This window comes from Janthinobacterium darwini (genome assembly GCF_051380905.1).
Classification (GTDB): domain Bacteria; phylum Pseudomonadota; class Gammaproteobacteria; order Burkholderiales; family Burkholderiaceae_D; genus Janthinobacterium.
Map to the genome: position 1 here is coordinate 55133 of NZ_JBNYXX010000005.1, position 56585 is coordinate 111717.

The window sequence follows — 56585 nt, forward strand, 5'->3', positions numbered from 1 at the left end:
CATCGGCAAGTCGCGCCAGCCAGACGAGCCGGCCATCGGCGCGGGCATCAACCTGAACGACCTGGGGTTGACGGACCCGAGCCGCGGCGACAAGAACGTGTTTGTCGATCCCGTCTCGGGCACGTCAGTGCGGCAGGGTCTTCCTGCGCGTATCGTGCGGGCTTAGATTTGCCCACCTGCCATCAGCAGCCGGGCTACCTCGGCTGCTGAATGCAGGCCCAGTTTTTCCATCGTGTTATGGCGGTGCACCTGCACCGTCTTGTCGCTGATGCCCAGCTCGCGGGCGATGACTTTCGAGGCTTTGCCTTCGGCCATCAGCAGCGCCACTTCGCGCTCGCGCGCGGTGAGCCTGGCCAGCGCCGTTTGCGCCGTATTCGCGCTGGCGGCGCTGCGGCTTTCTTCCACGCTGCGGGCCACGGCGCGCGAGACGGCGTCCAGCAGCACCTGGTCCTTGCACGGTTTTTCCAAGAAATCGCAGGCGCCGGCCTTCATCGTCTGCACGGCCATGGCCAGATCGCCGTGGCCACTGAGGAAAATCACGGGCAGCGAGATCGCATGGCGCGCCAGTTCCTGTTGCAGTTCCAGCCCGCTCATCAGGGGCATGCGCACGTCGAGCAGCAAACAGCCCGGCGCATGGCCATCATAGCGTTGAAGGAAATCGCGTGCCGATTCGAATGCCTCCACTTTCCAGCCGGCTGAATCGAACAGATAGGCCAGCGAGCGGCGCATTGCGGCGTCGTCGTCGACGACAAAAAGGATGGCATCGCTTTCATTCATGGTGTTTCCTTGTTTGCTTCCATGCCAGTATCTTCAGGCAGGCGGAACCAGACCGTCAAGCCCGGCGCATCGGCATTGGCGTGCGCCGACAGGCTGCCGCCGAACGATTCGATGATGCTTTTGCTGAGCGACATGCCCAGGCCCAGGCCTTCGGTCTTGGTCGTGAAAAAAGGCTCAAACAGGCGCGCCATCTGTGCCGCTTCCAGGCCGCAGCCGGCGTCGCGAACGGCCACCGTGCAGGCGCCGTTTTCCCGGTGCAGCAGCACGCCGATGGCGTGCCCGGGATTGTCGTTCTCCACCTGCGCGTCGAGCGCATTCTTGAGCAAATTCAGGAGCACCTGCTGTACTTGCTGCGGGTCGGCCAGCACGCGAGGGTCAGGACTGGCAGCGTCGTGGCGCCAGCTGATATTGGCTTGCGGATGGGCCGCGCAAAACAGGGCGACGGCTTGCTCCACGGCGAGGGCCAGGGCGAAGGGGGTGCTGTGCGCGGGCCGCTTTTGCGCCATCGCGCGAATGTGACGGATGATGGCGCCCGCGCGTTCGCTTTGCGTGGCGATTTCCTGCGCGCCGTCGAGCAGGGGCGCCGCGTCCAGCCGACCCGCCGCGATGCGGCGCGCCATGCCGCGCGCGAAATTGCCGATGGCCGCCAGCGGCTGGTTCAGTTCGTGCGCAATGGCGCTGGCCATCTCGCCCAGGATGGCCAGGCGCGCCGTGTGGTCGAGCGTGGCCTGGCGCTGGCGTGCCTGCTCCTCCAGTGCGCGCTGCTGGTGCTGGGCGGCGCGTAATTGCTCGGTACGCCGGCTGACCAGGTATTCCACGCGCACCGTGTGCACGGCCCAGGCCACCAGCAAGGCCAGCACCAGCAGCATCCAGCCCCAGTAGCGGCGCAGCGCCGTCTCGAATGTCAACTTGTTCAGGTAGGCGTAGGGGCCGATGCGCAATTCACGGAACAGCTCATCGACGATCTGGTAATCGCTTGGCACCGTCCAGCTGTAGCCCTCACTGGTGCGCGGCATGGCCAGCAAGGCCAGCGCCACTTTTTTCGCCAGCGCCGGCGGCGTCTGGCGCAGGGCCACGAAGGGCCAGTCCGGATACAGCCGCGACGAGCTGGCGCAGCGAAAACCGGGAATCGGACGCGTAGTGATCACGCGCAGTTCGTCAGCCTGCACTTCCCCGCGCGTCACCATCTGTTCCAGCAGGCAGGTGCGCACGATGCCGGCATCCATGCGTCCGGACCGCACGGCTTCGACGATCTGCTGCGACGGGAAACCGCTGTAGCGCAGGCTGGAAAAATCGTGCGCGGGATCGATACCCGCTTCCAGCAGCTCGCGTGCGGCGATCTGGTAACCGCCAAACGCATCGGGCGCCACCGCCATCACGTTCTTGCCCGCCAGGTCGGCCAGGTCGTGCAGCGGCGACGCATTGCGCACGACGATGGCCGAGCCGATGGCCTGGCGTGGCGAGTCGGTCCATGGCGATTCGAGCGTGGCGATGCGACTCGCGCCATCGCTGTGTTCCAGTGCCACGTAATGACCGCTGCTGGTGATGGCAAAGGCGATCGATTGCGACTGCACGGCGCGCGTCAGGCCCGCCTGGTCATAGTCGGCCAGTACAAAACGGATGCCGGGGACGCTGGCTTGCAGGTGGCGCGTCACGTACGACCAGTCCTGCTGCACGGCGTCGCTGCCCTTGTAGGCCAGCACGCCAATTCTCACCTCAGGTACTTCGGAACGCTCGTCCGCCGCTTGCGCGCCGTGCAGGCACAGCGCCGCCAGTGTCAATGCGACTAGCCTGCGCACTAGAACATGCTGCGCTGTGCTGCGCGCGCATCGCCGAACAGTTCCAGCAACAGTTTCTTGATGGGGGCGGGCAGCGGCGCGTTTGCAATTTTCGCGCTGTCGTACCAGACGTGGGTCGCTTCCCCGGCCAGTGCCAGGCGGCGCGCCAGGGTGATGCGGCAGGGGACGATGTGCAATTTGTAGTGGGTAAATACATGCACGATGGGCAGCAGCCGTTCCTGCGCCTCGATCTCGCCGAATGGCGCCACGGCGCATGCCAGCGCATGCTGGTCTATCTCTCGCGGTGAGTCTTCATCGGCCAGCACGTGGCCATTGAGTTCGGGCAGCGACAGCAAGCCGCCCCAGATGCCCGAGCCGGGACGCTGTTCCAGCAGCACCTGGCCATCGTCGATGATGAGCAGCATGACGGCGTGCTTTTCCGGGCTGGTTTTTTTCGGTTTGCGTACCGGCAGATCCTTGGTGCGGCCGGTGGCGTAAGCCACGCAGCGCGGCTGCAGCGGGCAGCGGCCGCAATCGGGACTGCTGCGCGTGCACAGGGTGGCGCCGAAGTCCATCAAGCCTTGCGTGTAGGCTTCGATGCCCGTTTCCGGCAGCAGCGCTTCTGCGCGGCGCCACATGGCTTCCTCGACCCGTTTTTCACCGGGATAGGCATCGATGCCGAAGGTGCGCGCGAAGACGCGCTTGACGTTGCCATCCATGATGGCTGCGCGCGTGCCGCTGGAAAACGCGGAGATGGCGGCGGCCGTCGAGCGGCCGATGCCGGGCAGGTCGGCCAGGAGGACCGGGTCGATGGGGAAGATGCCGCCGTATTCGGCGACCACGCGCTGCGCGCATTTGTGCAAGTTGCGCGCCCGCGTGTAGTAACCGAGACCGCTCCATTGCGCCATCACGTCTTCCACCGGTGCTTCCGCCAAATCGCGCAGGGTGGGGAAGCGTTCGAGGAAGCGCGCGTAGTAGCCCAGCACGGCCGTCACCTGCGTTTGCTGCAGCATGATTTCGGACAGCCAGATCAGGTAGGCGTCGCGCGTGTTTTGCCATGGCAGCGCGTGGCGGCCATGCTGCTTTTGCCAGGCGATGACGGTGGCGGAAAAAGTTGGGTCGACATAATTTTCAAGCGCGTTCTCAAACTGAGCTGCGCCCTGGGCGGGCGAGAGCGGATGCAGCAGACGTTTCATGCAGGGTTCCAGTGTTCGGTTGTTTTATGTTGCGCTGGCCGTGCGCAAGGCGGCAAGCAATTGTGCCAGCTGCGCCTTGTCGCGTTCGAGCGCTGCCAGGCTGGCTTCGAAGCCGGCGATCTTCTGTTCCAGGCTGCCGGTGGCGTCGTGGATGCGCTGGATCGAGGCAAAGCGCAGTTTCAGCTGTTCCTTGTACTCGACGATCTGTGCTTCGAGCGGCGCCATGATGACTTTCAGCCAGGCGCTGGCGTCGTCGTTGGCGTTGGTGAAACTGCGGCGCACGCGCGAGGCGATGGTGTCGAAGAATTTCTCCATCAGCACAACCCGGCTGGTGGTGAGCAGGGTCGCCGTGCCGAACTGCTTATGGTAGACGGCTTCGATATCGGCGATCTCCTGGCGGTAGCGGGCCAGCGAAAACGGCATCGGCAAGGCCAGCGCCAGGCCATGTTCGGTGGCGAACTTGCGGTACATTACATTCATCATCTCCGTGATCTCGGCTGTCTTGCCTTCCGAGCGGTCCAGGTTTTGGGCGATGCGTTCGAAATACTGGCGCACGGCTTCGCGCAGGCCCGTGAAAAAGCGGCTGCGCTGCATGGCGGCGCGCACGCTGTCGATATCGTCGCGCACGATGTCCATGCCCAGGCTCGTATAGAGTTCCGTCGACAGGCGGGTAAATACGGCGCGCGTCGCCTGCAGCTTGAACAGGCTGCTGTCGAATTCCTTCTTCTCGATATCGATGCGCCGCATCATGTGCGCGATCACGCTCTGGTTCTTGCCGCGCAGGCTGTGCAGCTCGTGCAGCTGCTCGGCGATGCCGCGCGCGCGGGCCGCCGCCTGCACCTGCTGCGCCGCTTCGATGGCGTCCAGATCGAACGCCAGCTGACGCCGGATGATGTCCTTGCGCGCGGGGATCAGTTCCTCGAAAAGGGCCGTCTCCAGCGGCAGCAGGCGGCTCTTTTCCAGCAGCGCCGCATCGTGGTTGATCTTGCCCACCAGGGCCTTTTGCGCCGACACGGGAAACACCTGGCCAGCGTCCAGGGCCAGGAGATGTGCCACGCTGGCCTGCTGGCGCTCGATCGCCTGCGCCACCTCCAGGTCGCCGCGCAATTCATCCCACATGCTGTCGATCTTGTTGAGCACCACCAGGCGGCCGGCGCCAGCGCCGATATGGTTGCGCCAAACCTCGATGTCGCTGCGCGTGACACCCGTGTCGGCGGCCAGGATGAACAGCACCGCGTGCGCATTCGGGATCAGGTTCAAGGTCAGTTCCGGTTCCGTGCCGATGGCGTTCAAGCCCGGCGTGTCGAGGATGACCAGGCCCTGTTTCAGCAGCGGATGGGGAAAGTTGATGATGGCGTGGCGCCACATGGAGATTTCCACATGGCCGTCCTCGTCGAGCATGGCGGGTGCATCCGCGTCGTCGGCATCGTACAGGCCGTAGCGCGCTGCTTCTTCCACGCTGACTTTTTTCGTCAGGCTGACCTGGCGGATGGCTTCCTGCATGTCGCCGCCCGCATCGATGTTCAGGGGCAGGACGGTCCAGGCGGCGGGCAGGTCGCGGTAGTCGCTGGTTGACAGGTTCTGTGCGCGCGTCTCGATGGGCAGCAGGCGGATCGATGGCTGCCATGCCGGGTCGTACAGCAGCTCGGTGGGACACATGGTGGTGCGGCCCGCGCCCGAGGGCAGGATGCGCTGGCCGTAGTCGGCAAAGAAGATGGCGTTGATCAGCTCGGATTTTCCGCGCGAGAATTCCGCCACGAAGGCCACGGACAGGCGGTCGTCAGTCAGGCGGGAAACGCAGCGGGCCAGGCGCAGCGCGGAAGCGCCGTCGACCAGGCCAGCCGCGCTGGCGGCTTGCCGGTATGCCTGCAAGGCCGCCAGCACATCCTGGCGCCATGCGCTGTATTGTTCCAAGTCCCTGACCATCTGGCTCCCTTTGCGAGTGACTTACTTTTGACAATTCACGCAGTAAAACGTGGAACGTTGTCCTTGCACGATTTGGCGGATCGGCGCGCCGCATACGCGACATGGCTTGCCCGCGCGGTTGTAGGTGAAATACGTCTGCTGGAAGTAGCCAGACTGGCCGTTTACGCCGATGAAGTCGCGCAAGGTGCTGCCGCCTTGCACGATGGCTTCGGCCAGCACGTCGCGTATCGCCTGCGCCAGTTTCTCATAGCGCGCCAGGCCGATGCGCCGGGCCGGCGTCTTCGGGTTGATCCCCGCGCGAAACAGGCTCTCGGAACAATAGATATTGCCCACGCCGACGACGATGTCGCCCGCCATCAGTACCTGCTTGATATTGGTGCCCTTGTTGCGTGTTTTTTCGAACAGCAGCTGGCCCGTGAAGCCGCCTTCCAGTGGTTCCGTACCCAGGCCGCGCAGCAGCGCGTGGCCGTCCAGCGGGCCGTCGGCCTCGTCGTGCCACAGCACGGCGCCGAAGCGGCGCGGGTCCGTCATGCGCAGCACCTGGCTGCCGCCGTCCGCATCTTCCACGACAAGGTCGAAATGATCGTGCTTTTGCGCCTCCGTCCCCGTTGGCAGCACGCGCAAATGGCCCGACATGCCCAGGTGGATAATCAGCGTGCCGTGGCGGAAGTGGATCAGCAGGTATTTGCCGCGCCGCCCCGTCAGGCCGATGGTTTGGCCCGACAATTGTTCGCCAAGGGCCGGAGGGAAGGGCCAGCGCAGGCCGTCGCGGCGGAGCACGACGGCGCGCACGGCGCGGCCCTCGATGTGGGGCGCGACACCGCGTCGTGTGACTTCGACTTCTGGCAATTCTGGCATAGGGCTCGAATGGTTGAAAAGCGGATAAAAACAGGCAGCTTGCCGGCGGATGGCTGGCCCGGGCACGCCATGCCGCCACGACGTATATATTTCGTTACATACGTGAAGTACGCGATAGCCGCGTTGGGCGTAGAATCAAACTTTGCCGTTTAGCCAGGATCAGCCTTTGAAAAACGCTTTCGCCATTGTAACCTTGTCCGCCCTGATGGCCACGCATGCCATGGCACAGACGCCTGTCGCCCCCGCTAATGCTGCGGCCGGCCCCTCTACGGCCGCGCCCGTCGCGCCACAGGAAGAGGGCGCCGAGTCCAAGGCGGGCGCCAAGGAGGACGCCAAGGCGGAGGGTTTGCCGAAGGTCGAATTGAGCAGCGACTTGCTGTACAAGCTGACCAAGGCCGAAATGGAATTCAAGAGCGGCCAGTGGCAAGGGCCGTACGTGACGATGATGGTGGCGGCGCAGCAGACGCGCGACCCGCGCCTGGCGCGCCGCGCTTCCGAAATGGCGCTGTCTGCCAAGCAGGGCGGCGAAGCGCTGGCCGCCATCCGCCTGTGGCGCGAGCTGGCGCCCGACTCGGACGAGGCGACGCAGTTCTTCCTCGGCTTCGTCGTGTTGACGGACAAAATCGAAGAAGCGGAACCGATTTTTGCCGAGCGCCTGGCCAATGCGCCGGCGGGCGCCCGCGGCGTGGCCCTGTTCCAGATGCAGCAGATCCTGTCGCGGTCGAATGACAAGCTATATGCCTACTCGATGGTGACGCGCCTGGTGCAGCCTTACCTGGACATGTTCGAGGCCCATCTGGTGCTGGCGCAGGGCGCCCTGTCGATCGGCGAGCGTGAGCGCGCCATCGGCGAAGCGAACAAGGCGCTGGCGATCAAGCCGAACTCCGAGCTGGCCGTGTTGACTCTGGCGCAGGTGACGGGCGAACCCGAGGCGGCAGGCAAGGTGCTTGCCACATTCCTGCAAAAGAATCCGGACGCCGTCGAAGTGCGCGGCGCGTATGCGCGCCTGCTGGTTGAGCAAAAACAACTGGAGCCGGCGCGCGATCAATTCCTGCTGCTGCTGAAAAGCCAGCCCGATAACGTGGGCGGCCTGTACGCGCTGGGTATCGTGGCGCTACAGCTGGAAGACACCAAGGGCGCCGAGCAGTACTTCAAGCGCTTCCTGGCCGTGCTCGAAAAGTCTCCTGGCGACACGCGCGATCCGTTCAAGGCCCTGATGATTTTGTCGCAGATCGCCGAGACGCGGGGCGACACGGCGGGCGCCATCGCCTGGCTGGACAAGGTCGACAACAGTGCATCAAGCGGCTACGTCGAGGCGCGCTTGCGCCGCGCCCAGCTGATCGCCCGTGGCGGCAATCTTGATGCGGCCCGCAAGGCGCTGACGGAAATCGAAACGGACGATCCGGCAAGCCAGGCACAGGTGCTGCTGGTCGACGCGCAATTCCTGCGCGACGCCGGCTATGTGCAAAGCGCCTATACGGTGCTGGAAAACGCCTTGCTGCGTTTCCCCGACAATCCCGAACTGCTGTACGACTACGCCTTGCTGGCCGAACGCCTGGATAAACTCGATTTGATGGAGGCCAGCCTGCGCCGCGTGATGGCGCTGGCACCCGACAACCAGCATGCGTATAACGCCCTGGGCTACTCGCTGGCCGAACGGGGCATCCGCCTGGAGGAGGCCCATGCGCTGATCGAGAAGGCGCTGCAGATGGCGCCGGGCGACCCGTTCATCATGGACAGCATGGGCTGGGTGCAGTTCCGCATGGGCAACCTGGCCGCGGCGGAAAACGCCTTGCGCCGTGCCTATGCCGTGCGCAGTGATCCGGAAATCGCCGTCCACCTGGGCGAAGTGCTGTGGCAGAAGGGCGACAAGGAAGAAGCGCAAAAACTGTGGCGCGATGCGCAAGGCAAGGACCCGAAAAACGAGGCCCTGAAAAGCACCCTGGCGCGCCTGAATGTCAGTTTGTAACGCAATGTTAACTAAAATCTGGGATCAGGCCCGACGGGTCTGACCCCAGCTTTACGCTGCTGGTTCTTTATTATTCCCATGCCCAAAAAACTCTTCACCCTCACGCTCGTCTGCCTGGCCCTGTCGGCCTGCTCGACCCTGACCTCTCCCTTTTCGTCCGGCGCCGCGCCATCGTCGCAGGCGGTGGCGCCTTACCGCGAGCAGCTGGAGCTGACGGGCCGCTTGAACGTGGTGTATCAGAAGGATGACAGGCCCGAATCGGCCACCGTCAATTTCAACTGGCAGCAGACGGCGCAGCGCACGGACGTGACACTGTATTCGCCCGTCGGCAGTACCCTGGCCACCATCGCCGTCTCGCCGCAGCAGGCCGTGTTGACGCAAAGCGGCAAGGCGCCGCGCAGCGCGCCCGATGTCGATACCTTGAGCGCGCAGATGCTGGGCTGGTCCTTGCCCGTGTCGGGCTTGCGCGACTGGCTGCAGGGCTATGCCGTGGGCGCCGATGGCAAGCGCTTTGTCGCTTCGCCGGCCAACGACAGCGTGACCACCAAGGATGGCTGGCGTTTGCGCTATGTGTCGTGGCAAGATGCTGCAGACAATACACCGGGCGCCTTGCCCCAACCGCGGCGTATCGATGCGGAACGTAATGCCAGCGCGCAGGCCGATGCCGTCTCGCTGCGCATCGTGCTCGATCCCGCCCCTTCCGCACCTGCACCATGACACTGACGACGCTGAACAATTGCCCGGCCCCGGCCAAGCTGAACTTATTTCTACACGTCAACGGCCGCCGCGCCGATGGCTACCACCTGCTGCAGACGGTGTTCCAATTGCTCGACCATGGCGACACCTTGCACTTCGCGCTGCGCGACGACACGGCGATTGTCCGCGTGACGGCCCTCGCCGGCGTGCCGGAGGAGCAGGACCTGATCATCCGTGCCGCCAGCTTGCTGCAAGCGGAAGTGCTGCGCCGCACGGGCGCCTTGCCGCGCGGCGTCGATATCGCCATCGACAAGGTGTTGCCCATGGGGGGAGGCCTCGGCGGCGGTTCGTCCGATGCGGCCACGGCCCTGATGGCATTGAACCGACTGTGGCAGGCGGGTTTGACGCGCGAGGAATTGATGGCGCTGGGCTTGCCGCTGGGTGCCGACATCCCGTTTTTCATCTTTGGTGAGAATGCCTTTGCCGAAGGCGTGGGCGAGGCACTGCAGCCCGTCACCACGCCCGAATGCTGGTATGTGGTGATCGAGCCGGGCGTGCAAGTGCCCACCGCGGCAATTTTTTGCGCGGAAGGCTTGACGAGAAATACCGAACCCGTCACAATAGCGGACTTTTCCAGGTACCTCGCAGAAGGAAACGATGCGGGCGGGTTTGGTAAGAATGATTTACAGCAAGTGGCATGCAGTCTTTTCAAGCCGGTAGCAGATGCGGTAGAATGGCTGGGTGCTTACGGTGAGGCCAGGATGACTGGTTCCGGTGCTTGTGTGTTTAGTGCGTTTGGCAGTCAGGAAGAAGCGGATGCGGTGCTCAGCAATGTGCCACCAGTCTGGATCGCCTGGAAGGCAAAAGCGCTGAGTCGCCACCCGATGCTCACGCTGTTGTAAAGCAAAGCAAAGCAAAGCAAAGCAAGCAGCAAAAAAAGATTTTGCTTAGCGTCAAATAGTCGGTATAATACTGGCCAACATGACGGCAAGCAGTCAGTAACGTAGGGGAATCGCCAAGCTGGTTAAGGCACTGGATTTTGATTCCAGCATGCGAAGGTTCGAATCCTTCTTCCCCTGCCACCATTTCACCGTAGTCTGTCGATGCGAAGTTAGCGTCCAGTGCGGGAAAAAGCAGATATGTCGCCACGCGGCATATTCTAAACAATGACTGACCGGGCCCATGCCCGGTTAGTGCTTTTCAAGACTTCTATATCACCTCTTGGGACTCCCATGGCTTACGAAAACCTGATGGTTTTTACCGGCAACGCGAATCCAGCGTTGGCAGAGGGGGTCGCAAAAAACCTCGGCATCCCTCTCGGTAAAGCAAACGTTTCGAAATTCTCCGACGGCGAAGTAATGGTCGAGATTAACGAAAACGTGCGCGGCAAGGATGTTTTTGTTTTGCAATCCACCTGTGCTCCAACCAACGACAGTCTGATGGAAATCATGCTGATGGTTGATGCCTTGAAACGTGCTTCCGCTGGCCGCATCACTGCCGCGATTCCGTACTTCGGCTACGCCCGCCAAGACCGTCGTCCACGCTCCGCGCGTGTGGCGATTTCGGCCAAGGTGGTGGCGAACATGCTGGAGGAAGCCGGTGTCGAGCGCGTCCTGATCATGGACTTGCACGCTGACCAAATTCAAGGTTTCTTCGATATCCCAGTCGACAATATCTACGCTTCGCCAATTTTGCTGGGTGACCTGCAAAAGAAAAACTACCAGGATCTGCTGGTCGTGTCGCCGGACGTCGGTGGTGTGGTACGTGCGCGCGCCCTGGCAAAACGCCTGGGCTGCGACCTGGCCATCATCGACAAACGCCGCCCAAAGGCGAACGTGTCCGAAGTGATGAACATCATCGGTGAAGTCGAAGGCCGCAACTGCGTGATCATGGATGACATGGTCGACACGGCAGGCACCCTGACCAAGGCTGCCGAAGTGCTTAAAGAGCGCGGCGCGAAAAAAGTCGTGGCGTATTGCACGCACGCGGTGCTGTCCGGCCCGGCGATCGACCGTATTTCGGCTTCGCCACTCGATGAGCTGGTCGTGACTGACACGATCCCCCTGTCCGAAGCGGCCCTGGCCTGCGGCAAGATCCGTCAATTGACGTGCGCGCCGCTGCTGGCCGAGACGTTCAAGCGCATCATCAAGGGTGATTCGGTTATTTCCCTCTTTATCGATTAATTCGGTAAGTAGAAACAGACGTAATGCCTGCGGCGCGACCGGCTTTTTGCCTGTTGCGCCGCAGTGTTTTAGTTTTCGGGGCGCGTATGCGCCCATTTCCGAGGATTCCTGGTCGCGGGAATCTTCATAACACAAGGCATCTGCCTTGTTCTTCTTGGAGTATCACATGAAAGTTATCGCATTTAAACGCGAATTGCAAGGTTCCGGAGCGAGCCGCCGCCTGCGCATTTCCGGCCAAACCCCTGGTATCGTCTACGGTGGCGCTGAAGCCCCGGTGCTGATCTCGCTGGATCACAACGCCCTGTACCACGCGTTGAAAAAAGAAGTGTTCCACTCGTCGATCCTGGATCTGGAAATCGACGGTGTTTCCCAGCAAGTTCTGTTGCGCGACTTCCAAGTCCACGCATACAAACAACTGGTTCTGCACGCTGACTTCCAGCGCGTTGACGCTAAGCAAGCTATCCACGTGAAAGTTGCTCTGCACTTCATCAACGCTGACGTTTCCCCAGCAGTCAAACTGCATGGCGCGACCATCAGCCACGTTGCCAACGAAATCGAAGTTTCGTGCCTGCCAGGCCAACTGCCAGAATTCATCAACGTTGACCTGTCGAACATCGACGTCGGTCACTCGTTGCACATCGGCGACCTGGTCCTGCCAGCTGGCGTGACCGCTGTCACCCACGGCGCCAACCTGACCATCGCTACCGCTTCGGTACCGGCTGGCCACGTTGCTGCTGAAGCTGAAGCAGCCGCTGCTGTTGACGCCGACAAGAAGTAATTTTGCCGCCGCAGTAATGCGGTAGTTGCAAGGAAAAACCCGCCAGGTTCGCCGCGCGGGTTTTTTTCTGCCTGTTTTCACCGATAATGTTTTCTTTTTCATTGCAGACACAGCCATGCCCATACGCCTGATCGTCGGCCTCGGCAACCCGGGACCCGAATACGAACAAACCCGTCACAATGCCGGTTTCTGGCTGCTGGACAATCTTGCCAACAGCTTGCCCGGCACGCGCTTGCAGCGCGATTCGCGCTATAACGCCATGCTGGCGAAAACGTCGATAGCCGGCAAGGAAGTCTGGCTGCTCGAACCGCTGACCTTCATGAACCGCTCGGGCCAGTCCGTGGGCGCGCTGGCGCGCTTCTTCAAGATCGCCGCCGATGAAGTGCTGGTGGTGCACGACGAGCTCGATCTGATGCCCGGCATTGCGCGCCTGAAGAAAGGCGGCTCGGCCGGCGGCCACAATGGCTTGAAAGACATCACGGCCGCGCTGGGCACGCAGGATTACTGGCGCTTGCGCCTGGGCATCGGCCACCCGCGCACCCTGAGCCTGCAGCAGCAAGTAGCCGATTTCGTGTTGCACCGTCCGCGCCGCGAAGACCAGGAGCTGATCGAGCAAGCCATCGAAAAATCCTTGCAGGTGATGCCGCAGATCGTCGAAGGCAAGTTCGAGGCGGCGACGATGAAGTTGCATACGGCCTGAGAGTAGGGCCTGATGGCGTCACGATACGGCTGTTTTGGCGTCATTTGCCCATCATCGGGCTTTTGAAGCGCGCCGGTCAGGGGTACAATTGACCCCCTGAAATGCAGCACACGCACTATCCCCCGGAAAATGGCGAACCATCGCTCCGTTTTCCCTAACAGCACGGCAAGCACGCCGATAGACGGCGCCATGTGCTTTGATTATTAAAGGTTTTCCATGAGTCTCCAATGCGGTATCGTCGGCTTGCCGAACGTCGGCAAGTCCACCCTGTTCAATGCACTGACGAAAGCCGGCATCCCGGCTGAAAACTATCCGTTCTGCACCATCGAGCCGAACGTCGGCGTCGTTGAAGTGCCGGATCCGCGCATGGATGCGCTGGCCGCCATCGTCAAGCCGGAACGCATGGTCAATGCCATCGTGGAATTCGTCGACATCGCCGGTCTGGTGGCTGGTGCATCGAAAGGCGAGGGCCTGGGCAACCAGTTCCTGTCGCACATCCGCGAAACGGACGCCATCGTCAACGTCGTGCGTTGCTTCGAAGATGACAACGTCATCCACGTGGCCGGCAAGATCAACCCGCTCGACGATATCGAAGTCATCCAGACCGAACTGGCGCTGGCCGACATGGGCACCGTGGAAAAAGCCATCCACCGCGAAAACAAGAAAGCCCGCTCGGGCGACAAGGACGCGGCCAAGCTGCTGGCCATCATGGAACGCATGATGCCTTACCTGAACGACGCCAAGCCGGTGCGCGCCATGGGCCTGGACGCCGACGAAATGGAACTGATCAAGCCTTTGTGCCTGATCACTGCCAAGCCAGCCATGTTCGTGGCCAATGTGTCGGACACGGGCTTTACCAACAACCCGCTGCTGGACCAGCTGACGGCCTACGCGCAATCGCAAAATGCCCCTATCGTCGCCATCTGCGCGGCGCTGGAAGCGGAAATCGCCGACCTGGACGATGCCGACAAGGGCGCTTTCCTGGCCGACATGGGCATGGAAGAGCCAGGCCTGGATCGCCTGATCCGCGGCGCCTACAAGCTGCTGGGCCTGCAAACCTACTTCACGGCGGGCGTGAAGGAAGTGCGCGCCTGGACCATCCATGTGGGCGACACGGCACCGCAAGCGGCCGGCGTGATCCATACCGACTTCGAACGCGGCTTCATCCGCGCGCAAACCATCGCCTATGACGACTTCATTGCCTACAAAGGCGAAGCCGGTGCCAAGGAAGCGGGCAAGATGCGCGCCGAGGGCAAGGAATACGTGGTCAAGGATGGCGACGTGCTGAACTTCCTGTTCAACGTCTAACTTCCTGCCCGGCCCCGGATGGGGCGACAGACAACCCTGCAAATCATTGATTTGCAGGGTTTTTTATTGCCCGGATAACCAGCATGGCTGCAATTGGACGGTTCTCTAGTCCTCGCGGCCGCGCGCCAGGCTATCCGAACGTTGCCATGTCCACATCAGACCGATGCCGGCAGAGGTGCCGCTGTTCTGGCGCAGCAGGGGGCTGGCGCGGTTGGCGGCGCCTGCGTAGTTGTCGTAGCGCAAAAATGCAAAGGCGCGCCAGTCCCGCTGCAGCCGGTACGAACCGCCCAGGCCCAGGCGTGTGAGCATCAGTCCGCTCTTCGCCGCATATGATGGGCGCTGACCGGTGGCAAACGCGGGGCTGACGCCATAAAAGTAATCGTTGATGGCGGCATTGCCCAGCACGGCGCCCAGGCTGGCATCGACATGCCACGCCTGCTGTTCGCCTTGCAGCGCATACACGAGGCGTGGCTCGAACGTGGCGCCCTGGCGGTGCAGGCCGCCGCGCGCTTCGATGACGGCGCGCAAGGGCAGCTCCAGGCCCAGACGGCTGTGTTGCGTCGGCTCGGCCAGCTTGATTTTCAGGCGCGGGCCAAATTCCACCAGGGTGCCCAGATCCGGCATGCCGCGCCGGGCCGGCACGTCGCTGGACCTGGCAGGCAAGGACAGGGCAAAGCCGATATCGACATCGAATCGCTCCGTGTCGAGCAGGCGCGCGCCCACGCCGGAGCGGTCGGCGCGTAATACTTTGCCACGGTAAATCAGATAGGGCAGGGCCAGGCTGCGCGTCGAGCGTTCGCTGGCGCCGGGATAGGCGGGCGTGACGGCTGTGCCGCCAAACACGCCCGCTTCCCATAATGGCAGCGGTGGTTCGATGGCGCGCGCCGGTGCCATGGCGGCGAAGACGGCGGAGGCGGCCAGCAAGGTGGGTGCGAGGTTCATCAAGGAACTCCGCAAGGCTTGCCCACCGGCAGCGATTCGAACTCAGCAACGAAGGCCATCAGCCCCCTCCCGTTCCAGCCCAGTTCATCGCGCACGGCTTCCGCTTCCGCCCTCTTGCCCTGGCGTTCATACTGGTCGATTAGCGCCCTGTAGCTGAGGGCGCTCGATTGTTTGCTGCGCTTTGCCAGCGCAATGGCTTCGCGGAAATGAAATTCGGCCGCGTCGTAGCGGCAGGCCGCGCTGGCGGCGCGTCCCGCCTGGTGATGCAGCCGCTCCTGCCAAGCGAGGTCGCCACGGCCCAGTTCTACATTTTCGACGGCTGCCTCGTAGCTGCGCATGGCTTGCGTCCAGTCGCCCTGGCTGGCCGCTTCCCGCGCGAACTGTTCCTGCTGCGCCGCCGTGCGCAGTTCGATCTGCGTGGAGCAGGCGTTGAGCGCCATTAAGACTAGCGGCAGGATGAGGCAAGAGCGGAGGGGGGGCAATGTGGACATGGCGCTACTGTAGCGCATGCGCATGCGCGCACGTTTGCGCGCTACGCATGAATTGGATATTTCCCCGGGCATGGATGACATATAATTTGCACACGACTTTGTTATTTTTGACAGTACACCTCACGGGAGCACCATGTTTTCACGCAAATTCCATTCTTGTGCACAGCTGATGCTGGCTACCTTGCTGATGGGCTTTATCGCCGCTTCCCCGGCGCGCGCGCAGCAAGCGGCCGTCAAATTGCCGAATGTGGTGATCCTGGCCACGGGCGGCACCATCGCCGGCAGCGGCGCCGACAGCACCACCACCGTGGGCTACACCTCGGCCACCGTGGGCGTCGAGCGCCTGATCGCGGCCGTGCCGGAACTGAAAAAAGTGGCGAATGTGAAAGGCGAGCAAGTGTTCCAGATCGCCAGCGAAAGCATGGGCAATGAACACTGGCTGACCCTTGCCAAGCGCATCAACGTGCTGCTGGCCTCGAACGATGTCGATGGCGTGGTCGTCACGCACGGCACCGACACCATCGAAGAAACGGCCTATTTCCTGAACCTGACCGTGAAAAGCCATAAACCGGTGGTGGTGGTGGGCGCCATGCGTCCGTCGACCGCCATCTCGGCTGACGGCCCCATCAACCTGTACAACGCCGTGATGCTGGCCGGCAGCAAGGAAGCCGTGGGCAAGGGCGTGCTGGTGGCATTGAATGACCAGATCAACGCCGCGCGCGAAGTCGCCAAAACGAACACCTCGACGACCGACACCTTCAAGTCGCCGGAACTGGGCATGCTCGGCTACATCCAGGGCAGCAAGGCCTTTTTCTACCGCCAGTCGACGCGCAAGCACACCCTGGAATCGGAATTTGACATCAGCAAGCTCGATGCCCTGCCGCAAGTGGACATCGTTTACGGCTACGCCAACATGAACCGTGTCGGCATGGACGCCTTCATTGCCGCCGGCGCCAAGGGCATCATCCATGCAGGCGTGGGCGATGGCAGCGTGGCCGCGCAAATGAAGCCGGCCCTGGTAGAGGCGCGCCAGAAGGGCGTGCTGATCGTGCGTTCGAGCCGTGTCGGCCAGGGCATCGTGGCACGCAATGGCGAAGCCAATGACGATGAACTCGACAGTGTTGTGTCGGATACCCTGAACCCACAAAAAGCCCGCATTTTGCTGATGCTGGCCTTGACCAAAACGAATAGCACGCAAGAAATCCAGCGCATTTTCTACACGTATTGATCCTTGTCGCGCCAGGCCAGCCTCATTGGCTGAGCCTGGCCGATTTACGCTTGCCCGCTTTGCTGCCATACTTCGTTTCTGAATAACTTTCTGGAAGAAGCAGCAACACTGTTCCTTGTCCCCTGTCCATGGCTATCCTGTCCGACATCATCCTGTATCCCATCAAATCGTGCGCCGGCATCCACTTGCAGGAGGCCGTGCTCACGCATTCCGGGCTGATGAGCGAGCACGTCTTCGACCGCGAATGGATGGTGGTGGATCCGCAGGGCCGCTTCCTGACCCAGCGCGAACATCCGCGCATGGCACTGATCGTGCCGTCCATCAAGGCCACCACGCTGGAATTGCGCGCGCCGGGCATGCTGTGCCTGGAAATCGAGCTGGGCTTGCCGCACCCGGAACTGGCTCCCATGCTGGAAGTGCAGGTGTGGGACGATACCGTGCGCGCCTACGATTGCGATGACGTCACGGCTACCTGGTTTTCCAACGCCATCGGCGTGCCGTGCCGCCTGGTGCGCTTTCACCCGGACGTGGTACGCGCCACCAGCACCGCCTGGACGGACGGCGTGGCCGCCTCGACCATGTTTGCCGATGGCTACCCGGTACTGATCGCGGGCAGTGCCTCGCTCGCCGATGTGAACGACAAGCTGCGCGCCGCCGGCCGCGAGGCGCTGCCGATGAATCGTTTCCGTCCCAACCTGGTCATCGGCGATATCGGCGCCTTCGAGGAAGACTACGCCGCGTTCCTGCAATTTGGCGCTACTGTGCTCAAGCCTGTCAAACCATGCTCGCGCTGTCCGATTCCGTCGGTGGACCAAGCCACGGGCGTGCCCGGACCGGACCCGCTCGACGTCATGCATGGCTATCGCGCCAAGCCCGAGCTCGATGGCGCCATCTGCTTTGGCATGAACGCCATCGTCACCGGCGGCGGCGACGAGCGTATCGTGGTAGGGCAGGACATCGGTTTCGAACTGGCATTTTAAGCATGGCGCCCGTACAGAAGGGTTTAAGGTTTCTATGAATCAAGCAATACCGCCGGACCCGCGCATTGCCAGCCTCGAAGCCGAAAACCAGGCCTTGCGCGCGCGCATGGCTTTCCTGCTGGAGCAGGTCGAGCGCAACCACGACATCATGTGTCGCCACCAGGCGTTTGACCTGGAAATCGTCAGCGCGTCCACGTTTCCCGAATTGATTGGCACCATCTTTCGCACCTTGCCCGTGATTTCCGACCTCGACGGCGTCACTCTGAGCCTGCTCGACGAGGATGACGATATCGTGCTGGTGATGGAAAAGCTGGGCGTCGATTTCAGCGCCTTTCCGCAGTTGCTGTTCGTGCATGCCGTGGCGGAGCTGGGTTTTGCTCCGCCGGCGCCCGTGGCCGAGGGAGAAGCGCCCTTGCCGGCGTCGCCGCTGCTGGGACAGTTCGATGCACGCGTGCATGGCCCGCGCTTTCCGCAGATCGACGCTCCCCTGCGCAGCGTGGCGCTGGTGCCCTTGCTGCGCAACAAGCGCCTGATCGGCAGCCTGAACCTGGCCAGCGTCGACGTGATGCGCTTTACGCCCTCGCTGGGCACGGATTTCATCAAGCACATGGCCTCCATCATCGCTATTTGCCTGGAAAACGTGATCAGCAATGAAATGCTGAAATACATCGGCTTGACCGATTCCCTGACGGGCGTCTACAACCGCCGCTATATCGACCGCCGGCTGCTGGAAGAAATCGCCCGCGCGCGGCGCCAGAATTATTGTATTTCATGCATGTATATCGACATCGACCATTTCAAGCTGGTCAATGATACCTATGGCCACCAGGGCGGCGATGAAGTGCTGCGCGAAGTGGCCACGCGCATCCGCACGGAGTTGCGCCGCTCCGATGCGCTGGGACGCTTTGGCGGCGAGGAATTCGTCGTCCTGCTGATCGACGCCGACCTCGACAGCGCGACGTTTGTTGCCGAACGCATCCGCGCCAGCATCGCCGGCACCATGTTTGACTTGCCGGGCAGCGCGCAAGCGTGGGTCAGCGTATCGATCGGCGTGGCCAGCCTTGAAGCGGGCGCGGCCCTGTTGCCGATCGAAACGGTGGCGCAGCAACTGGTGGCGCACGCCGACCAGGCCCTGTACCAGGCCAAGGCGGGTGGACGCAACATGGTCGTCAACTGGCAGCCGGAGGTCGGCTGACCAGGATCGCCTGATTATTTCAGTAGCAATGTTTCGGCTTTGGCCACGGCGTCGGCTGTGCCGCGCAGCACCACCACGTCGCCGCTGGCCAGTTGCGTTTCGGGCGTGACATCGAGGCGGTCGCGGCCGCGGCGGATGGCCGTCACAAATGCACCGCAGCCGGCTATGTCGATCATGCTTAAAGGCAAGCCCACGCACTGCGCGCCCTCGTTGACGGTGACCGTATGCAGGCGTTCCAGTTCGGCATCGTCGCCCGCGTCGCTGGAACCGTGGAAATAGCCGCGCAAGGAGGCGTAGCGCTCCTCGCGTGCCGCCTGCACCCGGTGCACCACGCGGCGCAGGGGCACGCCCATCATGATCAGCGCGTGCGAAGCGAGCATCAGGCTGCCTTCCATCAATTCCGGCACCACTTCGGCCGCGCCCGCGCTTTTCAGCTGGTCGAGGTCGGTGTCGTCGTGGCTGCGCACGATAACGGGCAACGTTGGCGCCATTTCTTTAAGTAAATGCAATAACTTCAGTGCCGAGGGGGTGTTGGCGTAGGTAATCACGACAGTGCTGGCCCGGTAGATGCCGGCCGCCACGAGGCTTTCGCGCCGGCCCGCGTCGCCATACGAGACGTGGGCGCCGGCCAGTTGCGCTTCCTGCACCCGTTCCGGGTCCAGGTCCAGCGCGTGGTATTCGATTTTTTCCTCTGCCAGCAGGGTGGCCAGGCTTTGCCCGCTGCGCCCGAAGCCGGCGATCAGCACGTGTTTCTGCGACGCCATGGTGCGCGTGGCGATCTTCGTGAGGGCCAGCGATTGCATCATCCAGTCGTTGGCGGCCAGTTTCATGACGATGGCATCGGACTTGGCGATGAGGAAGGGCGCCACCAGCATCGACAGCACCATCGAGGCCAGCACCACCTGCACGACGAACGGGTCCATCAACTTGATGCCGCCAGCCAGGTTCAGCAGCACGAAGCCGAACTCGCCCGCCTGCGCCAGTCCCAACCCCGTGCGCAGGGCCACGCCGTTGCTGGAACCAAACAGCCGGGCCAGCCCCGCGATCAGGGCGAATTTCAGCAGCACGGGGCCGCACAGCAGCAGCAAGACCAGCCACCAGTTGTCGAGCACCACGCGGATATTGAGCAGCATGCCGACGGTGATAAAGAACAGGCCCAGCAGCACGTCGCGGAAGGGTTTGATATCCTCTTCCACCTGATGCTTGAATTCCGTTTCGGAAATGAGCATGCCGGCAACAAACGCCCCCAGGGCCAGCGACAACCCGGCCCGTTCCGTGATCCAGGCCGCGCCCAGCGTGATCAGCAGCAGGTTGAGCATGAACAACTCCTGCGAGCGGCGCTTGGCGACGATAGTCAGCCAGCCCCGCACCAGCTTCTGGCCGATGAAGAGGAGCAAAATGAGGACAAGCAGGGCCTTGCCGCCGGCCCAGGCCAGGGTTTCGGCCAGATTGTCGGAATCGCGGGTGAGGGCGGGAATCAGGATCAGCAGGGGCACCACGGCCAGGTCCTGGAACAGCAGGATGCCGATGATCTTGCGGCCGTGTTCGCTTTCCAGTTCCAGCCGTTCCGTGAGCATTTTGGAGACGATGGCCGTTGACGACATGGCCAGCGCGCCGCCCAGGGCGAAGGCGGCTTGCCAGCTCAGGTGGATGTAGGCGGACAGGTAGCGGCCGACGAACCAGCCGAAGACGACGGTGGCGATGATGGTGGTGACCACCTGCGCCATGCCAAGGCCAAAGACGATGCGCCGCATGGCGAGAAATTTGGGAAGCGAGAATTCGAGTCCGATGGAAAACATCAGGAAGACGACGCCGAATTCGGCCAGGGTGTGGCTGGCCTCGTTTTCCGCCGCCAGCCCCAGCGCGTGGGGGCCGATGACGATGCCGACAGCCAGGTAGCCCAGCATGGGCGGCAAATGCAACATTCTGAAAGCGACCACGCCCAGCACGGCGCTGCCGAGTAACATCAGGGTCAGTTCAAGCGAGGAAAACATGGGTTGCCCGGTGCGGTCAATGGAAATCGTTGTTTGTTGTGACTGGCAAGTTTTTTGCTTTCCTAATTCGTTTATACTTTGGGCATGAGTGTAACCCATGAAAAAACAATGCTGAAAGCTTTTGATCGAATTGACATGCAAGCGACGACCGAGCGCGCCGTCGCGTTGGCCCGCACCACCTTGCAGATCGAGTCCGACGCCATCGTTGCGCTGCACGCGCGCCTGGCCACGGACGACAGCGTGGGCCGCGCCGTGGCGATGTTGCTGCAATGCAAGGGGCGTGTCGTCGTCTCCGGCATCGGCAAGTCCGGCCATATCGCACGCAAGATTGCCGCCACGCTCGCTTCCACCGGTACGCCGGCCCTGTTCGTGCATCCGGCCGAAGCGGCCCATGGCGACTTGGGCATGGTCACTTCGGAAGATGCTTTTATTGCCATATCGTACTCCGGAGAATCGTCGGAATTGATGGCCATCATGCCCGTCGTCAAGCGCATGGGCGGCGTGCTCATTTCCATGACGGGTAAACCGAACTCCAGCCTGGCTCAGCTGGCCGACGTGCACCTGGATATTTCTGTTGAGAAAGAAGCCTGTCCGCTGAACCTGGCGCCGACGGCCAGCACCACTGTGACCCTTGCCCTGGGCGATGCGATCGCCGTGGCCTTGCTGGACTTGCGCGGCTTCAAGGAAGAAGATTTTGCCCGCTCGCACCCGGGCGGCGCCCTGGGCCGTCGCCTGCTCACGCATGTGCATGACGTCATGCGCAGCGGTGAACGGGTGCCCAAGGTGGCCGTGGACGCTTCCTTGCTCCAGGCGCTGGAAGAAATGACGAAGAAGGGCATGGGCATGACGGCCGTCGTCGATGCGGATGACCGTCCCGTGGGCGTGTTCACCGATGGCGACTTGCGCCGCATGTTCGAGCGCGTGCAGGATTTCACGCAAGTGGCGATCCGCGACGTCATGCATGCGCAGCCGCGCAGCATCGCGCCCGAACGCCTGGCAGTGGACGCCGTGGCCGTGATGGAGCAGTTCCGCATCAACCAGATGCTGGTCGTCGATGCCGGCGGCAAACTGGTGGGCGCCCTGCATATCCATGATCTGACGCAAGCGAAGGTGATCTGATGGACAGCGTTGCGGACAACCTGGCGCGGGCGGCCAAGGTCAAACTGATGATTTTTGACGTCGATGGCGTGCTCACCGACGGCAGCCTGCATTTCGGCCCGGATGGCGAGATGATGAAAACGTTTAATGTGTATGATGGCCTGGGCATCAAGCTGCTGCAGGAATCGGGCGTGCAGACGGCCATCATCAGTGCGCGCCGCTCGGCCATCACGGCGCGCCGCGCGCAAGACCTGGGCATTACCCATGTGCACCAGGGCGGTCATGACAAGCTGACACCGTTTCGCGAATTGCTGGCGCTGACGGGCTTGACGGAAGAACAATGCGGCTATATCGGCGACGATGTCATCGATGCGCCCATCCTGCGCCGCGTTGGCTTTGCCGTCAGCGTGCCAGGCGGGCGTCCGGAAGCGCTGGGCCTGGCGCACCATGTGACGCAAGCCGGCGGCGGCCGCGGCGCGGTGCGCGAGATCTGTGAATTCGTGCTGCGCGCCCAGAACAACTATGCGCGCGTCATGGCGCCGTTCCTGGAATGAGGCGTACCGCCTCGCCGCCAGTGATATTTGAAAGAGTGAATTCCTATGCGTAAGCCAGGAGGCGCCCATCGCTGGCGCATGATTTTTACCGTGCTGGGGGCAGTCGTCTTTGCGCTGGGCAGCTTTTGGCTGCTGGAAGTGATGAACAAGAATGGCCTGGACATCACGGCCAGCAAGCATCAGGATGAGCCAGACTATTTCATCACCAATTTCAGCCTGGTGCGCATGGACTTGACGGGTAAGCCCAGCTATATCGTGTCGGGCACCAAGCTCACCCATTTTCCGCTGGACGATTCATCCGATATCGACCAGCCTTTCGTGCGCAAACTGTCGCCAGGCATGCCGCCGATGAACATGAATGCGGAACTGGCGCATATCGACCAGGACAATACCCGGCTGCAACTGCACCGCAATGTCGTGATCGACCGCGTGGCCAGTCCGAAGTCACAGAACCTGACGGTCAAGACGGAAGCGCTGACGGTGTTCCCGGATGAGGAAAGAATGGAGACGAACGTGCCTGTCGATATCTTGACGGGCGCCTCGCGCATCAATGGCGTGGGCATGAAGGCCAATAACGCCACCGGCGTGGTGGAAGTGCAGAATGCGCTGCGCATGGTCCTCCCGCCGAAACCGCGCCCGGCCGCGGCGGCAAAATGACAGAATGAAACAAGGAAACCATACTATGAAGAACATCTTGCTATTGACTCTATTCTCGACCATTTGCTCGCTGGGCATCGTGGGCACGGCACATGCCGAGAAAGCCGATTCCGAGAAGGAAGCCATCATCACGGCTCGTAGCGGCCACGTCGATGACGTCAAGCAGGTGCGTACCCTGACGGGCGATGTGGTGCTGGTGAAAGGGACTCTGACCATGAAGGCGGGCCGGGCCCTGATCACGGAAGACCCGCAAGGCTACCAGTTCATCACTTTCTGGGCCGATCCTGGCAAGCTGGCCACCTTCCGCCAGAAGCGCGATGGCGCAGGCGACCTGTGGGTGGAGGGCGAGGCGGAGCGCGTGGAATACAACAACAAGACGGAAGTCGTGAAACTGTTTTCCAAGGCCAAGTTGACGCGCCTGGAAGGCACGAAGCCGACCGACGTGGCCAACGGCGCCTTCATCTCGTATGACAGCCGCAAGGAGGAATTTGCGATGGAAAATTCCGATAGCGGCACCAGCACCCCCGATGGCGGCAGCGTGCGCATGGTGATCCAGCCGAAGCCCAAGGCACCGGCGGCGGAGAAAGCGCCGGCCACGCCCGCGTCAGGAAATAAATAATGGACAATACTCGTTGCGGCAGCACCCTGATCGTTCGCGGGCTGCAAAAAACCTATGGCAAGCGGCAAGTCGTGCATGATGTCTCGCTGCAAGTCGAATGCGGAGAAGTGGTCGGGCTATTGGGGCCGAACGGCGCCGGCAAGACCACCTCGTTCTATATGATCGTCGGCCTGGTGCCGTCGGACGGCGGCAGTATCGATATCAGCGGCGTGGATATTTCCCGCCTGCCGATCCACCGCCGCGCGCAGATGGGCCTGTCGTATCTGCCGCAGGAAGCGTCCGTGTTCCGCAAGCTGACGGTGGAAGACAATATCCGTGCCGTGCTGGAAATCCAGACCGTCGAAGGCCGTCCCTTGAAGAAGGCCGAGATCGAGGAGCGCCTGGATAAATTGCTGGCCGACTTGCAGATTGAAAAATTGCGCGAGAATCAGGCGCTGTCGCTGTCTGGCGGCGAGCGCCGCCGCGTGGAAATCGCCCGCGCGCTGGCCACCGACCCCCGTTTCGTCCTGCTCGACGAGCCGTTCGCCGGTGTCGACCCCATCGCCGTGATCGAGATCCAGCGTATCGTGCGCTTCTTGAAGGAGCGCAATATCGGCGTCCTGATCACCGATCATAATGTGCGCGAGACGCTGGGTATCTGCGACCGTGCCTACATCATCAACCAGGGCTCGGTGCTGGCGTCGGGACGCCCCGACGACATCATCGCGAACGAGTCGGTACGCCGGGTCTATCTGGGCGAACACTTCCGTATGTGAGCCAATGAAACAATCATTGCAGCTGCGCACTTCGCAGCACCTGGCACTGACGCCGCAGTTGCAGCAATCGATACGCCTGTTGCAATTGTCTACACTGGAATTGCACCAGGAGCTGGAGCAGTTGCTGACGGACAATCCCTTGCTCGAACGCCTCGACGATCCGCTCGACCGTTCGCTGCGCCTGCTGTCCGACGGCGCCTTGAGTTCCACGGCCGCGCCGGCCGAAGCACCGCCCCAGCCGCCAGGCCAGGAGGCACCCGCCGCGCCGGCCGAAGCGGAAACCTTTGATGGCGAGGCTGGCGACAGCCCTGCCGCAGCGGAGGGCGGCGACAGCGACTGGAGCGAGGCGAGCAGGGGCAAGGCGCCCGACGACGAAGATTCCCGTCCGCAACTTGAAGCCCACCACTGCACCTTGCGCGAACACCTGATGGAGCAGATGCGCGTGACGGTGCTCGAGTTGCGCGACCGCGCGCTCGTCGAGCTGATCATCGACGCGCTCGACGACAATGGCTACCTGGAAGAGTCGCTCGACGACATCCTGGCGCGTTTGCCGGAAGAGCTGGAAATCGACGCTGACGAGATGCGTACGGCCTTGTCCCTGTTGCAAAGTTTCGATCCGCCCGGCGTGGGCGCGCGCAACGCGTCCGAATGCCTGGCGCTGCAAATCAAGCGCTTGCCGCACATCGCCATGGTGACGCGGCGCATGGCCCTCGTCATTGTGGAAAAACACCTGGCCTGGTTTGCCCAGCGCGATTTTAACAAGCTGAAAAAAGCCCTCGATTGCGATGATGAAGACTTGCGCGAAGCGCAGACGGTGATTCGCCAGTGCAACCCGCATCCGGGTGCCGTGTTCGCCTCGGACGTGTCCGATTACGTGGTGCCCGACGTCGTCGTCAAGCGCGCGCGCAATGGCTGGCAAGTCACACTGAACAACGACGTCATGCCTCGCCTGCGCGTCAACGCCATGTACGCCAACTTGCTCAAGCAGGGCAAGGGCGAGGGTGCCATGGGCGCACAGTTGCAGGAAGCCAAGTGGCTGATCAAGAATATGCGCCAGCGCTTCGACACCATCCTGCGTGTAGCGCAAGCGATAGTAGAAAGACAAAAGAACTTTTTCTCGCATGGGGCCGTTGCCATGCGCCCCCTTGTGCTCCGTGAAATAGCTGATACACTGGGTTTACACGAGAGTACTATCTCGCGCGTAACAACTCAAAAGTACATGCTGACCCCGCACGGCATGTTCGAGTTGAAATATTTCTTTGGTAGCCACGTCGCCACCGAAGCGGGGGGCGAAGCGTCATCGACGGCGATACGGGCATTGATCGTGCAACTGACAGGAGCAGAAGACCCTAAAAATCCTTTATCCGACAGTAAGATTGCGGACATGCTGGGGGAACAAGGCATGGTGATTGCGCGACGTACTGTTGCCAAATACCGGGAAGCGTTGAAAATTCCGCCAGTGAGCCTGCGTAAGTGTTTGTAAGTTTTTTTCGGTTCCTCTGCGGGCCGGATACGATGGACCGCACGAACCCGATCATCTTTAGGAGTGTGTATGAATCTCACCATCAGCGGACATCATCTCGAAGTCACACCAGCCATCCGTGAATACGTACAAACGAAGCTGGAACGCGTGAAACGGCATTTCGATCAAGTCATCGATATCGCCGTGATTCTGACCGTGGATAACCTCAAAGAGAAAGAAAAACGTCAAAAGGCCGAAGTCAATTTGCGTCTGAGTGGCAAAACTGTCTATGTGGAAAGTCTGGCGCACGACCTGTATGCCGCCATCGATATCCTGATCGACAAGCTGGACAGGCAAGTGATGAAGTACAAAACCAAAGTGCAAGGGCACGGTAAAGAGGCGATCAAGCATCTGCCAGACAACTCGGAAGAAGAATTCGCCGCCGCCTAAGCGGCCTGCGACTTTCAACTGGTTGTGATCAACTAAGGGCGCACATTGCGCCCTTTTTTGCGCCCGTAGCTGTTGAGCGCTATGTTCCCCTCACAGGCGCTAGAATGTGCCCGTTCTCACTTCTATTTACTTTGCCATGAGCGACTTCGTCCAGACCTCCATCCGCAACCGCACGGGCCACATCGTGCTCGACCGCCCCAAAGCCCTGAATTCCCTGTCGCTGGAGATGGTGCGCGCTCTGAGTACCGTTTTGCTGGCCTGGCGCGACGATCCGCAGGTGGACGCCGTGGTGATCCGTTCCAGCAGTGAGAAAGCCCTGTGCGCCGGTGGCGACATCCGTTTCTTTTACGATGCAGGCCTTGCCACACCGCAGGGCGGCAGTGCGTTGCTGGAAGATTTCTTTACGGAAGAATATGCTTTAAATCATGTAATCCACTTCTATCCGAAACCGTATATCGCCGTGATGGATGGCGTGGTGATGGGCGGCGGCATGGGCGTGGCGCAGGCAGGGCCTGGCAACCGCCTGCGCATTGTGACGGGCCGCACGCGCATGGCCATGCCGGAAGTCAATATCGGCCTGTTTCCCGACGTGGGCGGCAGTTATTTCCTGTCTCGCCTGGCCGGTCAGCTGGGCTTGTACCTGGGCTTGACGGGCTTGACGATCAACGCGGCCGATGCCTTGTACACGGGCCTGGCCGATGTGTACCTGCCCGAGGCGCAGATGGGGGCGCTGCTGGCCCTGTTCGAATCGACGCCAGGCCAGGGCTTGCCGGTCGCCATCAAGGCCCTGGCAGCGCCGTTCCAGGCCCAGGTGGGCGTTTCTGCGCTGACCATGGCGCGCGCGGCGCTGGACCGCCATTTCGGCGCTGGCTCCGTCGCTGCCATCATGGCTTCGCTGGCGCAGGATGACAGCGCGTTTGCCAGCAAGGCGCTGGCGGCCATGCGCCAGCGTTCGCCGCTGATGATGTCGGTGACCCTGGAATTGTTGCAGCGGGGCGCCCAACTGGGCGTAGCCGATTGCCTGCGCATGGAGCGCACCGTGGTGCGCCACAATTTCGAGCATGGCGAAGTGCTGGAAGGCGTGCGCGCGCTGGTGGTCGACAAGGACAATGCTCCGCGTTGGAACCCTGCCAGCCTGGACGAGGTTGATGCGGCCATGGTGGCGCGCTTCTTTGCCCCCGTCTGGCCGGCGCAAGCGCATCCGCTGCGCCATCTGGATTAACAACGCCAAATAACACCGTAGCGAGCGGAAGGGAGGGGTGGTTGAGAAGCGGAACTGTGCTTTACGCACATGAGCATCGCAGACCACCTATACCGAAGCGCAGTAGATTTTAATGGCGTTCTAGCTACGTTCGCGGTGGCGTAGCACGACCCGTTCATTGGGGCCGAAATACTGCGCCAGCCGTTCTGCCATGTACACCGAGCGGTGCTGGCCGCCCGTGCAGCCCAGCGCCACCGTCAGGTAGCTGCGGTTGTCGGACTTGAATGATGGCAACCATTTCTCGATGAAGGCGCGGATGTCGGCCAGCAGTTCCAGCGCGCTGGGCTGCGCGTCGAGGAAGGCGATCACGGGTGCGTCGCGTCCGTCGAGCGGGCGCAGCGCCAAGTCGTAATAGGGATTGGGCAAGGCCCGCACGTCGAAGACGAAATCGGCGTCCAGCGGCACGCCCAGTTTAAAGGCGAAGGATTCAAAGAACAGGATCAGGGGCGCGCGTTCGGAGGCGACAATATCCTTGACCCAGGCGCGCAGTTTGTTGGCGCTCAGTTCCGAGGTATCGATTACATGACCCAGCTGTTCGATGGCCGACAGGCGTTCCCGTTCTTCCGAGATGCACTCGATCAGGGTACGGCGGCTGGCCGGATTCTGGTTCGGGCGCAATTCATGCGACAGGGGATGGCTGCGCCGCGTTTCCGAGAAGCGCGCCACCAGCGAATGCGTGGTGGCCGTGAGGAACATTACCTTGACGTCGTGCCCCTGGTCGCGCAGCAGCGCCACATTGTGCGGCAGGCTGGTCAGCGACTCGGCGCTGCGCGCATCGACGGCGACGGCCAGTTGCGGTGTACCTTCGTCGAGCAGCGTTTGCACCAGGCTGGGCAGGAGCGCCGGTGGCAGGTTGTCAACACAATAGTAACCGGTATCTTCCAGCACATTGAGCGCGACGGATTTACCGGAGCCGGATATTCCGGTGATAAGGACGATATGCATAGGCTGATCATACAATAAAGATCGGCACTGCGCTCCAAGGCAATGCTCTTTACAAATTATTGCAATTTTGATTGTGATGTTGGTGAAGCAAATGCTCGAGCACAGATAGTAGGTCGGCTTAGCGCAAAGCGCGTAAGCCGACGCTGCGGCATAGGCCAACATTGTTGTCGGATTACGCGGGGCCTTGCCCCGCTAATCCGACCTACGTTATTAATCGCCACTCATGGCGAGTCGTTGGTGAGCAGGGAATTCACGCAGTGTTGCTGCGTGCCTGCGTAACGGTTCGCCCTTGCAAGGGCGAACTCCTTGGCAACATTAATCGCCACTCATGGCGAGTCGTTGGTGAGCAGGGAATTCACGCAGCGTTGCTGCGTGCCTGCGTAACGGTTCGCCCTTGCAAGGGCGAACTCCTTGGCAACATTAATCGCCACTCATGGCGAGTCGTTGCCGTTCCATGAACTCTTGCAAGGTATCGATGCCGCGCAGCTGCAAGATGGTATTGCGCACGGCCGCTTCCAGCAGTACGGCGATGTTGCGGCCGGCAGCGACGGGGATGACGACCTTGCGCACGGGTAAGCCGAGCACGTCTTCCGTGGGGAACAGGAAGGGCAGGCGCTCGACTTCTTCTTCCAGCGCATTGCGGCGCACCAGATGCACGATCAGTTTCAAGCGCATCTTGCGGCGCACGGCCGTTTCGCCAAAGATGGCCTTGATGTCAAGCAAGCCCAGGCCCCGCACTTCCAGCAGATTTTGCAGAAGAGGCGGGCAGCGGCCTTCGATCATATTGGGCGCGATGCGCGAAAATTCCACGGCGTCGTCGGCCACCAGGCCGTGGCTGCGCGAAATCAGTTCCAGCCCCAGTTCGCTCTTGCCCAGGCCCGAATCGCCCGTGATCAGCACGCCGACGCCCAGCACGTCCATGAACACGCCATGCATGATGATGCGCTGCGCCAGCTTTTTCGACAGGTAGACGCGCAGGAAGTCGATCACTTGCGCTGCCGGCAGCGGGGTCGAGAACAGGGGAATGTTTTGCTCGTCGCAGATGGCGAGGATGTCGGGCGGCGTTTCCAGCCCTTGTGCGATGATGAGCGCGGGCGGGCCGCCGGCGATCAGTTCACCGATCACATGGGTGCGCGTATTGACCTTCAGGCGCTGATAGTAATTGATTTCCTGGTGACCAAAGACCTGGATGCGGCCCGGATGGATCAGGTTCAAGTGGCCCACCTGGTCGGCGGCCGACGAGACGTCGCCCGAGATCAGGCGTTCGCCGCCGGGGAAGCCGGCGAACCAGCCCAGTTGCAGACTTTCACGATTATCGTCGTACAGGCGTTGTATCGTCAGCGGCGTTTGCAACATGGCAGTCTTCTTCAGGAGTGGAGGAATACCTGAAGTTTAACCTGCCGCTTGCAGACTGGGTTGCCAATTGACGATGCGCGAATGCACGGATTTCGGTTCCGGATCCGTGGCCAGCGCCGTGCGGAACGCGTCGTCGGAAAACATTTCGGCGATTTCCGACAGGATTTCCAGATGTTGCTGGGTGACATGATCCGGAATCAGCAGGAAAAACAGCAGATTGACAGGCTTGCCATCGGGCGACTCGAAGGGAATCGGCTCGGCCAGGCGCACGAAGGCGCCCAGCGGCGCTTTCAGGGTCTTGCTGCCCTTGACCCTGCCATGCGGCACAGCCACGCCATGGCCCAGGCCAGTCGAGCCCAGGCGTTCGCGGGCAAACAGATTGTCCGAAACGGTAGAGCGGGCGATGCCGTAATTGTTTTCGAAGATCAGGCCGGCTTGCTCGAAAGCGCGCTTTTTACTGGAGACTTCCAGGTCCAGCAGGACGTTTTCGAGAGATAATATTTTGCTAAGATTAGTCATGACACTCAATGAAATGGTGCAATGCGCAGAGGGCTTGCGAGCCGAATTATAGGCCTGTTTCCGCGGCCTGTAACGCCAATTCTCAACAGTATACGCCCGCTGCGGGCGCAGTGGGCGCTACAGCTCATGTCGCCATCATTTTAGCAAAAAACCAACGCTGGGGTGTATCGGCTATTTCTTGATTAAAAACACGTAGCGCACCGGTTTTTCCGCCGCCGAATGCCGATTTTCCGATTTTTCAGCGTCTTTGACATGCACTGGGGCACTACCGCAACGTTGTTTTAAAACACAGCCAATATTCCTGCTGGCATGATTTCAAGGTGTTGTGCGGTGTTACTGGCGCGCATTGCGCAGATTGCCCGGCATCGCGCCCGTGCTGTAGTTGCTGCGCCACGGATTGATATCGAGGCCCCCGCGGCGCGTATAGCGCGCATACACGGACAGTTTTTGCGGCTTGCACTGGCGCAAGATATCGACAAAGATGCGTTCCACGCATTGCTCGTGAAATTCATTGTGTTCGCGGAAGCCAATCAGATAGCGCAGCAGACTTTCCTGGTCGATCTGTGGCCCTGCATACTCGATCTGCACGCTGCCCCAGTCGGGCTGGCCCGTCACCAGGCAATTCGATTTCAACAGGTGCGAGACGAGTTTTTCTTCCACCGGTGCTGCGTCCAGCGCTGCCTTCAAGAGTTGCGGCGAAGGCGAGTACTGCGTGATTTCCAGGTCCAGGCGGTCCAGCAGCACGCCATCGAATTCACCCATTTTCAGCTTGCCGAAATCTTCCTGCAAGGTCAGTTCCACTTGCACAGGCGCGCCAAAACCATTCGACAAGTCTTGCTTGAGCAAGGTCAACAGGGCTTCCGGGCTATCCAGTTTGGTCTGGTTGTAGGAGTTCAGGTAGAGCTTGAACGATTTCGATTCGATGATGTTCGGCGAATCGGCCGGCGCGCTGATCTTGGCAATGGCCACCTGCGGCTTGCCGCGCTGGTTCAGCCACGACAGTTCGTAGGCATTCCAGATGTCGAGGCCAAAGAATGGCAGTGTGCCGTGCAGTTCCAGTTCATCGCGCTTGCCCTGGCGGGGAATCGGAAACAGCAGTTCCGGCGCGTAATCGGTGCGGTAGGCCGAGCTTTTGCCCAGGGGCGACAGTTCGGCGAGGTCGTTGGTGGTGGTCATGGTGGCGTGGCTACAAATTCTGTGAAGGGTGAATGGTAGCCTATTTCAACCCAACGGCAAGGACCGGGGTCAGGCCCTGAGGGGGAATGCGCCCCAGTGGGGCGCATTCGGATTCCGAAGGAACTGACCTTCTGGCTTACCCTAAAAACAGCTTGTACACAGGATTGCTGCTTTCATCCCAGTAACGATAGCCCAAGGTATCGAGGAAGCGGGCGAATTCTCCCATTTCATCGGGCGGCACTTGCAGGCCCACCAGGATGCGGCCCACGTCGCCGCCTTGGCTGCGGTAATGACACAGGGAAATATTCCAGTTCGGCGCCATGCTGTCGAGGAAGCGCATCAGCGCGCCCGGACGTTCGGGAAATTCAAAGCGGTACAGCAGCTCGTCCTGCGCCAGGCGGCTCTTGCCGCCCACCAGGTGGCGGATGTGCGACTTGGCCAGCTCGTCGTGCGTCAAGTCCAGCGTCTTGAATTCATGCTCTTCGAATTTCTTCGCCATCGCCCCGGATTCATGCCGGTCGGCGATCTGGATGCCGACGAACACGTGCGCGGCTTTTTCATCGCTGATGCGGTAATTAAATTCCGTCACATTGCGCGCGCCGATGAGCGAGCAGAAGCGCTTGAAGCTGCCCCGCTGTTCGCGCATGGTGACGGCAAACACGGCTTCGCGGAACTCGCCCAGCTCGGCACGCTCGGCGACGAAGCGCAGGCGGTCGAAATTCATGTTGGCGCCGCAGGCAATGGTGACCAGTGTCTGGTTGACGATAGGGTGCTTGCTCAGGCTGGCCCGCTCCACATAGGCCTTGGCGCCCGCGATGGCCAGTGCGCCGGCCGGTTCCAAAATGGAGCGCGTATCCGTAAACACATCCTTGATGGCGGCGCAGATGGCGTCCGTGTCGACGATGATGATGTCATCGACATATTGCTGCGCCAGGCGGAATGTTTCCTCGCCCACCAGGCGCACGGCCGTGCCGTCCGAAAACAGGCCCACGTCGGGCAGGGTGACGCGCGCGCCCGCTTTGAGCGAGCGCGCCATGGCGTCCGAATCGACCGTTTGCACGCCGATGATCTTGATGTCGGGGCGAATCTGTTTCACGTAGGCAGCTACGCCGGCGATCAGTCCGCCGCCGCCGATGGCCACGAAGATGGCGTGGATGGGACCGGAATGCTGGCGCAGGATTTCCATGCCTATCGTGCCCTGGCCGGCGATCACGTCCGGATCGTCGAACGGATGCACAAAGGTCAGCTTCTGTTCTTTTTCCAGGGTCAGCGCGTGGTTGTAGGCATCCGTGTAGGACTCGCCGTGCAGCACGATTTCCACATGCACGCCGCCGCGTGCCTTGACGGCGTCGATCTTGACGGGGGGCGTGGTGGTGGGCATGACGATGACGGCGCGGCAACCCATGCGCGCGGCCGACAGTGCTACGCCCTGGGCATGGTTGCCGGCCGAGGCGCAAATGACGCCGCGCTTGCGTTCCGCATCGCTGAGCTGGGCCATCTTGTTGTAGGCGCCGCGAATCTTGAAGCTGAACACGCTTTGCATGTCTTCGCGCTTGAAGTAAATCTGGTTGTTCAGGCGCTGCGACAGGGCAGGGGCCAGTTCCAGCGGCGTTTCGGTGGCGACGTCGTAGACGCGGGCGGTCAGGATTTTCTTGAGGTAGTCGATGTTCATAGTCTGCTAGCAAGTGATTCTGGGCCAGAAAGGTACTGGAGCGTGTCGGTCGATAGCGGCGGCGCCGCGGCGGATAGCCTGGCGACAATATTGCTCTGTGGAACTGCGGGCGGGTATGCCTTTGCCGGCCGGCGCGGATTGTGCGGCGCCCAGGCTGCTCTTCATTATAATGGAGAGCCTTACTGCATCGTGAAGTGTTCCATGATCGAATCCGCAATCGCCTGGCTGCTGCAGCTGATCGCAGCACCGGAAGTCGGGCTGACATCGGTCTTTCTGATCAGCTTTATTTCCGCCACCTTGTTGCCGCTCGGCTCGGAGCCGGCCGTCTTTGCCGTCATCAAGGCCAATCCCGCGCTGTTCTGGGCCGCCATCGGCGTCGCCACCCTGGGCAATACCCTGGGCGGTATCGTCGATTACTGGCTCGGGTACCGGGCCAAGCAGGCGTTTGCCAAGGAGCGCGACACGCGCTGGTTCCGCTGGCTGGCCCGCTATGGCGCCAAGACCATGCTGCTGGCCTGGCTGCCCGTCGTGGGCGACCCCCTGTGCACGCTGGCGGGTTGGCTCAAGCTGCCGTTCTGGCCCAGCGTGGCCTACATGGCCATCGGCAAGTGCGCGCGCTACCTGACCATGACGGCTTTGTTGCTGTACGTGCCCGATGGCGTATGGCACTGGATCGGGCAAATGCTGGCGTGATGGCGATGGCGATGGCGCATATTGCAACGCCTGTTTGCCCTATATTTGGGCAGCTTGATAGTTTGTAGCTGAGTCCGATTCTTGGCATCTTCACGTCAAAAAATCATGGAAACTAATTTTTTATTCATGCAGAAGTAGGCTTTTCCATATTTGCTATGGTGGCAGATGAGGTGCTTAAACCTTAGGCGGGCTAAGGCTGTTCCCGCATGGTGCGGCGCAATAAGATAAAATGGTCCTTTAGGGTCCAGTCCACATCGTCACCACACTCCATGAACGCTCCCGCACAACTCCAAGCTTTACTGGCAGAAACGCCAAATGGTCCCGCAGCAAGCCGCCTGCGCGAAATCCCCTATAACTACACGTCGTTTTCCGATCGCGAGATCGTCATACGCCTGTTGGGGGAGGACTCCTGGCGCCTGCTCGACGAGCTGCGAGGCGCTCGCCAGACGGGCCGTTCGGCCCGCATGCTGTACGAGGTGCTGGGCGATATCTGGGTCGTGCGCCGCAACCCCTACCTGCAGGATGACTTGCTCGATAACCCGAAGCGCCGCCAGGGCTTGATCGATGCCCTGCATCACCGCCTGGCCGAAGTCGACAAGCGCCGCTTGTCCATCGATGCGGCCGGCGGCGACGTGGCCGCCAGTGGCGAAACGCCGGAAGTGGCGCAGGCGCGCAGCAACAATGTCGAGCTGCTGCTGAAAGCGGCCAGCAAGGCCGTGGCCGACTTCGGCGACGAATTCCGCAAGACCTACGATTTGCGCAAGCGCACGGTCAAGGTGCTGGGCCGCTACACGGAAAAACACAATGTGCGCTTCGACGGCATGACGCGCGTGTCGCACGTGACGGATGCCACCGACTGGCGCGTGGAATACCCGTTCGTCGTGCTCACGCCTGACACGGAAGAGGAAATGGCCGGCCTGGTGAAAGGCTGCATCGAACTGGGGCTGACCATCATCCCGCGCGGCGGCGGCACCGGCTACACGGGCGGCGCGATTCCCCTGACGCCGATGTCGGCCGTCATCAACACGGAAAAACTCATTACCCTGGGCGCCGTCGAAATGACGGTCTTGCCGGGCCTGACGCATGAATACGCGACGATCAATTCGGGCGCGGGCGTGATCACGAACAAGGTATCGGAAGCGGCGGAAAAAGCCGGCTTCGTGTTTGCCGTCGACCCGACCTCGGCGCACGCCTCTTGCATCGGCGGCAACGTCGCCATGAATGCGGGCGGCAAAAAGGCCGTGCTGTGGGGCACGGCGCTGGACAACCTGGCTTCGTGGCGCATGGTCGACCCGAATGGCGACTGGCTCGACGTCACGCGTCTGGACCATAACCTGGGCAAGATTCACGATATCGCGCTGGCACGTTTCCAGCTGGAATGGCGTCACCCGAGCACGCGCGACGCGACCAAGCCGAACGCGCCATTCAAGACGGAAATTCTGGAAATTCCTGGCCGCAAGTTCCGCAAGGAGGGCTTGGGCAAGGACGTGACGGACAAATTCCTCGCCGGCTTGCCGGGCATCCAGAAAGAAGGCTGTGACGGTCTCATCACCTCGGCGCGCTGGATTCTGCACAAGATGCCGAAATTCGCCCGCACCGTCTGCCTGGAATTCTTTGGCCAGGCGCGCGACGCGATTCCGTCGATCGTGGAAATCAAGGATTACCTCGATGGCTTGCCAGCCAAGGGCGAGCAATACACGAGCATCCGCCTGGCGGGCCTGGAACACCTGGACGAGCGCTACCTGCGCGCCGTCGGCTACGCCACCAAGTCGAAGCGGGGCGTGTTGCCGAAGATGGCCCTGTTTGGCGACATCGTCGGCGACGATGAAAATGCCGTCGCCCAGGCGGCGTCGGAAGTTGTGCGCATCGCCAACACCCGCGTGGGTGAAGGTTTTGTGGCCGTCAGCCCCGAAGCGCGCAAGAAATTCTGGTTGGATCGCGCCCGCACGGCAGCGATCGCCAAGCATACCAATGCGTTCAAGATTAACGAAGACGTCGTGATCCCGCTCAACCGCATGGGCGAATACACGGATGGTATCGAACGCATCAATATCGAGCTGTCGATCAAGAACAAGCTGCAACTGGCCGACGCCTTGAGCGAATTCTTTGCCAAGGGTAATTTGCCAATTGGCAAGAGTGACGATGCGTCGGACGACCGGGTCGACGATGCGGAAATGCTGGGCGACCGCGCCGAGCAGGCACAGCAACTGCTGGCGCAAGTCACGGCACGCTGGACGTATCTGCTGGCCCAGCTGGACCGTCCGCTGGCGGACGTGAAGGGTGAGCTGGCCGAGCTGGGCATGGAGCGCTTGCTGCCCGTGTTCGATGCACGCCTGGAAACGCAGCCGACCGCCACCCTGTTCGATGTGGTGCAGGACCGCACCGTGCGCATTACCTGGAAGCAAGAGATCCGCGCGCAGCTGCGCCAGATCTTCAATGGCGCTGCGTTCAAGCTGATCCTTGACGAGGCGACAGCCATCCACGCGCGCATCTTGCGTAGCCGCGTATTTGTCGCGCTGCACATGCATGCGGGCGATGGCAATGTGCATACAAACTTGCCCGTCAACTCGGACAATTACGAAATGCTGCAGGACGCCCACCAAGCCGTGGGCCGCATCATGATACTGGCCCGCTCACTGAATGGCGTCATTTCCGGTGAACACGGTATCGGCATCACCAAGCTGGAGTTTTTGACGGAAGAAGAGATCGGCGAATTCCGCAGCTACAAGCAGCGCATCGATCCGGAAGGCCGTTTCAACAAGGGCAAATTGCTGAACCTGCCGGGCATGGGCGCCGACTTGCGCAATGCCTACACGCCATCGTTCGGCCTGATGGGCCACGAATCGCTGATCATGCAGCAAAGCGATATCGGCGCCATCGCTGACAGCGTCAAGGATTGCTTGCGCTGTGGCAAGTGCAAGCCCGTCTGCTCGACCCACGTGCCGCGCGCCAATCTGCTGTACTCGCCGCGCGATAAAATCCTGGCGACCTCGTCCCTGATCGAAGCCTTCCTGTACGAAGAGCAGACGCGGCGCGGTATTTCCATCAAGCATTGGGAAGAGTTTGAAGACGTGGCTGACCACTGCACGGTGTGCCATAAATGCGTCACGCCTTGCCCGGTCAACATCGACTTCGGCGACGTGTCGATGAATATGCGCAATTTGCTGCGCAAGATGGACAAGAAGAGCTTCAATCCGGGCACCAAGGCGACGATGCTGTTCCTCAACGCCACCGATCCCGTGACCATCAACGCCACGCGCAAGGTCATGATCGGCTGGGGTTACAAGGCGCAGCGCCTGGGCCACGATCTGTTGAAGAAGTTTGCCAAGAAGCAAACCAAGGCGCCGCCGCCATCGACGGGCAAGCCGCCTGTCAAGGCGCAGGTGATTCACTTCATTAACAAGAAGATGCCGGGTAACCTGCCGAAGAAAACGGCGCGCGCGCTGCTCGACATTGAGGACGATAAAGTCATTCCGATCATCCGCAATCCGAAGACGACCACGGCCGATACGGAAGCCGTGTTTTACTTCCCCGGTTGCGGTTCGGAGCGCTTGTTCTCACAAGTGGGCCTGGCGACGCAAGCGATGCTGTGGGAAGTGGGCGTGCAGACGGTCTTGCCGCCTGGCTACCTGTGCTGCGGTTATCCGCAGCGGGGCGCGGGCGAGTTCGACAAGGCCGAGAAGATGATGACGGATAACCGCGTCCTGTTCCACCGCATGGCCAACACGCTCAATTACCTGGACATCAAGACGGTGCTCGTGTCGTGCGGCACTTGCTATGACCAACTGGCAACGTATCAGTTTGAAAAGATTTTCCCAGGCTGCCGCATCATGGATATCCATGAGTATTTGCTGGAGAAAAACGTCAAGCTGGAAGGCGTCAACGGCACGCGCTATATGTACCACGAACCTTGCCACAATCCGATGAAGTTGCAGGAATCGGGCAAGACCATCAATTCCTTGATCAGCACGGTAGACAACGTGAAGATCGAGAAAAATGATCGTTGCTGCGGCGAATCGGGTTCCTTGGCCGTCACGCGTCCCGACATTTCCACGCAAGTGCGTTTCCGCAAGGAAGAAGAGATGGTCAAGGGCGCCGACAAGCTGCGCGGCGACGGGTTTACCGGCGACGTGAAAATCCTCACCAGCTGCCCGTCGTGCCTGCAAGGCCTGTCGCGCTACAATGACGATTCGGGCACGACGGCCGACTACATCGTCGTCGAGATCGCCAAACACTTGCTGGGAGAGAACTGGATGCCGGATTACGTGAAACGCGCCAATGACGGCGGCATTGAACGGGTGCTGGTGTGACCTGCGATTTATGTCAGTTGCTCGATAGCTTCGCCAACAAGCAGGGTTGTGAAACCTTGCTGTGGCGTAGCGAGCGCCTGTCCGTGGTGGCCGTCGATGATCCGGCCTATCCCGGCTTTTGCCGCGTGATCTGGAACAAACACGTGAAGGAAATGACGGATTTGACGCCGGGCGAGCGCAATTACGTCATGGAAGTCGTGTGGCAAGTCGAGCTGGCCGTGCGTGAAGTGATGCAGCCGGAAAAGGTCAATGTGGCCAGTTTCGGCAACATGACGCCGCATGTGCACTGGCACGTGATTCCCCGCTACCGCGACGACGCGCATTTCCCCAATCCAAGCTGGGCCGTGGTGCAGCGCGAGACGGCGCCCGAGGTGCTGGCGGCACGCCGCGCCCTGTTGCCGGCACTGCGCGCCGCCATCATTCAACGTTTATCCGCATAAAGTATTGTCATGACTGAAAAAGCAGCAACACCCCAACCGACCGGTTTGACCGTGCACAACCAGTCGCGCGTGCTCGACGTGGCTTTCGACGATGGCAGCGAATTTGTGCTGCCGGTCGAATACCTGCGCGTGTACTCGCCTTCGGCCGAAGTGCAGGGCCATGGCAAGGGCCAGGAAACCTTGCAGTTAGGAAAGCGCCTGGTGGGCATCACCAGCCTGGAACCCGTCGGCAACTACGCCGTGCAACCGACCTTCAGCGATGGCCACAATTCCGGTCTGTACACCTGGGCCTACCTGTACAAGCTGGGCGCGGAGCAAGCTACCTTGTGGCAAGCCTACCTGGACCAACTGACGGCAGCCGGCTACCCCGGTGACAGCGGCCGCGACGCCAAGGCCGACATGACGGTCAAGCAATCTTCCGGTCACGTTCACGGCCCGAGCTGCGGGCATAAACACTAAGGTGAAAAAATAGTGCGGTAATCTTGTCGGATTGCTGCTGGTTCGTTCGTCGTATGAATGCCCGCGCTTGCGGGCATTTTTCTTTTGGAGAAGAGACTATGGAATACCTGATCCTGATCTACGCCGACGAGGCGCGCTATGCCGCAATGCCTGAAGGGCAGATGGCCAGCCTGATGGCGGACTTTGCCAGTTACACGCAGGACCTGGAAGCAGCCGGCGTGCTGCGCGGCGGGGCCGAGCTGGCGCCTGTGGACAACGCCACCAGCGTACGTGTGCGCAATGGCAAGCCTGTCATCACGGATGGGCCGTTTGCGGAAACCAAGGAGCAGCTGGGCGGCTACTATCTGCTCGCCTGCGCCAACCTGGACGAGGCGCTGGCCTGGGCTGCGCGTTGCCCGGTAGCTTCCCTGGGCACCATCGAAGTGCGGCCGGTGACGGCCTGAGCATGGCTGGCGACGCCATCGCGGCCGTCGAGCACGTCTTTCGCCAGGAGAGGGGCAGGGTATTGGCCGGCCTGATGCGGCGTTTCGGCGACCTGGGCCTGGCGGAAGATATGTTGCAGGAAGCATGCCGCAAGGCGCTGGAACTGTGGCCGCGCACGGGCATTCCCGATAGTCCCGCCGCCTGGCTCAGTGCCGTGGCGCGCAATGCCGGCCTCGATCAGGTGCGCCGCGCGGGCAAGAGCGTCGTCGATGCCGAGGCCGTGCTGTCGAGCCTGCCGGCATCTGCGATGGAAGAAATGCACGCCATCGACGATGACCGCCTGCGCCTGCTGTTCATCTGCTGTCATCCCGCGCTGGCGCCCGAGGCGCAGGTAGCGCTGGCCCTGCGTACCCTGTGTGGCTTGTCCACGGGCGAGATCGCGCGCGCCTTCGGCCTGGCAGAAGCGGCCCTGTCGCAGCGGCTATTGCGCGCGAGGCGCAAGATCGCCGAAGCGCGCATCCCTTTCGAGTTGCCGCGGACGCAAGACTGGGCACACCGGCTGGCGCAAGTACAGCATGTCATCTATCTGGTATTCAGTGAAGGCTATTGTGCCAGCGGGGGCGATAGCCTGGTGCGCGCGGACTTGTGCGCGGAGGCGCTGCGCCTGGGGCGGCTGCTCGACAGCCTGCTGCCCTGCCAGCCGGAAGTGCAGGGTTTATTGGCCCTGATGCTGCTGCAGGCATCGCGCGGCCCGGCCCGTCTCTCGCCCGGCGGTGAACTGCTGACCCTGGAAGAGCAGGACCGGCGCCTGTGGCAGCGTGACTTGATCGCCGAGGGACAGGCCATGCTGGCGCTGGCTTTGCCGGCGCGTTCGCCGGGACCGTATCAGTTGCAGGCCGCCATTGCCGCCTTGCACGCCACGGCGGCTGCGGCCAGCCAGACGGATTGGCGCCAGATCAGCGTCCTGTATGGCGCCTTGCTGCGGCACAAGCCGGAACCCTTGATTTTGCTCAATGCGGTGATTGCCTGTGCGATGGCGCATGGCGCCGAGCACGGCCTGGCGTGGCTGGCGCGGCTGGAAACCGTGCCCAGCCTGGCGCAATCGCATTATCTGCATGCGGCCAGGGCCGACTTGCTGCGCCGCCAGGGCGACCGGCGGGGGGCACTGGCGGCGTATGCGCAGGCGGCAAAGCTGGCGTCGAATGCAGTGGAAAGGCAATACCTTCTCCGGCGTCAGGGGGAAATGCGCCTGCCGCTTGTATAATGCGTGCAAGTTCAAACAGACTGCCTACCATGACCAATACGACCCATTTCGGATACAAAACAGTTGCAGAAGACGACAAAGTGCGCGAAGTCGCCAAGGTGTTCCATTCCGTCGCTGCCAAATACGACGTGATGAACGACTTGATGTCGGGCGGGCTGCACCGTCTGTGGAAGACGTTCACCATTGCCAACGCGGGCGTGCGTCCCGGCTTCAAGGTGCTCGACATCGCCGGCGGCACGGGCGACCTGTCGAAGGCGTTTGCCAAGCAGGCGGGTCCTACCGGCGAAGTCTGGTTGACCGATATCAATGAATCGATGTTGCGCGTGGGCCGCGACCGCCTCTTGAATCGCGGCTTGCTCACCCCCACCTTGTTGTGTGACGCGGAAAAACTGCCGTTCCCCGATAACTATTTTGACCGTGTCAGCGTGGCCTTCGGCCTGCGCAACATGACGCACAAGGATGTGGCGCTGGCGGAAATGCGCCGCGTGCTGAAGCCGGGCGGCAAGCTGCTGGTGCTGGAATTTTCCAAGGTGGCCGCACCGCTGCAAAAGCCGTATGACCTGTATTCGTTCTCGGTCTTGCCATGGTTCGGACAGAAAATCGCCGGCGACGCGGAAAGCTATCGCTACCTGGCAGAATCGATCCGCATGCACCCGGACCAGGAAACGCTGAAGACCATGATGGAAACGGCGGGCCTGGAGCGCGTGCAGTACTACAATTTGACGGCAGGCATTGCCGCTTTGCATACCGGCATCAAGATGTAGTTCACCCTTGCCGGTGATTTTAGGAGATGGAATGAAACTGAAGAAATTGATGGTTGGCATGATGCTGGCCGCGACCACGGTATCCATGCTGGGCGAGGCGCTGGCCCGTCCGATGGGCGGTGGCCGTTCGTTTGGCCGCCAGTCGCAAAACGTGGGCCGCCAGGCGCCCGCACCAGCACCGACCCCGGCACCGGCTGCCACGCCACGCCAGGCGCAACCTGCGCCAGCCCCCGCACCGGCACCTGCCGCCAAGGCACCGAGCCGCTGGAAGGGCTTGCTGGGCGGCGCCTTGCTGGGCCTGGGTTTGGGCGCGCTGCTGTCGCATTTCGGCCTGGGCGGCGCCCTGGCCAGCATGATCAGCACCCTGCTGATGGTGGCTTTGCTGGCCGGTGTGGCCTTCTTCATCTATCGCATGGTGCGCGGCAAGCGTGACAACAATACCAGCGGCAATGCGCCGTTCGCGGGCTTTGGCGGCAACCAGCCTGCGCCGGCCGGCAACGTGCCCGACATCGGCTCGCGCATTCCACCGCTGCCGCCGCTGCAGCCCGTTTCGTCCGGCGTCGGCCTGGACAAGCCGGCACCGGCTGCTGCGCCATGGGGCGTGCCTGCCGATTTCGACAAGGATGCCTTCCTGCGCCACGCGAAGAGCAATTTCATTCGCCTGCAAGCGGCCTGGGACAAGGCGGACGTCAACGATATCCGTGAATTCACGTCGCCGGAAGTGTATGCGGAACTGCGCATGCAAATCCAGGAACGGGGCGCGCAGCCAGACTTTACCGATGTCGTCACCATCGATGCCGAACTGCTGGGCATCGAGACGAGCGTCAACGATTACCTGGCCAGCGTGAAGTTTACGGGCCTGATCCGTTCGGCGCCGGGCGCCGCGGCCGAGCCGTTCGCGGAAGTATGGAATATGTCGAAACCCGTCAGCGGCAATAGCGGCTGGGTCTTGGCAGGCATCCAGCAATTGAATTAATTGTCAAAACTTGCTGAATCATGGCTTAAGTCCATGCGGAATGCATGATGCTTGACAGATATTTCCTGCTGAACTGGTAAGATCGAAACCGCCCACGTTGTTTTACGGGCGGTTTTTTCTTTTTTGGGGCGCGCGCGGCGCGCGGTATAGACATGTCACCACTTTCCGATCTCTCCCTGATGACGCCCGTCATCGCGACCATCAACCATTTGCTGGCGCAGGAGCCGTGGGCGCGCCAGCAGTTGGCACTGCACGCGGGCAAGCTGGCCTGCATCGACACGGGGGCAGTGGCTTTGCGCCTGCGGGTAGACAGCGCAGGCATGCTGGAAGCGGCGCCGGCCGATATGCCGGCTAACGTCACCATCCGCGTGAAATTGTCCGATGTGCCGCTGATCCTGCAAAACCGCGAACGGGCGTTTTCCTACGTCAAGATTGAAGGCGATGCCGAGTTTGCCAATGCGATTTCGCAATTGAGCAAAGGCTTGCGCTGGGAAGCCGAGCATGACCTGGAAAAGGTATTCGGTCCCATGCTGGCCACGCGCCTTGTTTCCGGGGCGAAAGATGCGGCCGCTTTTGTGCGCACGGGCCAGCAGAAGCTGGCCGAAAGCGTGGCTGAATATTTTCTCGACGAAGAGCCCATGCTGATCCGTCCTTCTACCTTGCAAGAGTATTCCGCGGGCGTGACGCGCGTGCGCGATGACGTCGAACGCCTGGCCAAGCGCCTTGCCCGGCTGGAAAAGGCGGCAGCCGCCGCCCAGCCTTTGTCTCCCACACCGGATTTGTCTACATGATATTGAAATTCCTGCGCCTGTTTAAAATCATCCGTGTTTCCATCAAGTACGGTCTGGATGAGATAGCGATTTCTGGTCTGCAAGTTCCCCGCACCGCCAAATTGATCGACACCCTGATTTTCTGGCGCGACCTGTCGTCGCCACGGGGTTTGCGCCTGCGCCTGGCGCTGGAAGAGCTGGGTCCCATTTTCGTGAAATTCGGCCAGGTGCTGTCGACCCGGCGCGACCTGATGCCGCTCGACATCGCCGAAGAACTGGCGCGCCTGCAAGACCGCGTGCCGCCCTTTGATTCCGACCTGGCCATCGCGCAAATCACCAAGTCGCTCGGTGCGCACCCGGACCAGCTGTTTGCCAGCTTCGAGCGCGAGCCGGTGGCTTCGGCCTCGATTGCCCAGGTGCACTTCGCCACCCTGAAAGATGGACGCGAAGTGGCCGTGAAGGTCTTGCGTCCAGGCATGAAAAAGCTGATCGACGAAGACGTGGCCCTGATGCACATCGCCGCCGACTGGACCAGCCGCCTGTGGGCCGACAGCAAGCGCCTCAAGCCGAAAGAGGTGGTGGGCGAGTTCGACAAATACCTGCACGACGAGCTGGACCTGATGCGCGAGGCAGCCAATGCCAGCCAGCTGCGCCGCAACTTCGCCAACTCGGACTTGCTGCTGGTGCCGGAAATGCACTGGGATTATTGCTCCAGCAGCGTCATCGTGATGGAACGCATGGTTGGCATTCCCGTGTCGCAGATCGACCGCCTGGCGGCGGCCGGGGTGGACTTGCGCAAGCTCTCCAGCGATGGCGTGGAGATTTTCTTCACGCAAGTGTTCCGCGACGGCTTTTTCCATGCGGATATGCACCCGGGTAATATTCTCGTATCGATCGCGCCCGAATCGTTCGGCCGCTACATCGCCCTGGACTTTGGCATCGTGGGCACCCTGAACGACTACGACAAGGATTATCTGTCGCAAAACTTCCTCGCCTTCTTCCGCCGCGACTACAAGCGCGTGGCCGAGGCGCACATCGAATCGGGCTGGGCGCCGAAGGATACGCGCGTCGATGAGCTGGAAGCGGCCGTGCGCGCCTGCTGCGAGCCGATCTTCGACCGCCCGCTGAAAGATATTTCTTTTGGACAAGTTTTGCTGCGCCTGTTCCAGACCTCGCGCCGCTTTAACGTGGAAGTGCAGCCGCAACTGGTGCTGCTGCAAAAGACCCTGCTCAACATCGAAGGCCTGGGCCGCCAGCTCGATCCGGAACTGGACCTGTGGCAAACGGCCAAGCCTTATCTGGAAAAATGGATGAGCAACCAAGTGGGGCCGCAAGGCTTCATGGAGCGCCTGCGCGCCGAGGCGCCCCGTTATGCGCATATCTTCCCGCAACTGCCGCGTTTGCTGCACCAGGCCTTGACGGTGCATGGCGAACCGCGCGAAAACGACGTGGAATTGATGAAAACCTTGCTGGCAGAGCAACGCCAGACGAATCGACTGCTGAGCTTTATCGTGTACTTCGTGGGTGCCTTTGCCCTCGGTGCGCTGGGCTTGCAAGTGTTCATGCGCTGGCATCAACTGCCGTTTTAACTGGCTGAGGACGTAAGTGATGGCTGACTTTCAAACCCGCGATCCGCTCTCGCCCGCCTTCTGGGACGAGCGTTTCGAGAAGCAATTTACGCCCTGGGACCAGGGCGGCGTGCCCGCGCGCCTGCGCAGTTTCGTTGCCGGCAGTCCCGCGCCGCTGCGCTGCCTGATTCCCGGCTGCGGCTCGGCCTATGAACTGGTCTTCATGCTCGATCACGGCTGGCATGCCACGGCCATCGACTTTTCACCGGCCGCCGTGGCCGCCGCGCGCGCTGTCGTCGGTGCGCAGGCAGGGCAGGTGATGGAAGCCGATTTCTTTGCCTGGCAGCCAGAAGCGCCTCTGGACCTGATCTATGAGCGGGCTTTCCTGTGTGCCATGCCGCGCGCCATGTGGCCGCAAGTGGCGGCCCGCTGGGCGCAGCTGCTGGCGCCGGGCGCCATGCTGGCCGGTTACTTTTTCTTCGACGACAATGCCAAGGGGCCGCCATTTGGTATTTCGGGTGAGCAATTGCAGGCCTTGCTGGGGCCGCATTTCGACTGCCTGGCCGACGAAGCCGTGGACGATTCCATTGCCGTCTTCGCAGGCAAGGAGCGCTGGATGTGTTGGCGCCGCCGGGCGGACTGAGCCTGGCAGGCCGAGCGAGCGGGCATTTTCCGCTGGGAAGGGCGGAAAAGCTTTATAATTCAGGGTTTTTGATGATTTTCTCGGAGTAGAGATGCCGATTTACGCTTACCGTTGTGACGAGTGTGGTTTTGCCAAGGATGTCTTGCAAAAGATCTCCGATCCAGTACTGACGGTGTGCCTGTCGTGCGGCAAGCCCAGTTTCAAGAAACAATTGACGGCCGCCGGTTTCCAATTGAAGGGCACTGGCTGGTACGCGACCGATTTCCGCGGCGGCACGGCGCCCACCACGGCTATTCCGACCGGCCCGGCCGATAACGCCAAGCCCGCCCCAGCCGCCGAGAGCGCGCCTGCCGCGGCGCCTGCGTCCACCCCGGCTGCTGCTGCGCCGAAAGCGGATTGAAAAAGCGCGCCGCGCCGATACGATCCATTACCGAGAAACCGATGCGTAAATACTTTATTACCGGATTACTGATTTTGGTTCCCCTGGCCATTACCGCCTGGGTCTTGAATCTGGTCATCAGCACAATGGACCAGTCGCTGTTGCTGGTGCCCGGCAGTACGCAGCCCAGCGTATGGTTCGGTCACAAGGTTCCCGCGCTGAGCACCATTCCCGGCCTGGGGACGGTATTGACGGTACTGATCGTTTTCTTCACGGGCTTGCTGACGAATAACCTGGTCGGCAATTACGTGGTGAAACTGTGGGAAAAATTGCTGCAACGCATACCCATCGTCAATTCCCTGTATTCAAGCGTCAAGCAAGTGTCCGATACCTTGTTTTCCCCGTCGGGCAATGCCTTCCGCAAGGCTGTGCTGGTGCCGTATCCGCACCAGAACTCCTGGACCATCGCCTTCCTGACCGGCGTGCCGGGCGGCGATGCGGCGAACCACCTGGTGGGCGACTATGTCAGCGTGTATGTGCCGACGACGCCCAACCCGACGTCAGGCTTTTTCCTGATGATGAAGCGTAGCGATGTTGTCGAACTCGACATGAGCGTCGATGCGGCGCTCAAATATATCGTCTCGATGGGCGTGGTAGCGCCTGCGGAAGTTGTTGCTGTACCGGCCCCGGCAGCCAAAGAATAAAGGCAGGCGTCCCACGAGGGACGTGGCCGGATTGAACACTCACTAACCTGAACTGAGAATTTTATGTCTATGCGTACTGAATACTGCGGCCTCGTTACCGAAGCCATGCTGGGACAAACCGTCAGCCTGTGCGGCTGGGTACATCGCCGCCGCGACCACGGCAGTCTGATTTTCATCGACTTGCGCGACCGTGAAGGCCTGGTGCAAATCGTCTGCAACCCGGAGCAAGCGGAGATGTTCAAGGTCGCCGAAGCCGTGCGCAACGAATTCTGCCTGCGCGTGACGGGCGTCGTGACCAGCCGTATCGACGGCACCATCAACAACAACCTGAAATCGGGCAAGATCGAAGTGGTCTGCTCGGAACTGGAAGTGCTGAACCCTTCCGTACCCGTGCCGTTCCAGCTCGATGACGACAACCTGTCGGAAACGACGCGTCTGACGCACCGCGTGCTGGACCTGCGCCGCCCGCAAATGCAAAACAACCTGCGCCTGCGCTACAAGGTGACGATGGAAGTGCGCAAGTACCTCGACGCGCTGGGCTTCATCGACATCGAAACGCCGATGCTGACCAAGTCCACGCCAGAAGGCGCGCGCGATTACCTGGTGCCGTCGCGCGTGAACGCGGGCAGCTTCTTCGCCTTGCCGCAATCGCCACAGTTGTTCAAGCAACTGCTGATGGTCGCCAACTTCGACCGTTACTACCAGATCACCAAGTGCTTCCGCGACGAAGACTTGCGCGCTGATCGCCAGCCTGAATTCACGCAGATCGATTGCGAGACCTCGTTCCTGACGGAACAGGAAATCCGCGACCTGTTCGAAGACATGATCCGTGTCGTCTTCAAGAACACCTTGAACATCGACTTGCCGAACCCGTTCCCGGTGATGGATTTCGCCGAAGCGATGGGCCTGTACGGTTCCGACAAGCCGGACATGCGCGTCAAGCTGGCGTTCACGGACTTGACCGAAGTCATGAAGACGGTCGAATTCAAGGTCTTCAACGGCGCCGCCAACATGAAGGGCGGCCGCGTGGTGGCCCTGCGCGTGCCGCAAGGCGGCAGCATGCCCCGTTCGGAAATCGACGCATACACGCAATTTGTCGCCATTTACGGTGCCAAGGGCCTGGCTTACATCAAGGTCAACGAGAAAGCCAAGGGTCCTGAAGGCTTGCAGTCGCCGATCGTCAAGTTCCTGCCTGCCGACGTGCTGGCCACGATTCTCGAGCAGACGGGCGCGCAAGACGGCGACTTGATCTTCTTTGGCGCGGACAAGGCCAAGGTTGTCAATGACGCCATCGGCGCACTGCGCGTAAAAATCGGTCACAGCGAGTTCGGCAAGAAAGCCGGCCTGTTCGAGGACGTCTGGAAGCCATTGTGGGTGGTCGACTTCCCAATGTTCGAACACGACGAAGAAGCGGACCGCTGGACGGCGACCCACCATCCGTTCACGGCACCGAAAGACGGCCATGAAGACATGCTGGAAACCAATCCGGGCGCCTGCATCGCCAAGGCCTACGACATGGTCTTGAACGGCTGGGAACTGGGTGGCGGCTCGATCCGTATCCACCGCGAAGAAGTGCAAAGCAAGGTCTTCCGCGCATTGAAAATCGATGCCGAAGAAGCGCAGCTGAAGTTCGGCTTCCTGCTTGACGCCCTGCAATACGGCGCGCCACCGCATGGCGGCCTGGCATTCGGCCTGGACCGTATCGTGACCATGATGACGGGTTCCGATTCGATCCGCGACGTAATCGCCTTCCCGAAAACCCAACGCGCCCAGTGTCTGCTGACACAAGCGCCGTCGGAAGTGGACGAGAAGCAATTGCGCGAACTGCACATCCGTTTGCGTGGCGCCGAGCCTAAAGTAGCGTAATGCAGCATGCGGCCGCTGCGGCGGCCGCTGTTTGATAATGCTATGCAAAAAGAGGCGCTGACGAGGCGCCTTTTTCATTGTTGATATGAACCATAAAATTCCCGTTTCCGTCCTGGTCGTCATTCATACGATTGATCTGGACGTCTTGCTGATCGAACGCGCGGGCCAGCCTGGTTTCTGGCAATCGGTGACCGGTTCCGTCGACGCCGTCGACGAGCCGCTGCTGCAGACGGCCGCGCGCGAATTGTGCGAGGAGACCGGTATCGTCGTCGATGGACACGACATCGTGCTGCGCGACTGGAACTTGTCGAATGTGTACGAGATCTATCCGATCTGGCGCCACCGCTACGCCCCCGGCGTGACGCGCAACACGGAACACGTGTTCAGCGTGCAAGTGCCGCGAGATACACGCATTACGCTGAGTCCCCGCGAACACCTGCAATACGCGTGGCTGCCCTATCTGGCGGCGGCCGACCGCTGTTTCTCGTCGTCCAACGCGGAAGCGATTTTGCAATTGCCGGCCATGACGGGCCTGGCGCGTCCTGCCTGATTTCCCTAGAAAGCCTTCCATGTTGAACTGGTTTAATCTCTCGCTGCAACAAAAACTGGCTGGCACATTCTGCCTGGCGCTGTGCCTGGTCGTGATTCTGGCGGCCAGTCTGTACACGCCGCCCGAACGCACGCCGCCGGTCGGCTTGCCGCTGATGGCGATCGGCTGGCTGCTGCATCCGGGCGCCTTTGCCAAGGGCAAGCGCACCGTGGCCTGGCGCGGCGCACCGTTGCTGGTCAAGGTAGTGTGGGCCGCCGGGATCGCGGCGGCCGGCGTCAGCGTCGCCAGCGGCCTGGCGCGCATGTTTGCCTGAGCCTGGCGGCGCCGATGGCGAGCCAATCCAGGAATTAGGTGCGCACGCGCACCTACGCTGGCGCCGCGCGGGGCCCGTCTGGGAGTAGAATCAAGGCATGAAAATCCGCGTAGCAACTTATAATATACACAAGGGCGTCTCCTCCGTTCGTGGCTTGCCCAGAGTGCATGCCTTGAAGCAGGCAATCGCTCTGTTCAATGCCGATGTCGTCTTTTTGCAGGAAGTGCAAGGCAAGCATGACCGCAATGCGGCCCGCTATGGCGCCGAGAAGAATGGTCACAAGCATTGGCCGGAAGCGTCGCAGCATGAATTCTTTGCCGGCGCCGAACACCATTCCGCGTATGGCATGAATGCCGTGTATGACCATGGCCATCATGGCAACGCCTTGCTGAGCAAGTTTCCCATCGCCTCGCAAACCAACCACGACGTGTCCGACCATGCCTACGAGCAGCGCGGCATCCTGCATTGCGTGCTCAAGACGCCGCAGGCGGACGTGCATTGCTATGTCGTCCACCTGGGCCTGTTCGAATCGGGACGGGGCCGCCAGACGCAGGCGCTGATCGACGCCGTCATGGAATCGGCGCCGAATGGCGAGCCCGTCATCATCGCCGGAGACTTCAACGACTGGCGCAATACGCTCAGCGACAAGCTGCGCAATGCGCTGGGCGTGGTGGAAGTATTCGACCAGCGCGCGTCGAACTCGGCTCTGGGCGACCTCGTGCGCACCCTGGCGCGGCGCCAGACGAAAACACCCGTGCCCGTGCCGGCGCGCACCTTTCCCGCCGCCTTGCCTTGGTTCCGCCTGGACCGCATCTATGTGCGCGGTTTCCACGTGGAAGGCGCGCAAGTGATGCACGGCACCTTGTGGGCAAAATTGTCGGACCACGCGCCGATCGTTGCTGCTTTAAAACTCGCGTAGACTGCCGGCATGCGCACAGTCAATTTCATCGCCCACAACGACATCCAGCTGCTGTATTGCGGCACCGATTACTTTCCTGCATTGATAGCCGCCATCGACGGCGCACGCTCGGAAGTGTATTTCGAAACGTATATCTTTGCCGACGACGCCACGGGCACCCTGGTGCTCGATGCGCTCAAGCGTGCTGCCGCGCGCGGCGTGCTGGTGTGCATGATCACGGACTGGTTCGGCACCGGCAACCGCCGCGTGAAAGCCATGCATGCGCAGCTGGAAGCGGCCGGCGTGCACCACCGCATCTTCAACCCGTGGTTCCGGCGCGGCATCACGCGCACCCACCGCAAGATCTGCGTTGCCGATGGCGAGATCGCCCTGGTGGGCGGCATCAATATCAACGATGACATGTTTTGCGACTACGACCACAATATCAGCCTGGAAGCGCCGCGCTGGGATTTTGCCGTGCAGGTGAAGGGCCCGCTGGTGGATGCCATCCATGAGGAAGTGCAGGCCCAGTGGGCGCGCTTGGGCAAGATGAACCTGGTGCGGCGTATCAAGCTGTATCGCAAGATGCGGGTCGTCAGCAAGGAGCTGGCGAAGAACCCCGTCGTGGCCGGCTTCGTCGTGCGCGACAACTTGCGCAACCGCCGCACCATCCAGCGCGCCTACTTGCAGGCGCTGGGCCAGGCGCGAAAAAGCGTGATGCTGGCCAATCCGTATTTCGCGCCCGGGCACAAGCTGCGCCACGCCCTGGCGCAGGCGGCTCAGCGGGGCGTCGACGTGGTCTTGCTGATCGGCGTGGGAGAGTTCCGCATGCAAGATGCCGTGGCGCACTCGTTTTACCCGAAACTGCTGGCTGCCGGCGTGAAAATCGTTGAATACCGCAAGACGCAGCTGCACGCCAAGGTGGCCGTCGTCGACGATGATTGGGCGACGGTCGGTTCCAGCAATATTGACGCGCTGAGCCTGTTCCTGAACCAGGAAGCCAACGTGGTCATCAAGGACGTGGCCTTCGCGCAAAGCTTGCGCCAGCATATCGAGCAGGGCGTGGCGGACGGCATCGTGATTCACCAGGATGATTTCAAGCACATCGGCCGTTTCCGGCGCATCGGCTACGAAGCAGCCTTCCTCCTGTACCGGCTGGTGATGCGCATTTTTTCAGTAGGCAAGTACGCATGAACGAGATGACAACGGTAAGGCTGGACAAATGGTTGTGGGCGGCGCGCTTCTTCAAGACGCGCTCGCTGGCCAGCGAGGCCGTCGACACGGGCAAGGTGAAAGTGGGCGGCGAACGCGTGAAACCGGCGCGCAGCCTGCGCGTGGGCGACGAGCTGGCCATCGACAATGGTGCGGAGACATGGGAAGTGGCCGTGCTGGGCCTGTCCGACAAGCGCGGTGCAGCACCCGTGGCGCGCCTGCTGTACGGGGAAACGCCGGCCAGCATTGCCCGCCGCGAGCAGCTGGCCGAGGAGCGCAAGCTGTTCCGCGAGCCAGGTACCACCATCAAAGGGCGGCCGACCAAGCGCGACCGCCGTCAACTGAGCAAGGCAGGCGACCTTTCCTGAGGCGCTGCTGTTGTTGTAAGGCAATGGCGCGCAACGCTTTTGTCCTCGTGAAATTGCTATAAACACTTAGCCAAAAAATGCTGCGCTGCACCAATAGAACGCCGGCTCTAAAGTTCCCGTTTGACTTTTACGTGGTAGTGGATAATAGTACGAGCGTTCGGATTTTTTCGGAGCGTGCTTTTTTTTACTCGCGTTCCCATCCGCCAGACCGGCAATATCACTTTTAGAACGGACCTCTTGAATACTTCAGTCAAATTCATGCGCAAGGGCGAACTGACCCGTGCAGCCATCCTCGACGTGGCGCTGGACCTGTCCAGCCGCGACGGCCTGGAAGGCCTGACCATTGGGCTGCTTGCGGACAAAATGAACATGAGCAAGTCGGGCGTGTTTGCCCACTTTGGCTCGCGCGAAGACTTGCAGATGGAAGTGCTGAAGCTCTACCACTATCGTTTCGAGCAAGAAGTCTTTTTCCCCAGCATGAAAGAACCACGCGGCATCCAGCGCCTGCAATCGATGTTTGCGCGCTGGGTCAAGCGGGTCAGCGTGGAAATCGCTTCCGGCTGCATCTATATCAGCGGCGCCGTCGAGTATGACGACCGTCCCGGCCCCATCCGCGAGGCCCTGGTGGCCATGGTGCGGGCCTGGCAGGGTGCGCTGCTGCGCTGTGTCGAGCAATCGATTGCCACGGGCGACCTGAAAGCGGACACGGACGCCCAGCAACTGGTGTACGAGATGTATGGCCTGATCCTGGCCCTGCATCACGACGCGCGCTTCTTGCGCGTGCCAGGCAGCATCGAACGGGCGCAAGCGGGCTTTATCCGCCTGCTGGCGTCGTACCAGAATTCCGTCACAAGCAAATAAGCCGTCAGGCAGTATCCGCAGCAACGCACACGCAGTTCACAAGTACAACACTTTAGCTAAACGCCTTCAGGAGAAAATTATGGGTCAATACGTCGCGCCAATCCGGGATATGCAATTCGTTCTGCATGAGTTCCTGCAAGTGGAAGAAGAACTGAAGCAAATGCCGTCGTACGCCGACGTCGACGCCGACATCATCAACCAGGTACTGGAAGAGGGCGGCAAGTTCACTTCCGAGGTATTGTTCCCCCTGAATCACTCCGGCGACCGCGAAGGCTGTCACCACGATCCTGTCACGAAAAGCGTGACCACGCCTAAAGGTTTCAAGGAAGCGTATAAACAGTACGTCGAAGGCGGCTGGGCGGCCTTGGCTTGCGATCCGGAATACGGCGGCCAGGGCTTGCCGGTCGTGCTGAACAATTCGTTCTATGAAATGCTGAACTCGTCGAACCAGGCCTGGTCCATGTACCCTGGCCTGTCGCACGGCGCCTACGAGTGCCTGAAGGAGCACGGCACCGACCACCAGAAGGAAGTGTATCTGCCGAAACTGGTGTCGGGCGAATGGACGGGTACCATGTGCCTGACGGAGCCGCATTGCGGTACCGACCTGGGCCTGCTGCGCTCGAAGGCATTGCCTGAAGCGGACGGTTCCTGGACCATCACCGGCAACAAGATCTTCATCTCGGCCGGCGAGCATGACATGGCGGAAAACATCCTGCATCTGGTGCTGGCCCGCGTGCCGGACGCGCCGGAAGGCTCGAAAGGCATCTCGCTGTTCCTGGTGCCGAAATTCCTGCCGAATGCGGATGGCACGGTCGGTGAGCGCAACCCGATCACCTGTGGCGCCATCGAAGAAAAAATGGGTATCCATGGCAATTCGACCTGCCAGATGAACCTGGACGGCGCAAAAGGCTGGATCATCGGCCAGCCGAACAAGGGTCTCAACGCCATGTTCGTCTTCATGAACGCGGCCCGCCTGGGCGTAGGTATGCAGTCGCTGGGCCTGACGGAAATCGCCTACCAGAACGCGCTGATCTACGCCAAGGACCGCACGCAAATGCGTTCGCTGTCCGGCATCAAGAACCCGGAACTGCCGGCCGACCGCATCATCGTGCACCCTGACGTACGCCGCATGCTGTTGACGGGCAAAGCCTATGCCGAAGGCGCGCGCGCTTTCACTTCCTACGTGGCGCTGCAGATTGACCGCGAACTGCACCATCCGGACGCCGATGTGCGCAAGGAAGCGGCCGACGAAGTGGCACTGCTGACCCCTGTCATCAAGGCTTTCATCACCGACAATGCCTGGATCGCCACCTCGGACGCGATGCAAGTGTTCGGTGGCCACGGCTACATCTCGGAATGGGGCATGGAACAGTATGTGCGTGACGCGCGCATCAACATGATCTACGAAGGTACGAACACGATCCAGTCGCTGGACCTGCTGGGCCGCAAGATCCTGGGCGACAACGGCGCCAAGCTGCGCAAGTTCGGCGAGAAGATCAAGGCTTTCGTCGAGGACAACGGCACCGATGAAGCGATGAGCGAATTCGTCACACCACTGGGCGACCTGGGCGACAAAGTCACCAAGCTGACCATGGAAATCGGCATGAAGGCATTCCAGAATCCTGACGAAGTGGGCGCGGCATGCGTGCCTTACCTGCGCGTCGTCGGCCACATGATCTACAGCTACCTGTTCGCGCAGATGGCCAAGATCGCCCTCGAAAAAGAATCCAGCGGCGACAAGTTCTATACCGCCAAACTGGCTACCGCACGTTTCTACTTCGCCCGCTTGCAGCCTGAGACGGCAACCCTGATCCGTCAGGCACGTTCCGGTTCGGCCAACCTGATGGCACTCGACGCAGACCTGTTCTAAGACTTGAGGAAAATATGACCAATTTCATCGTTAAAAAAGTAGCCGTCCTCGGCGCCGGCGTGATGGGCGCGCAGATTGCCGCCCATTGCATCAACGCGAAAGTGCCGGTCGTGCTGTTCGACCTGCCGGCCAAGGAAGGCCCGAAGAATGGCATCGTGCTGCGCGCCATCGAGAACCTGAAAAAGCTGTCGCCTGCGCCGCTGGGCAACAAGGATGACGCCGCGCTGATCCAGGTGGCCAACTACGAAGACAACCTGGACCTGCTGGCCGGTTGCGACCTGATCATCGAAGCCATCGCCGAGCGCATGGACTGGAAACACGACCTGTATCAAAAGGTCGCGCCGCACATCGGCCCGAACGCGATCTTCGCCTCGAACACTTCGGGTCTGTCGATCACCAAGCTGGCCGAAGGCTTCGACGCCGACCTGAAAGCGCGCTACTGCGGCGTGCACTTCTTCAACCCGCCGCGCTATATGCATTTGGTCGAGATCATCCCGACCGCGTTTACCAAGCCTGAAATCGCCGACCAGCTGGAAGGCTTCCTGACCACCACCCTGGGCAAGGGCGTGGTACGCGCCAAGGATACGCCGAACTTCATCGCCAACCGCGTTGGCGTGTTCGGCATCCTGGCCATCGTGCACGAAGCCGAGAAATTCGGCCTGTCCGTGGACGTCGTCGATGACCTGACGGGCTCCAAGCTGGGCCGTGCCAAGTCGGGCACCTTCCGCACCGCGGACGTGGTCGGCCTGGACACCATGGGCCATGTGATCAAGACCATGCAGGACTACTTGCCGAACGATCCGTTCGCTGCCGTCTACAAGACGCCAGCCGTGCTGGCGCAACTGGTGGAAAAAGGCGCGCTGGGCCAGAAGAGCGGCGCGGGCTTCTACAAGAAAGTCGGCAAGGAGATTCAGCGCCTGGACTTCGCCACCGGTGAATACGTCGCCGGCGGCGCCAAGGCTGCCGACATCATCGCCCGCATCCTGAAGGAAAAGGATCCGGTCAAGAAGATGAAGGCGCTGCGCGAATCGACGAATCCGCAAGGCCAGTTCCTGTGGGCGATCTTCCGCGACGCTTTCCACTACATCGCCATCCACCTGGACACCGTGGCCGACAATGCGCGCGATATCGACTTCGCCATGCGCTGGGGCTTCGGCTGGAACGTCGGTCCGTTTGAAACGTGGCAGGCATCGAACTGGCTGCAAGTGGCCAACTGGGTCAAGGAAGACATCGACGCCGGCCACGCACTGTGCAACGCACCGCTGCCAGCCTGGGTCTTCGAAGGTCCGGTCGCTGAAAAAGGCGGCGTGCATACGCCGGAAGGTTCCTACTCCGCCGTGTCGAACAGCTTCGTGCCCCGTTCGACCCTGTCCGTGTATGACCGCCAGCCATTCCGCGCGCCAGTACTGGGCAGCGGCGCCATCGACGGCAAGACCGCCGGCACCACCGTCTTCGAAGACGAATCCGTGCGCGTCTGGCATACGGGCGACGATGTCTTGATCATCTCGTTCAAGACCAAGATGCACGTGATCGGTGAAGGCGTGATCAATGGCCTGAAACTGGCCCTGGCCGAAGCCGAAAAGAATTTCAAAGGTTTGGTGATCTGGCACGCCGACGCAGCCGAAGGCGGTGCCTTCTCGGCCGGCGCCGACCTGCAATCGGCCCTGCCAGCGTTCATGCAAGGCGGCGTGAAAGCCGTCGATCCGATCATCGCCGAACTGCAGAATACCT

Annotated in this window: 54 protein-coding genes and 1 tRNA gene (2 of these 55 running past the window's edge); 42 read left to right on the forward strand and 13 right to left on the reverse strand. The window is 61.3% G+C overall.

Annotation, left to right across the window (positions count from 1 at the left end):
- Positions 1–166: the 3' portion of a molybdopterin dinucleotide binding domain-containing protein gene (locus tag ACQ4WZ_RS23470; protein WP_436574631.1), read on the forward strand. 3059 nt of this gene lie to the left of the window's left edge; the window shows 166 of its 3225 coding nt (coding positions 3060–3225); the start codon falls outside the window, past its left edge; it ends in the stop codon at positions 164–166.
- On the opposite strand, the gene ACQ4WZ_RS23475 is transcribed toward ACQ4WZ_RS23470, so the two are convergent.
- The 5 genes from ACQ4WZ_RS23475 to mutM are packed head-to-tail and all read right to left on the reverse strand — an operon-like array spanning position 163 to position 6535.
- The gene (locus ACQ4WZ_RS23475; RefSeq protein ID WP_101483605.1) at positions 163–777 is read right to left on the reverse strand and encodes a response regulator transcription factor; all 615 of its coding nucleotides are present in this window, start codon (positions 775–777) and stop codon (positions 163–165) included. The genes ACQ4WZ_RS23470 and ACQ4WZ_RS23475 overlap by 4 nt on opposite strands.
- A complete protein-coding gene (locus ACQ4WZ_RS23480; protein WP_166674656.1) occupies positions 774–2576 on the reverse strand; it encodes a sensor histidine kinase in 1803 nt (600 codons plus the stop codon). The genes ACQ4WZ_RS23475 and ACQ4WZ_RS23480 overlap by 4 nt, the downstream gene beginning before the upstream one ends.
- Positions 2576–3751 (reverse strand): A/G-specific adenine glycosylase, encoded by a 1176-nt coding sequence (gene mutY / locus ACQ4WZ_RS23485; protein ID WP_436574632.1) that lies wholly within the window; start codon positions 3749–3751, stop codon positions 2576–2578. Before mutY ends, ACQ4WZ_RS23480 begins: the two co-directional genes overlap by 1 nt.
- Before the next feature lie 24 nt (positions 3752–3775).
- Positions 3776–5677, reverse strand: a complete 1902-nt coding sequence (locus ACQ4WZ_RS23490; protein WP_133988805.1) for a dynamin family protein — start codon at positions 5675–5677, stop codon at positions 3776–3778.
- Between the two features lie 21 nt (positions 5678–5698).
- Complete coding sequence (mutM, locus tag ACQ4WZ_RS23495) at positions 5699–6535, reverse strand: bifunctional DNA-formamidopyrimidine glycosylase/DNA-(apurinic or apyrimidinic site) lyase (RefSeq protein WP_133988804.1); 837 nt, start codon at positions 6533–6535, stop codon at positions 5699–5701.
- 166 nt (positions 6536–6701) lie between these two features.
- On the opposite strand from mutM, the gene ACQ4WZ_RS23500 reads away from it, so the two are divergent.
- The 8 genes from ACQ4WZ_RS23500 to ychF all read left to right on the forward strand — a co-directional run bounded on the left by ACQ4WZ_RS23500 (position 6702) and on the right by ychF (position 14169).
- The gene (locus ACQ4WZ_RS23500; protein ID WP_133988803.1) at positions 6702–8504 is read left to right on the forward strand and encodes a tetratricopeptide repeat protein; all 1803 of its coding nucleotides are present in this window, start codon (positions 6702–6704) and stop codon (positions 8502–8504) included.
- Positions 8505–8582: 78 nt separating this feature from the next.
- Entirely contained in the window at positions 8583–9221 is a 639-nt protein-coding gene (locus tag ACQ4WZ_RS23505) for an outer membrane lipoprotein LolB (protein ID WP_436574633.1), read from the forward strand.
- On the forward strand, positions 9218–10102 hold the full coding sequence (ispE, locus tag ACQ4WZ_RS23510) for a 4-(cytidine 5'-diphospho)-2-C-methyl-D-erythritol kinase (RefSeq protein WP_101483611.1): 885 nt from the start codon (positions 9218–9220) through the stop codon (positions 10100–10102). Before ACQ4WZ_RS23505 ends, ispE begins: the two co-directional genes overlap by 4 nt.
- Before the next feature lie 103 nt (positions 10103–10205).
- A tRNA-Gln gene (locus ACQ4WZ_RS23515) sits at positions 10206–10282 on the forward strand.
- A 150-nt stretch (positions 10283–10432) separates the two neighbouring features.
- Positions 10433–11383, forward strand: coding sequence for a ribose-phosphate pyrophosphokinase (locus ACQ4WZ_RS23520; RefSeq protein ID WP_034753270.1), 951 nt, complete (start codon positions 10433–10435; stop codon positions 11381–11383).
- Between the two features lie 166 nt (positions 11384–11549).
- Entirely contained in the window at positions 11550–12161 is a 612-nt protein-coding gene (locus tag ACQ4WZ_RS23525; protein ID WP_101483612.1) for a 50S ribosomal protein L25/general stress protein Ctc, read from the forward strand.
- 115 nt (positions 12162–12276) lie between these two features.
- On the forward strand, positions 12277–12861 hold the full coding sequence (gene pth / locus ACQ4WZ_RS23530; RefSeq protein WP_436574634.1) for an aminoacyl-tRNA hydrolase: 585 nt from the start codon (positions 12277–12279) through the stop codon (positions 12859–12861).
- A 216-nt stretch (positions 12862–13077) separates the two neighbouring features.
- Positions 13078–14169, forward strand: coding sequence for a redox-regulated ATPase YchF (gene ychF / locus ACQ4WZ_RS23535; protein ID WP_034778348.1), 1092 nt, complete (start codon positions 13078–13080; stop codon positions 14167–14169).
- Positions 14170–14274: 105 nt separating this feature from the next.
- On the opposite strand, the gene ACQ4WZ_RS23540 is transcribed toward ychF, so the two are convergent.
- Positions 14275–15111, reverse strand: coding sequence for a MipA/OmpV family protein (locus ACQ4WZ_RS23540; protein WP_133988801.1), 837 nt, complete (start codon positions 15109–15111; stop codon positions 14275–14277).
- Positions 15111–15602 (reverse strand): hypothetical protein, encoded by a 492-nt coding sequence (locus tag ACQ4WZ_RS23545; RefSeq protein ID WP_436574635.1) that lies wholly within the window; start codon positions 15600–15602, stop codon positions 15111–15113. Before ACQ4WZ_RS23545 ends, ACQ4WZ_RS23540 begins: the two co-directional genes overlap by 1 nt.
- A 133-nt stretch (positions 15603–15735) precedes the next feature.
- On the opposite strand from ACQ4WZ_RS23545, the gene ACQ4WZ_RS23550 reads away from it, so the two are divergent.
- The 3 genes from ACQ4WZ_RS23550 to ACQ4WZ_RS23560 all read left to right on the forward strand — a co-directional run bounded on the left by ACQ4WZ_RS23550 (position 15736) and on the right by ACQ4WZ_RS23560 (position 19005).
- Positions 15736–16830, forward strand: a complete 1095-nt coding sequence (locus tag ACQ4WZ_RS23550) for a type II asparaginase (protein WP_436574636.1) — start codon at positions 15736–15738, stop codon at positions 16828–16830.
- Between the two features lie 128 nt (positions 16831–16958).
- Entirely contained in the window at positions 16959–17810 is an 852-nt protein-coding gene (locus tag ACQ4WZ_RS23555) for an MOSC domain-containing protein (protein ID WP_436574637.1), read from the forward strand.
- Between the two features lie 34 nt (positions 17811–17844).
- Positions 17845–19005 carry a GGDEF domain-containing protein gene (locus ACQ4WZ_RS23560; RefSeq protein WP_436574638.1) on the forward strand — a complete coding sequence of 387 codons (1161 nt, stop codon included), beginning with the start codon at positions 17845–17847 and terminating at the stop codon, positions 19003–19005.
- Between the two features lie 14 nt (positions 19006–19019).
- Here the strand turns inward: ACQ4WZ_RS23560 and ACQ4WZ_RS23565 are convergent, their stop codons facing one another.
- Positions 19020–20999, reverse strand: coding sequence for a monovalent cation:proton antiporter family protein (locus ACQ4WZ_RS23565; RefSeq protein ID WP_436574639.1), 1980 nt, complete (start codon positions 20997–20999; stop codon positions 19020–19022).
- A gap of 84 nt (positions 21000–21083) precedes the next feature.
- On the opposite strand from ACQ4WZ_RS23565, the gene ACQ4WZ_RS23570 reads away from it, so the two are divergent.
- The 8 genes from ACQ4WZ_RS23570 to ACQ4WZ_RS23605 all read left to right on the forward strand — a co-directional run bounded on the left by ACQ4WZ_RS23570 (position 21084) and on the right by ACQ4WZ_RS23605 (position 27816).
- Positions 21084–22118 (forward strand): KpsF/GutQ family sugar-phosphate isomerase, encoded by a 1035-nt coding sequence (locus ACQ4WZ_RS23570; protein ID WP_436574640.1) that lies wholly within the window; start codon positions 21084–21086, stop codon positions 22116–22118.
- Positions 22118–22651, forward strand: a complete 534-nt coding sequence (locus tag ACQ4WZ_RS23575; protein ID WP_133988799.1) for a KdsC family phosphatase — start codon at positions 22118–22120, stop codon at positions 22649–22651. Before ACQ4WZ_RS23570 ends, ACQ4WZ_RS23575 begins: the two co-directional genes overlap by 1 nt.
- 45 nt (positions 22652–22696) lie before the next feature.
- Positions 22697–23308, forward strand: a complete 612-nt coding sequence (gene lptC, locus ACQ4WZ_RS23580; protein ID WP_436574641.1) for an LPS export ABC transporter periplasmic protein LptC — start codon at positions 22697–22699, stop codon at positions 23306–23308.
- Positions 23309–23333: 25 nt separating this feature from the next.
- Positions 23334–23927, forward strand: a complete 594-nt coding sequence (lptA, locus tag ACQ4WZ_RS23585; protein ID WP_101483625.1) for a lipopolysaccharide transport periplasmic protein LptA — start codon at positions 23334–23336, stop codon at positions 23925–23927.
- On the forward strand, positions 23927–24682 hold the full coding sequence (gene lptB, locus ACQ4WZ_RS23590; RefSeq protein WP_099760888.1) for an LPS export ABC transporter ATP-binding protein: 756 nt from the start codon (positions 23927–23929) through the stop codon (positions 24680–24682). The genes lptA and lptB overlap by 1 nt, the downstream gene beginning before the upstream one ends.
- Before the next feature lie 4 nt (positions 24683–24686).
- Positions 24687–26165: an RNA polymerase factor sigma-54 gene (locus ACQ4WZ_RS23595; protein ID WP_101483626.1), complete on the forward strand. Its 1479-nt coding sequence runs from the start codon at positions 24687–24689 to the stop codon at positions 26163–26165.
- 69 nt (positions 26166–26234) lie between these two features.
- Positions 26235–26594 (forward strand): ribosome hibernation-promoting factor, HPF/YfiA family, encoded by a 360-nt coding sequence (hpf, locus tag ACQ4WZ_RS23600; protein ID WP_101483627.1) that lies wholly within the window; start codon positions 26235–26237, stop codon positions 26592–26594.
- 136 nt (positions 26595–26730) lie between these two features.
- Positions 26731–27816, forward strand: a complete 1086-nt coding sequence (locus tag ACQ4WZ_RS23605) for an enoyl-CoA hydratase/isomerase family protein (RefSeq protein ID WP_436574642.1) — start codon at positions 26731–26733, stop codon at positions 27814–27816.
- Between the two features lie 120 nt (positions 27817–27936).
- On the opposite strand, the gene rapZ is transcribed toward ACQ4WZ_RS23605, so the two are convergent.
- From rapZ to ilvA, 5 genes are all read right to left on the reverse strand, one after another.
- Complete coding sequence (gene rapZ, locus ACQ4WZ_RS23610) at positions 27937–28800, reverse strand: RNase adapter RapZ (protein WP_101483629.1); 864 nt, start codon at positions 28798–28800, stop codon at positions 27937–27939.
- Between the two features lie 420 nt (positions 28801–29220).
- Positions 29221–30156 carry an HPr(Ser) kinase/phosphatase gene (gene hprK / locus ACQ4WZ_RS23615; RefSeq protein ID WP_034753337.1) on the reverse strand — a complete coding sequence of 312 codons (936 nt, stop codon included), beginning with the start codon at positions 30154–30156 and terminating at the stop codon, positions 29221–29223.
- 36 nt (positions 30157–30192) lie between these two features.
- A complete protein-coding gene (locus tag ACQ4WZ_RS23620; protein WP_071079718.1) occupies positions 30193–30675 on the reverse strand; it encodes a PTS sugar transporter subunit IIA in 483 nt (160 codons plus the stop codon).
- Positions 30676–31008: 333 nt separating this feature from the next.
- Entirely contained in the window at positions 31009–31851 is an 843-nt protein-coding gene (queF, locus tag ACQ4WZ_RS23625; protein WP_101483630.1) for an NADPH-dependent 7-cyano-7-deazaguanine reductase QueF, read from the reverse strand.
- 136 nt (positions 31852–31987) lie between these two features.
- The gene (ilvA, locus tag ACQ4WZ_RS23630) at positions 31988–33523 is read right to left on the reverse strand and encodes a threonine ammonia-lyase, biosynthetic (RefSeq protein ID WP_101483631.1); all 1536 of its coding nucleotides are present in this window, start codon (positions 33521–33523) and stop codon (positions 31988–31990) included.
- A 201-nt stretch (positions 33524–33724) separates the two neighbouring features.
- Here ilvA and ACQ4WZ_RS23635 point away from each other — a divergent pair, with 201 nt between their 5' ends.
- The 22 genes from ACQ4WZ_RS23635 to ACQ4WZ_RS23740 form a co-directional block, all read left to right on the forward strand.
- Positions 33725–34216, forward strand: coding sequence for a YqaA family protein (locus ACQ4WZ_RS23635; protein ID WP_101483632.1), 492 nt, complete (start codon positions 33725–33727; stop codon positions 34214–34216).
- Between the two features lie 269 nt (positions 34217–34485).
- Entirely contained in the window at positions 34486–38526 is a 4041-nt protein-coding gene (locus ACQ4WZ_RS23640; RefSeq protein WP_436574643.1) for a DUF3683 domain-containing protein, read from the forward strand.
- Positions 38523–38966, forward strand: coding sequence for an HIT family protein (locus ACQ4WZ_RS23645; protein WP_436574644.1), 444 nt, complete (start codon positions 38523–38525; stop codon positions 38964–38966). The genes ACQ4WZ_RS23640 and ACQ4WZ_RS23645 overlap by 4 nt, the downstream gene beginning before the upstream one ends.
- Before the next feature lie 9 nt (positions 38967–38975).
- Positions 38976–39425: a gamma-butyrobetaine hydroxylase family protein gene (locus ACQ4WZ_RS23650; protein WP_436574645.1), complete on the forward strand. Its 450-nt coding sequence runs from the start codon at positions 38976–38978 to the stop codon at positions 39423–39425.
- Positions 39426–39523: 98 nt separating this feature from the next.
- On the forward strand, positions 39524–39868 hold the full coding sequence (locus ACQ4WZ_RS23655; RefSeq protein ID WP_133988794.1) for a YciI family protein: 345 nt from the start codon (positions 39524–39526) through the stop codon (positions 39866–39868).
- 2 nt (positions 39869–39870) lie between these two features.
- Positions 39871–41112, forward strand: a complete 1242-nt coding sequence (locus ACQ4WZ_RS23660) for an RNA polymerase sigma factor (RefSeq protein WP_436574646.1) — start codon at positions 39871–39873, stop codon at positions 41110–41112.
- A gap of 29 nt (positions 41113–41141) precedes the next feature.
- Complete coding sequence (gene ubiE / locus ACQ4WZ_RS23665; protein ID WP_034753359.1) at positions 41142–41876, forward strand: bifunctional demethylmenaquinone methyltransferase/2-methoxy-6-polyprenyl-1,4-benzoquinol methylase UbiE; 735 nt, start codon at positions 41142–41144, stop codon at positions 41874–41876.
- A gap of 31 nt (positions 41877–41907) precedes the next feature.
- On the forward strand, positions 41908–42852 hold the full coding sequence (locus ACQ4WZ_RS23670) for a Tim44 domain-containing protein (RefSeq protein ID WP_436574647.1): 945 nt from the start codon (positions 41908–41910) through the stop codon (positions 42850–42852).
- Between the two features lie 152 nt (positions 42853–43004).
- Positions 43005–43643 carry a ubiquinone biosynthesis accessory factor UbiJ gene (locus ACQ4WZ_RS23675; protein ID WP_166674655.1) on the forward strand — a complete coding sequence of 213 codons (639 nt, stop codon included), beginning with the start codon at positions 43005–43007 and terminating at the stop codon, positions 43641–43643.
- Complete coding sequence (gene ubiB / locus ACQ4WZ_RS23680; RefSeq protein ID WP_436574648.1) at positions 43640–45211, forward strand: ubiquinone biosynthesis regulatory protein kinase UbiB; 1572 nt, start codon at positions 43640–43642, stop codon at positions 45209–45211. The genes ACQ4WZ_RS23675 and ubiB overlap by 4 nt, the downstream gene beginning before the upstream one ends.
- 19 nt (positions 45212–45230) lie before the next feature.
- On the forward strand, positions 45231–45833 hold the full coding sequence (locus ACQ4WZ_RS23685) for a methyltransferase (RefSeq protein WP_436574649.1): 603 nt from the start codon (positions 45231–45233) through the stop codon (positions 45831–45833).
- 91 nt (positions 45834–45924) lie between these two features.
- On the forward strand, positions 45925–46233 hold the full coding sequence (locus ACQ4WZ_RS23690) for an FmdB family zinc ribbon protein (RefSeq protein WP_101483642.1): 309 nt from the start codon (positions 45925–45927) through the stop codon (positions 46231–46233).
- A gap of 41 nt (positions 46234–46274) precedes the next feature.
- A complete protein-coding gene (locus ACQ4WZ_RS23695; protein ID WP_101483643.1) occupies positions 46275–46916 on the forward strand; it encodes a DUF502 domain-containing protein in 642 nt (213 codons plus the stop codon).
- A 63-nt stretch (positions 46917–46979) separates the two neighbouring features.
- Positions 46980–48782 (forward strand): aspartate--tRNA ligase, encoded by a 1803-nt coding sequence (aspS, locus tag ACQ4WZ_RS23700; RefSeq protein WP_166674654.1) that lies wholly within the window; start codon positions 46980–46982, stop codon positions 48780–48782.
- Between the two features lie 85 nt (positions 48783–48867).
- Entirely contained in the window at positions 48868–49332 is a 465-nt protein-coding gene (gene nudB, locus ACQ4WZ_RS23705) for a dihydroneopterin triphosphate diphosphatase (protein WP_436574650.1), read from the forward strand.
- 19 nt (positions 49333–49351) lie between these two features.
- The gene (locus ACQ4WZ_RS23710) at positions 49352–49645 is read left to right on the forward strand and encodes a hypothetical protein (RefSeq protein ID WP_070345870.1); all 294 of its coding nucleotides are present in this window, start codon (positions 49352–49354) and stop codon (positions 49643–49645) included.
- Between the two features lie 97 nt (positions 49646–49742).
- A complete protein-coding gene (locus ACQ4WZ_RS23715; protein ID WP_101483646.1) occupies positions 49743–50564 on the forward strand; it encodes an endonuclease/exonuclease/phosphatase family protein in 822 nt (273 codons plus the stop codon).
- A gap of 9 nt (positions 50565–50573) precedes the next feature.
- Positions 50574–51737, forward strand: a complete 1164-nt coding sequence (gene clsB, locus ACQ4WZ_RS23720) for a cardiolipin synthase ClsB (RefSeq protein ID WP_133988789.1) — start codon at positions 50574–50576, stop codon at positions 51735–51737.
- A complete protein-coding gene (locus ACQ4WZ_RS23725) occupies positions 51734–52123 on the forward strand; it encodes an RNA-binding S4 domain-containing protein (RefSeq protein ID WP_077398991.1) in 390 nt (129 codons plus the stop codon). Before clsB ends, ACQ4WZ_RS23725 begins: the two co-directional genes overlap by 4 nt.
- 258 nt (positions 52124–52381) lie before the next feature.
- The gene (locus tag ACQ4WZ_RS23730; RefSeq protein ID WP_034753385.1) at positions 52382–52984 is read left to right on the forward strand and encodes a TetR/AcrR family transcriptional regulator; all 603 of its coding nucleotides are present in this window, start codon (positions 52382–52384) and stop codon (positions 52982–52984) included.
- Positions 52985–53063: 79 nt separating this feature from the next.
- The gene (locus ACQ4WZ_RS23735) at positions 53064–54854 is read left to right on the forward strand and encodes an acyl-CoA dehydrogenase C-terminal domain-containing protein (protein WP_034753387.1); all 1791 of its coding nucleotides are present in this window, start codon (positions 53064–53066) and stop codon (positions 54852–54854) included.
- 14 nt (positions 54855–54868) lie between these two features.
- Positions 54869–56585, forward strand: the 5' portion of a protein-coding gene (locus ACQ4WZ_RS23740) for a 3-hydroxyacyl-CoA dehydrogenase/enoyl-CoA hydratase family protein (protein WP_101483648.1). Its footprint extends 683 nt past the window's final position; 1717 of the gene's 2400 nt are visible here — the first part of the coding sequence; the start codon lies at positions 54869–54871; its stop codon lies off the right edge, out of view.

Coding starts and splice junctions, on each gene's coding strand:
- clsB (WP_133988789.1), top strand. CDS start 50,574: ATGCGCACAGTCAATTTCATCGCCCACAACGACATCCAGCTGCTGTAT.
- ACQ4WZ_RS23715 (WP_101483646.1), top strand. CDS start 49,743: ATGAAAATCCGCGTAGCAACTTATAATATACACAAGGGCGTCTCCTCC.
- ubiB (WP_436574648.1), top strand. CDS start 43,640: ATGATATTGAAATTCCTGCGCCTGTTTAAAATCATCCGTGTTTCCATC.
- ACQ4WZ_RS23690 (WP_101483642.1), top strand. CDS start 45,925: ATGCCGATTTACGCTTACCGTTGTGACGAGTGTGGTTTTGCCAAGGAT.
- ACQ4WZ_RS23520 (WP_034753270.1), top strand. CDS start 10,433: ATGGCTTACGAAAACCTGATGGTTTTTACCGGCAACGCGAATCCAGCG.
- ACQ4WZ_RS23635 (WP_101483632.1), top strand. CDS start 33,725: ATGATCGAATCCGCAATCGCCTGGCTGCTGCAGCTGATCGCAGCACCG.
- ACQ4WZ_RS23670 (WP_436574647.1), top strand. CDS start 41,908: ATGAAACTGAAGAAATTGATGGTTGGCATGATGCTGGCCGCGACCACG.
- ACQ4WZ_RS23570 (WP_436574640.1), top strand. CDS start 21,084: ATGAGTGTAACCCATGAAAAAACAATGCTGAAAGCTTTTGATCGAATT.
- ACQ4WZ_RS23675 (WP_166674655.1), top strand. CDS start 43,005: ATGTCACCACTTTCCGATCTCTCCCTGATGACGCCCGTCATCGCGACC.
- mutY (WP_436574632.1), bottom strand. CDS start 3,751: ATGAAACGTCTGCTGCATCCGCTCTCGCCCGCCCAGGGCGCAGCTCAG.
- queF (WP_101483630.1), bottom strand. CDS start 31,851: ATGACCACCACCAACGACCTCGCCGAACTGTCGCCCCTGGGCAAAAGC.
- lptA (WP_101483625.1), top strand. CDS start 23,334: ATGAAGAACATCTTGCTATTGACTCTATTCTCGACCATTTGCTCGCTG.
- ACQ4WZ_RS23710 (WP_070345870.1), top strand. CDS start 49,352: ATGTTGAACTGGTTTAATCTCTCGCTGCAACAAAAACTGGCTGGCACA.
- ACQ4WZ_RS23735 (WP_034753387.1), top strand. CDS start 53,064: ATGGGTCAATACGTCGCGCCAATCCGGGATATGCAATTCGTTCTGCAT.
- ACQ4WZ_RS23555 (WP_436574637.1), top strand. CDS start 16,959: ATGGCTATCCTGTCCGACATCATCCTGTATCCCATCAAATCGTGCGCC.
- ACQ4WZ_RS23730 (WP_034753385.1), top strand. CDS start 52,382: ATGCGCAAGGGCGAACTGACCCGTGCAGCCATCCTCGACGTGGCGCTG.
- nudB (WP_436574650.1), top strand. CDS start 48,868: ATGAACCATAAAATTCCCGTTTCCGTCCTGGTCGTCATTCATACGATT.
- lptC (WP_436574641.1), top strand. CDS start 22,697: ATGCGTAAGCCAGGAGGCGCCCATCGCTGGCGCATGATTTTTACCGTG.
- ACQ4WZ_RS23560 (WP_436574638.1), top strand. CDS start 17,845: ATGAATCAAGCAATACCGCCGGACCCGCGCATTGCCAGCCTCGAAGCC.
- ACQ4WZ_RS23695 (WP_101483643.1), top strand. CDS start 46,275: ATGCGTAAATACTTTATTACCGGATTACTGATTTTGGTTCCCCTGGCC.
- ACQ4WZ_RS23525 (WP_101483612.1), top strand. CDS start 11,550: ATGAAAGTTATCGCATTTAAACGCGAATTGCAAGGTTCCGGAGCGAGC.
- ACQ4WZ_RS23660 (WP_436574646.1), top strand. CDS start 39,871: ATGGCTGGCGACGCCATCGCGGCCGTCGAGCACGTCTTTCGCCAGGAG.
- lptB (WP_099760888.1), top strand. CDS start 23,927: ATGGACAATACTCGTTGCGGCAGCACCCTGATCGTTCGCGGGCTGCAA.
- ychF (WP_034778348.1), top strand. CDS start 13,078: ATGAGTCTCCAATGCGGTATCGTCGGCTTGCCGAACGTCGGCAAGTCC.
- aspS (WP_166674654.1), top strand. CDS start 46,980: ATGTCTATGCGTACTGAATACTGCGGCCTCGTTACCGAAGCCATGCTG.
- hpf (WP_101483627.1), top strand. CDS start 26,235: ATGAATCTCACCATCAGCGGACATCATCTCGAAGTCACACCAGCCATC.
- ilvA (WP_101483631.1), bottom strand. CDS start 33,523: ATGAACATCGACTACCTCAAGAAAATCCTGACCGCCCGCGTCTACGAC.
- ACQ4WZ_RS23655 (WP_133988794.1), top strand. CDS start 39,524: ATGGAATACCTGATCCTGATCTACGCCGACGAGGCGCGCTATGCCGCA.
- pth (WP_436574634.1), top strand. CDS start 12,277: ATGCCCATACGCCTGATCGTCGGCCTCGGCAACCCGGGACCCGAATAC.
- ACQ4WZ_RS23595 (WP_101483626.1), top strand. CDS start 24,687: ATGAAACAATCATTGCAGCTGCGCACTTCGCAGCACCTGGCACTGACG.
- ispE (WP_101483611.1), top strand. CDS start 9,218: ATGACACTGACGACGCTGAACAATTGCCCGGCCCCGGCCAAGCTGAAC.
- ACQ4WZ_RS23505 (WP_436574633.1), top strand. CDS start 8,583: ATGCCCAAAAAACTCTTCACCCTCACGCTCGTCTGCCTGGCCCTGTCG.
- ACQ4WZ_RS23475 (WP_101483605.1), bottom strand. CDS start 777: ATGAATGAAAGCGATGCCATCCTTTTTGTCGTCGACGACGACGCCGCA.
- ACQ4WZ_RS23545 (WP_436574635.1), bottom strand. CDS start 15,602: ATGTCCACATTGCCCCCCCTCCGCTCTTGCCTCATCCTGCCGCTAGTC.
- ACQ4WZ_RS23725 (WP_077398991.1), top strand. CDS start 51,734: ATGAACGAGATGACAACGGTAAGGCTGGACAAATGGTTGTGGGCGGCG.
- mutM (WP_133988804.1), bottom strand. CDS start 6,535: ATGCCAGAATTGCCAGAAGTCGAAGTCACACGACGCGGTGTCGCGCCC.
- ACQ4WZ_RS23605 (WP_436574642.1), top strand. CDS start 26,731: ATGAGCGACTTCGTCCAGACCTCCATCCGCAACCGCACGGGCCACATC.
- ubiE (WP_034753359.1), top strand. CDS start 41,142: ATGACCAATACGACCCATTTCGGATACAAAACAGTTGCAGAAGACGAC.
- hprK (WP_034753337.1), bottom strand. CDS start 30,156: ATGTTGCAAACGCCGCTGACGATACAACGCCTGTACGACGATAATCGT.
- ACQ4WZ_RS23620 (WP_071079718.1), bottom strand. CDS start 30,675: ATGACTAATCTTAGCAAAATATTATCTCTCGAAAACGTCCTGCTGGAC.
- ACQ4WZ_RS23565 (WP_436574639.1), bottom strand. CDS start 20,999: ATGTTTTCCTCGCTTGAACTGACCCTGATGTTACTCGGCAGCGCCGTG.
- rapZ (WP_101483629.1), bottom strand. CDS start 28,800: ATGCATATCGTCCTTATCACCGGAATATCCGGCTCCGGTAAATCCGTC.
- ACQ4WZ_RS23490 (WP_133988805.1), bottom strand. CDS start 5,677: ATGGTCAGGGACTTGGAACAATACAGCGCATGGCGCCAGGATGTGCTG.
- ACQ4WZ_RS23685 (WP_436574649.1), top strand. CDS start 45,231: ATGGCTGACTTTCAAACCCGCGATCCGCTCTCGCCCGCCTTCTGGGAC.
- ACQ4WZ_RS23550 (WP_436574636.1), top strand. CDS start 15,736: ATGTTTTCACGCAAATTCCATTCTTGTGCACAGCTGATGCTGGCTACC.
- ACQ4WZ_RS23640 (WP_436574643.1), top strand. CDS start 34,486: ATGAACGCTCCCGCACAACTCCAAGCTTTACTGGCAGAAACGCCAAAT.
- ACQ4WZ_RS23575 (WP_133988799.1), top strand. CDS start 22,118: ATGGACAGCGTTGCGGACAACCTGGCGCGGGCGGCCAAGGTCAAACTG.
- ACQ4WZ_RS23650 (WP_436574645.1), top strand. CDS start 38,976: ATGACTGAAAAAGCAGCAACACCCCAACCGACCGGTTTGACCGTGCAC.
- ACQ4WZ_RS23540 (WP_133988801.1), bottom strand. CDS start 15,111: ATGAACCTCGCACCCACCTTGCTGGCCGCCTCCGCCGTCTTCGCCGCC.